This is a genomic window from Streptomyces sp. NPDC102490, assembly GCF_044765285.1.
GTDB lineage: Bacteria > Actinomycetota > Actinomycetes > Streptomycetales > Streptomycetaceae > Streptomyces.
Genome location: NZ_JBIWJU010000005.1, coordinates 343,402 through 400,087, shown reverse-complemented (window position 1 = coordinate 400,087; position 56,686 = coordinate 343,402). Strand labels below are relative to the sequence as shown.

Genomic DNA, 56,686 nt, shown 5'->3' with positions numbered 1-56,686 from the left:
TCCTCCGTGAAGGACTCCGTCTCGGCCTCGATGCGCTCCTTGCGGACCTGGCCGCGCACCGTCTCGTTCTCCGTGAGCTCCTCCGTGGTCATCCGGACGCGCTCCACCGGTACCGTCTCCGTCTCCACGACGGGGCGTTCCGCGTGCAGCGTGACCTCGTGCTCGGCCTCGCTGATCTCCGGTCCGGCCAGGGCCTCGTCACGGTTGGCGTCCGTGATGGGCTCGCGCACCACGCGCACTTCCTCGTGGGTCACCGGAACGGTCTGCTGGACCTCTTCCGTGACCACGTACTTGCGCAGCCTGGCCCGGCCCGACTCGTGCCGTTCGACGCCGACGTGCATCTGCTCCTCAGAGCGGGTCATGGCCTCGTCGCCGCGCATGGCCTCGCGTTCCGCCGCGTCCTGGCGACCGGTCATGCCGCCGGTACCGGCCGCGCCGCGCATGTCCCTGTCGCCGGCCTCGCCGGTCCGGCCGGCCATGCCCGCCGCACCCGCCGCTCCGGCGGCGCCGGCCGCGCCCGCCGTGCCCGCCGTGCCCGGTCCGGCGGCCCAGCGGCCGTCGTCGGTGCGTTCGGCCTCGGACAGCACGCTGTCCCAGTTGATGCCGTAGTAGTCGTAGAGCCGGTGCTCCTCGGTCTCCGACAGATGGCCGCCCGCGTCGACGTCGACAGAGGGCGCGCCCTTGACCTGGTCCTTGCCGTAGGGAACCTCGAGGTGGTCCTGCACCAGCGCGGCGTCGCGGATGGGCACGAAGGACTCGGCGGAGCCGAACATGCCCGTCTTGACGCTCACCCACTCGGGGCGCCCGGTCATGTCGTCGAAGAAGACATGCTTGGCGTCGCCGATCTTGTTGCCGTCCCCGTCGTAGACCGGTTGGTCCAGGACGTTGGCGATCTCTTCACGGGTGATCATCTGCCATCACCCTCCTTTCGAGTGCCTGCCTTCCGGTTGTCCGCATCCAGCGGTAAGGAAACGGCACATACCTCACAAAGCACACATACTTTTCGAAGGTGCTTTCCCCTGGTCACCGTGGACCTCGTCCTCGGTGGCCCGGGCCAGGGCACGCCGGTCGCGGTGGCGGCCGGGCGGTACGGCCGGCCGCACCTCCACCTCGGCGGTCAGGCCACGCGCCGACGCCACCCGCCACAGGGAGGCGAGCAGGGTGTCCACGCCGACGAACGCGGGCGTCGTGCTCACCGCCCGCTCCCCCGCCCGGTAGCGGATCCGGACCGGCTGGACCGGCACCCCGGCGTCCAGGGCGGCCTGGAACACGGCACGGCGGAAGGGTCCGTGGGCGCGTCCGCACCAGGTGCTGCCCTCGGGGAAGGCGGCCACTGCGGCGCCCGTGCGCAGGGCCCGCGCGATCGCGTCGACCGTGCCCGGCAGGGCCCGCGGCCGGTCCCGTTCGATGAACAGCACCCCGGCGCGCGCCGTCGGCCCGCCCGCCACCGGCCAGCGCCGGATCTCGCTCTTGGCCAGCATCCTCGCGGGGCGTACGGCGGCCAGCAGCGGGATGTCGAGCCAGGAGACGTGGTTGGCGACGAGGAGCAGCCCGCCGGTGGGGACGGCGGCCCCCGTGACGCGGACCCGGACCCCCGCGGCCCGCACGATCCACCGGCACCAGCGCCGCACCAGTGCCTCGGGCAGCCTGCGCCGCAGGCCGGACGGCGCGAGCACGACAGCGATCCCGGCGAGGAGCAGCACGGCGACCGCGGTGAGCCGCAGCACGGCGCGCGGCACCGCCGCCGCGGCCGGGGACCGTTGCACGCACGCGGCGGGGGTGCAGGGTGCCGGCGGCAGCCAGCCGCTCATCAGGCCGGGGCGAGCGAGAGGAAGTGGCGCAGGTAGCGCGGGTCGACCCGGCTCATCGGCAGCAGCACGTACAGGTCCGCGACGCCGAAGTCCACGTCGTGCGCGGGCTCCCCGCAGACCCAGGCGCCGAGCCGGAGGTAGCCGCGCAGCAGCGCCGGGAGCTCGGTGCGGGCGGCGGGCGCCGCCGGGCGCGGGACCCACGGCAGCAGCGGCCGTACCCGGTACTCCTCGGGCGCCAGGTGCCTGGTCCGCACCCGGTCCCAGGCACCGGCGGCGAGGGCCCCGCCGTCGGCGAGCGGGAGTGAGCAGCAGCCCGCCAGCCAGGCGTGGCCGCGGTCGGTCATGTAGCGGGCTATGCCGGCCCAGACGAGTCCGATGACGGCGCCGTCGCGGTGGTCGGGGTGCACGCAGGAGCGGCCGACCTCGACCAGGGAGGGCCGGATCGCGTCCAGCGCGGCGAGGTCGAACTCGCTCTCCGCGTACAGCCGTCCGGCGACCGCGGCGCGCTCCGGGGGCAGCAGCCGGTAGGTGCCGACGACCTGCCCGGTGGTCTCCTCGCGCACGAGCAGGTGGTCGCAGTACGCGTCGAAGGGGTCGACGTCGTACCCGGGCCGCGGGCTCGCCAGCAGCGCGCCCATCTCCCCGGCGAACACGTCGTGCCGCAGCCGCTGCGCGGCCCGTACGTCGTCCTCGTCGCGGGCGAGGGCGACGGTGTAGCGGCGGGGCGCGGCGGGCTTCTTCGGGGGACGGTCAGCGGTCAGTACGCCGGTCATGGGTGCTCTCCTGGTCGTGAGAACGGTGCCGTGGGGACGGTGTCGTGGGGACGGCTCCCCCCAGTTCTTCCGACGCCGGCTGTACTGCGCATGACGACCGCCGGGAGCGCGGATGTGCGCTTCCTGAATGCCGGGCGCGAAAGCGAGACGGGGCCGGGAGGAGCACCTCTCCCGGCCCCGTCCGTCCGCACCGTTCGGCGAACGTCGTCGGGGCTACTGCTTCGCCACCTTGCGCGTGGCGCGCAGCCATTCCCTGTTCATGCTGGTGATGGAGACCAGCGGGATGCCCTTCGGGCAGGCCGTCGCGCACTCGCCGGTGAGGGTGCACCCGCCGAAGCCCTCCGCGTCCATCTGCCCGACCATGTCCAGCACCCGTGTCTCCCGCTCGGGCGCGCCCTGCGGCAGGACGTTCAGGTGGTTCACCTTCGCGGAGGTGAACAGCATCGCCGCCCCGTTCGGGCAGGCCGCGACGCACGCGCCGCAGCCGATGCACTCCGCGTGCTCGAAGGCGAGGTCGGCGTCCGGTTTCGGCACCGGTGTGGCGTGCGCCTCCGGCGCGGCACCGGTCGGCGCGGTGATGTAGCCGCCGGCCTGGATGATCCGGTCGAAGGCCGAGCGGTCGACGACCAGGTCCTTGACGACCGGGAAGGCGGACGCCCGCCACGGCTCGACGTCGATGGTGTCGCCGTCCTGGAAGGACCGCATGTGCAGCTGGCAGGTGGTGGTGCGCTCGGGGCCGTGGGCGTCGCCGTTGATGACCAGCGAGCAGGCGCCGCAGATGCCCTCGCGGCAGTCGTGGTCGAAGGCGACCGGGTCCTCGCCCTTGAGGATGAGCTCCTCGTTGAGGGTGTCGAGCATCTCCAGGAAGGACATGTCGCTGGAGATGCCGTCCACCTCGTACGTGGACATGGCGCCGTCGGCGTCGGCGTTCTTCTGCCGCCAGACGCGCAGGGTGAGCTTCATGCGTAGCTCCGCTGGGTGGGGTGGACGTACTCGAAGACCAGGTCTTCCTTGTGCAGGGTGGGGGCCTCGCCGGTGCCGGTGAACTCCCAGGCGGCGGCGTAGCCGAACTCGTCGTCCTTGCGGGCCGCCTCGCCGTCCGGGGTCTGGGACTCCTCGCGGAAGTGGCCGCCGCAGGACTCGGAGCGGTGCAGCGCGTCGAGGCACATCAGCTCGGCCAGCTCCAGGTAGTCGACGATGCGGTTGGCCTTCTCCAGCGACTGGTTGAACTCCTCGCCGGTGCCCGGGACCTTGATGCGCCGCCAGAACTCCTCGCGGATCTGCGGGATGCGCTCCAGCGCCTTGCGCAGTCCGGAGTCGGTGCGGGCCATGCCGCAGAACTCCCACATCAGCTCGCCCAGTTCCCGGTGGAAGGAGTCCGGGGTGCGGTCGCCGTCGACGGACAGCAGCAGGTTCAGCCGGTCCTCGGTCTCGGCCAGCACCTCCTGCACCACCGGGTGGTCGTCGTCCACGTCGTCCTGGTGCGGGGTGCGGGCGAGGTAGTCGTTGATGGTGGCCGGCAGCACGAAGTAACCGTCGGCCAGGCCCTGCATCAGCGCGGAGGCGCCCAGCCGGTTGGCGCCGTGGTCGGAGAAGTTGGCCTCGCCGACGGCGAAGAGGCCGGGGATCGTGGTCTGGAGGTCGTAGTCGACCCACAGGCCGCCCATCGTGTAGTGCACGGCGGGGTAGATCCGCATCGGTACCTGGTACGGGTCCTCGTCGGTGATCCGCTGGTACATGTCGAAGAGGTTGCCGTACTTGGCCTCGACCGCCTTGCGGCCCATGCGCTTGATGGCGTCGGCGAAGTCCAGGTAGACGCCCTGGCCGCCGGGACCCACTCCCCTGCCCTCGTCGCAGACGTTCTTCGCGGCGCGGGAGGCGATGTCGCGGGGGACGAGGTTGCCGAAGGACGGGTAGATGCGCTCCAGGTAGTAGTCGCGCTCGTCCTCGGGGATCTTGTTCGGCGGCCGGTCGTCGCCCTTGGCCTTGGGCACCCAGATCCGGCCGTCGTTGCGCAGCGACTCGCTCATCAGCGTCAGCTTGGACTGGTGGTCGCCGGTGCGCGGGATGCAGGTCGGGTGGATCTGCGTGAAGCAGGGGTTGGCGAAGTAGGCGCCGCGCCGGTGCGCCCGCCAGATCGCGGTCGCGTTGGAGTTCATGGCGTTGGTGGAGAGGTAGAAGACGTTGCCGTAGCCACCGCTGGCCAGGACGACGGCGTCCGCGAAGTAGGTGTCGATCTTCCCGGTGATCAGGTCCCGGGCGACGATGCCGCGGGCCCGGCCGTCCACCACGATCAGGTCGAGCATCTCGGTGCGGGCGTGCATCTCGATGTTCCCGGCCGCGATCTGCCTGCTGAGCGCCTGGTAGGCGCCGAGCAGCAGCTGCTGGCCCGTCTGGCCGCGGGCGTAGAAGGTGCGGGAGACCTGCACGCCGCCGAAGGAGCGGGTGTCGAGCAGTCCGCCGTACTCGCGGGCGAAGGGCACGCCCTGCGCCACGCACTGGTCGATGATCTCGACGGAGATCTGCGCGAGCCGGTGCACGTTGGACTCGCGGGAGCGGAAGTCGCCGCCCTTGACAGTGTCGTAGAACAGGCGGTGGATCGAGTCGCCGTCGTTGCGGTAGTTCTTCGCCGCGTTGATGCCGCCCTGGGCGGCGATGGAGTGGGCGCGGCGCGGGGAGTCCTGGTAGCAGAACTGGACGACGCGGTAGCCCTGTTCGGCCAGCGTCGCGCCCGCGGAGCCGCCCGCGAGGCCGGTGCCGACGACGATGACGGTCTTCCGGCGCCGGTTGGCGGGGTTGACCAGCTTCGCCTCGAAACGGCGCGTGTCCCAGCGCTCGTTGACGGGTCCGGCCGGGGCCTTGGTGTCGGCGACCGGCTCGCCGGTCGTGTAGTCGGCGTAGGTTGTCATGTCAGCTCACCACTCCGGTCATGACGCCCACGGGTACGGCGACGAAGCCGACCGTGAGCAGCAGCGCGAGGACGTTCGCGGTCGTCTTCAGGGCCCGGCCGCGGGTGCGGCTGCCGGCGCCGAGGGTCTGGGCGGCGCTCCAGAAGCCGTGCCGGATGTGCAGGCCGAGGGCGAGCATCGCGACGATGTAGATGACGTTGCCGTACCAGGTGGAGAAGGTGTCCACGACGTTCTGGTAGGGCTTGCCGGTCTCGAAGCCGCCAGAGTGCACGGTGCCGGTGGTCAGGTCGAGGATGTGCCAGACGATGAAGAGGCCGAGGATGATCCCGCCCCAGCGCATGGTGCGGGTCGCGTAGCTGGAGCGGGGCTTCTTGTGCACGTATTTGCTGGGCCGCGCCTTGATGTCGCGGCGGCTGAGCTGGTACGCGGAGACGGCGTGGGCGACGACGGCGACGACCAGCACGACGCGGATCAGCCAGAGCGTCCACTCGTAGTGCATGAACGGCTCGCCGACCGTGCGCAGCCAGTGGGCGTAGTGGTTGAACTCCTCGGTCCCGAAGTAGATCTTCAGGTTCCCGATCATGTGGGCGACCAGGTAGAGCAGCATGACGAGACCGCTGACCGCCATCACTGTCTTCTTGCCGACGGTCGAGTCCCACACGGTGCGCGCCATGGACGGCCGTCGGTCCGTCCGCGTTGCCAGAGCCATGTCACAGGACGTTACGGGCCCGGCACCCCATCGGTCCAAGACATGGAACGCCTCGTTTCCATAGGTGCCGCCTATCGAGCACGTATGCTCGCCGTATGCAGTTGCAACAGCTCCAGTACTTCGTGGCGGTCGCCGAGACCCGGCACTTCACCCGGGCCGCCGAGGTGGTCCACGTGGCGCAGCCCTCGCTGTCGCAGCAGATCAAGGCGCTGGAGCGGGAGCTGGGCGCCGACCTGTTCCTGCGGGCGCGCGGGAACATCACGCTCACCGACGCCGGGGAGGCGCTGCTGCCGCTGGCCCGGCGCATCCTGGCGGACGCGGACACCGCCCGGCACGAGGTGCTGGAGCTGGCGCAGCTGCGCCGCGGCCGGGTCCGGCTGGGCGCCACCCCGAGCCTGTGCACCGGTCTGCTGCCCGACGTGCTGCGCGCCTTCCACGACCGCTATCCCGGCATCCAGCTGCTGATCGAGGAGGGCGGCTCGCACGACCTGGTGCGGGAGCTGGCGCGTGGCGCGCTCGACCTCGCCCTGGTCGTGCTGCCGCTACCCACCGCCTCACCGGCGCTGACCACGGTGGAGCTGCTGCGGGAGGACCTGGTGGTGGTGTCGTCCCCGGAGTCGCCCCGCCCGGGCGGCGGGCGCCGTGCCGTGCGCATCACCGACCTGGAGGGCGAGCGTCTGGTGATGTTCCGGCACGGCTACGACCTGCGGGAGCTGACCGTGGCCGCGTGCCGCTCCGCCGGGTTCGAGCCCGACTTCGCCGTGGAGGGCGGGGAGATGGACGCGGTGCTGGGCTTCGTGCGGGCCGGGCTGGGCATGGCGGTCGTCCCGCGCATGGTGGCCGCCCGCTCCGGGCGCGGACTGCGGGTGACCCCACTGGCCCGGCCCGGCCTGCACCGCACCATCGCCCTGGCCCACCGCAGCGACGTGGCTCCGCCCCGGGCGGCACGGGAGTTGCAGCGGATGCTGCTGGAGCGGTGACAGAACAGCCCGGGGTCAGAGCGTGGCCGGGCGGAGTACCTCCTCGCACCAGCGGCGGAAGCTCGTGGGCGCGGTGTCCGGGGTGCTGGGCTCGGCCGCGCCGTAGAAGCCCTGGGCGTCCATCGCCGAGGCCATGTCGGCCAGGCCCTGGGCGCCCGCCTCGCTCGCCCCGAAGCGCAGGGCCGACGCCCGGTACGCCTCGGGCGTCGTCTCCAGCACGCGTACCGGACGGCCCAGTACGTCGGACAGCACCTCGGCCATGCCCTCGGGGGTGAGGTCGTCGGGGCCGACGAGCGGGACGTCGGCGCGGCCGGTCCAGGTGTCGTCGAGGAGCAGGCGGGCGGCCGTGGCGGCGATGTCGGCGGTGGCGCAGGTCCGCAGGACGCGGTCCGCGGCGTAGGCCATGCGGAACTCGCCCGTGTCGCGCAGGGCGGCCGCCTGCCCGAGCAGGTTCTCCATCAGGAAGGGCGGGCACAGGGCGCGGTAGTGCACGCCGGTGGCCGCGATCCGGTCGTCCATGGCCAGGGAGGCGGAGATGGGTCCGGCGTCCTTGGCCACGCCGCGTCCCAGGCTGGAGACGGCGACGACCCGTGCGACACCCTGCCGCGCGATCACCTCGCACAGCGGCAGCGTGAAGTCGCGGAAGTGGCCCTCGACGCTGTCGGCGCCGGGCGCGGGCGGCACCAGCCAGAACACCTGGTCGGCCTCGGTACAGGCGGCGGCCAGGACCTCCGGGTCGGCATGCGAGCCCGGGAAGACCTCGGCGCGCTCGCGGGCGCGGGCGGTGAGGCGGGCGGGGTCGCGGGCGATGACGCGCAGGGCGGTCCCGTCGTCCCGGGCGTCGAGGGCGTCCAGGACGTCGTCGAGGACCTGTCGGCCGATTCCGCCGGTCGGGGTGGTGATGACGATCACGAGCACAACTCCGCTTCAGGGAGGGAGGAAAGAGAGGGAGACCGCGCCGGGGCGGGAAGCCCGTTCCCTGCGCTTCCCGGCGCTCTCTCATCCTGTGCGCCGGCCCGCAGGAACTGAAGGACCGATCCGATCCCGGTTGTTACCCTGAAGGCAATACCGGGGGCACGAAGGGAGGCGGAGCATGGAGTCCCGTTCCCTGCGCTACTTCGTCGCCGTCGCGGAGGAACTCAACTTCGCGCGAGCCGCCGAGCGGCTGGGCATCTCCCCGCCGCCCCTGTCCAGGGCGATCCGCCGCCTGGAGGCCGAGCTGGGCGTCACCCTGTTCGAGCGGACCACCCACCGCGTCACCCGGACCCCGGCGGGGGACGTGCTGCTCGCCGAGGCGCGCGTCGCGCTGGACGCCCTGGAGGCCGCCGGACAGCGGGCCAGACGCGCTGCCGAGGGGCCGAAGCTGGTGCTGGCCATGAAGGCCGACGGGGACGCCGGGCTGCTGGAGCCGATCCTCGCGCGCTACGCGACCGAGCCCGGGTCCGTGCCGGTGGCCGTGCGGCTGTGCGGGTGGCAGGAACAGCCGCGGCTGCTGCGCGCCGGAGCGGCGGACGTGGCCCTCGTCCACGCCCCGTTCGACGGGACCGGCCTGGACACCGAGACGCTGGCCGCCGAACCGCGCGTCGCCGTCCTGGCCGCGAACCACCCGCTCGCCGCCCGCGACCGGCTGGAACTGGCCGACCTCGGCCTCGACGCGGGCAGCGTGGAACGGCACGTCGACGACGCCCGGCGCGGCCACGACGACCTGGCCCAGGTGCTCACGGCCGTCTCCCTCGGGAAGGTCGTCACCCTGCTGCCCGCCTCGGTGACCGCCCGCTACCCGCGCCCGGGCGTCGCCTACCGCCCGGTCCTGGACGCCCCGCCGGTCGTCCTCTCCCTCGCCTGGCCCCGCCAGTCCCGCTCCACGGCCACCGCGGCCCTGGTCCGCGCGGCGACGGAGGTCGCCGAAACGGCCCGCGCCGCCGCCTGAGCCGAGCGACAGCTCGCACACCGCCGTCGTTCCGCGCCCGCCCGGCGGACAGGCGCCACCCACGCCCAGGCGCCACGTACCGTCCCGCCCCGGACGCGCCGCCGGTCGCCCATTCAACTCCCCTGCCCCGGCGCGCTTACGCCCGGCAGCGACCGCGGCCCGCGACGGAGCCCGAGCTGAGCCGCGGCCCGTGGCGGAGCCGGGCGGCCCGGCTGCCCCGTTCAGCCCGTGGCGTCCACCAGGGCCAGGTCGTGCAGGCGCTCCGGCGGGCCGGGGCGGGCGTAGTACCAGCCCTGGGCCGTGTCGCAGCCCAGTATGCGCAGCTGCTCGGCCTGGGCCCCGGTCTCCACGCCCTCCACGGTGACCGCGAGGTCCAGGCTGTGGGCGAGGGCGACAATCCCTTCGACGATCTTCAGGTCGACCGGGTCCGCCGGGAACTGCTGCATGCTCTGCGTGAACGAGCGGTCCAGCTTGAGGACGCTCACCGGCAGCCGGCGCAGGTTGGCCAGGTTGGAGTAGCCGGTGCCGAAGTCGTCCAGGGCGATGTCGACGCCCATCTCGGCCAGCCGGCGCAGCGGTTTCAGCAGGTCGTCGTCGGCGCCGATCAGCGCCGACTCGGTCACCTCCAGGCAGAGCGCGTCGGGCGTGACACCGGTCCGCTCCAGGATCTCGACGGTGTCCTGGACCAGCCCCGGGTGGGTGAGCTGGCAGGGCGAGAGGTTGACGTTGATGCGCAGCGGGCCCGCGGCGCCGCCCTCGCCGTACCGCTCCCGCCACAGGCGGGCCTGCCGCACGGACTGCTCCAGGACCCAGCGGCCCAGCGGCACGATGAGCCCCGTGTGCTCGGCGAGCGGGATGAACCGGTCCGGGCCGAGCACCCCGTGCTGCGGGTGCAGCCAGCGCACCAGCGCCTCGGCGCCGCGCACACTGCCGTCGCCGAGGTGGACCAGCGGCTGGTACTCGATGAAGAACTCGCCCCGCTCCAGGGCGGCGGGCAGCGCGGTGGTCAGCCCGTGCCGGGTGATGACGCGGGCGTCGGCCTCCGGGTCGGCCAGCTCGTAGCGGTTGCCGCCGGCCGACTTGGCCCGGTACATGGTGATGTCGGCGCTGCGCAGCACCTCGGCCGGGCTGCGCTCGCCGGCCGGGCCCTCGACGATGCCGATGCTGCCCCGCACGGTCAGTTCGCGTCCGTCGACGCTGACCGGGGCGAGCAGCGCGTTCATGATGCGCCCGGCCAGCTCGTCGACCTCGTGCCGGGTGTCGGGCCCCGTGGTCAGCGCCACGAACTCGTCGCCGCCGAGCCGGGCGACCATCTCGCCGGGCGCGGTGGCGCAGGACTGGAGCCGGTCGGCGACCTCCACGAGCAGCCGGTCGCCGGCCGCGTGGCCGAGGCTGTCGTTGACGGTCTTGAAGCCGTCGAGGTCGAGGTAGCACAGGCCGAAGCGCTGGCCCGGGCCCGCGTTCAGGGCCTTCTCCAGGCGTTCGAAGAAGAAGCTGCGGTTGGGCAGCCCGGTGAGCGCGTCGTGCGTGGCCTCGTAGCGCAACCGCAGGTTGAGCAGCCGCCGTTCGGTGGTGTCCTCCATCAGCGCGAGCTGGTACTGCGGGGTGCCGTCGGCGTCGCGGAGCAGGGAGACGGTCAGGTTGGTCCACAGGACCGTCCCGTCGGGCCGGTAGAAGGCCTTCTCCACGTGGTAGTGCTCGCGCTCGCCGCGCACCAGCTCCTCGTAGAGCCGCCAGATCTGCGGCGCGTCGTCGGGGTGCGTCCACTCGGTGGCCCGGCGGCCGCCCAGCGTGGAGTCGGCGATGCCGAACATGCGCATCAACGCGTCGTTGACCTGGAGGACGTTGCCGTCCAGGTCGGCGATGCCGATGCCTATGGCGGCGCCCTCGAAGACCGCGCGGAAGCGGGCCTCGCTGGCGTGCAGGGCCTCGGCGACCACGCCCTGCGCCTTCAGGGCGGCCTGCGCGATGGCCTCCTGCTCGGCGAGGGTCCGGGCGCGCAGTGCCCCGGCGAACCCGGCCGCCATCGCGTGCTGGAGCCGTGCGGAACGGGCCCGCAGGCCCTCCGGGTCGCCGCCCTCGCCGCAGTAGAGCACCAGGTAGGCGTCGACGCAGTCCAGCGTCCGGGAGAGCGCCTCCGGGTCGGTGCAGTGCGCGTCGACGAGCGCGGCGCCGACCGTCCGCGCCGCGTCGGCGTCGAAGCTCCGGGCGTGCAGCGCCTCGCTCAGCCGGCGGGCCAGCGGCAGCAGCTGCGCCTCGAACTCGGGCCGGGTGGACGACGTCGAGGTCACCGGGAACACCGCCCGGCTCCAGATCGTCGCGAACCGGCGCAGCCTGTCCTCCGGCCCGTCCGGCTCCGCGCTCACGCCGTACGCCCCACGCCGGCGAACCCGGAGAACGTGTACGGGTCCTCGTCCTCCGGCTCTCCCTCCGGCCTCCAGCGCGGCATCGGAACCAGTCCGGGTTCCACCATGTCGTACCCCTCGAAGAACCGCGCGATGTCGTCGCGCGAACGCATGATCAGCGGATTGCGGATGTCCTTGTACACGTCCACCGCGCCCCCGGCCCGCTCGGCGGGCAGCGGGATTCCCTCGTACGAGGCGTGCGTGAGGACGAGCAGACTGCCGGGCGCGAGCGCGTCGCTCAGCTCGGCCACCGCAGCGTACGGGTCGTCCGCGTCTTCCACGAAGTGCAGTATGGCAACCAGCAGCAGGGCCACCGGTCGATTCAGGTCGATCAGCCGCTCCACCTGGGGGCTGGCCAGGATCTCCCGCGGCTTGAGCAGGTCGCCGGCCACCACGTCCGCGTCGTCGTGGCCCGCCAGGACGGCCTCGCTGTGGGCGACCGCCACCGGGTCGTGGTCGACGTACACCACGCGGGCGCCGGGACGGCTGCGTCCGGCCACCTCGTGGACGTTGCCGAAGGTGGGGATGCCGGAGCCGATGTCGAGGAACTGGTCGATGCCCTCGCCGGCCGCGAAGCGCACAGCCCGGCGCATGAACGCCCGGTTCGCCTGCATGATCTTGGGGAGTCCCGGCATGAACTCCATCGCCCTGCGGGCCGCTTCCCGGTCGACCTCGAAGTTGTGCGAACCGCCCAGGTAGAAGTCGTAGATCCGGGACACGCTGGGCACCGAGATGTCGATGCTGCGAGGGGCCCAGGCGGGACGCTCCATCTAGCACTCCAAGGCGTAGGCGGTCCGGTGTTCGAGCTGAGGCTACTGATCGCTCGTCAAAGGAGCGAGCCCAAACGGAAATTGACCGTCCGTTCCCGGTCACTGCCCGCGGCACGTGCCGTGGGCGAAGGCAGGCCAATGCGCACGAACGGGACCGTCCCCTCCGTCTGGGTACGGAGGGGACAGCCGCGGTCGCGCGCTGAAGGCCCGCAGGCGGGGAGGACGCTACTTCTTCGGCGCGCCGACCGGCTTCCCGTCGGGCTTGACGGCGTACCAGGTGCCGCCCACGCCCTGACCGTTGGTGTCCCCGGCCTTCTTGTCGCCGGCGAAGGTGTAGATGGGCCAGCAGTCGATCGTCTGCTGGGCTCCGCCGTCGGGGCGGGTGAAGCTCATCAGCCCCTTCTTCACCACGCCCTCGGTGTCGTTGGCCTCGACGGGCGCCACGACCGGCCACTTCTCCAGGCACGCGCCGGTGCAGGCCGACACCGGTTTCGGCCAGGCCTCGTCCTTCATGAAGCGGTAGACGGTCATGCCGTTCTTGTCGACGACGATCTCGCCGAGCTTCGGGTCCTCGCGGGTGGACAGCCCGGCGGCCGGTTCGGCCTCGGCCTTCTTGCCGTCGGCGGCCAGCGCGTACCACTTCTTGCCGACGCCCTGGCCCTTGACGTCTCCGGCGGCGGTGTCCTTGGCGTAGCGGTACGCGGGCCAGCCGCCGATCGTCAGCTGCTTGGTGCCGTCGGGCCGGGTGACCTCGCCGAGCAGGTCCTCGTCGATGCCCTCACCGGCGAGGGCGTCGTCCGCGGCCACCGGCGGCCACAGGGTGGCACAGTCGTTCTCGCAGGTCGTCTTGGGCGGCTGGGCGGTGTCGGCGTCGAAGCGGTAGAGGGTACGGCCCGCTCCGTCGGTCACCAGCTCGCCGACGTCGGCGTTCGCGGTGACGGACAGCTTGCCCGCGGGCTCCGGCGCGCTCGCCGAGGCCCGTCCGGCGCCCGCTCCGGTACCGAGTCCGTCACCGGCGCCGGTGCCCAGGTCGCCGACGTCGCCGGGGGCGGCGGTGGCGCCCACGTTCTGGCTGCCGGTGGCGCCGCCGCCGTCCTGGCCGCACGCCGTCGTCAGCGCCAGCAGCGCCGCGGCGCCCGCCACGAGTGAGGCGCTCCGCCAGGAGGTCTTCATCGTCAATCCCCGATCGTCACGAAGGTGTTGGGGCGCCCCGGTGGGCCGCCCGCACGACCCTGGGTACGCACGGGGCAGCCCGTCGTGTTCAACCGGCCGCGGGTTTTCTTCCCGTCCGGCGCCGGCGCGCGCTCCCTCGTACAGGTTTCCGGGCTCCCGTGCGAGCGGGTCCGCCCTCGTCAAACCCCTGGTGGCGCCGTGTCCCTCCTTCGGGGCAATCACCGGGCACTCGGGCGTGGGACGGTGCGCCAGGCCCCATGATCTGCGTCGTGCATGGACCCGAACCGACCCGATCCGCCGCCGCCGGACGGGTGTTGGCCCTGGTGACGCTGACGTTCACCCTCGTCGGCATACCGGTCGGCCCGGCGCAGGCCGACGCCTGCGCGTACGCGTCGACCGGACCGGACGGCACCGAGGCGGTGGCGGTCGCCGGGAGCGCTTCCTGGCCCACCTTCCCGCCCTGCCCGAGGCCCACCCCGACGCCCCCGCCCCCGCCGACGCCCACACCCGAGCCTCCCCCGCCCGAGCCCCCTCCCCCGCCGCCCCCCGCACCGAAGCCTCCGCCGCCCGAGCCGCCGAAGCCCGAACCACCGCCCCCGCCTCCGCCCGCGCGCCCGGCGCCGCCCCGGCCCGCACCGGTCCCACCCCCGACCCCAACGCCGACCCCGCGTCCCACCCCGCCGCCGGTCCGTCCCGCGGCGCCCGCGCCCGCTCCGTCGGTCACACCCGAGCCCACGCCCCGCCCGTCGCTCAGCCCGGTGCACTATCCGCGCCACCGCGCCGCCCGGGCGCCGCAGCGGTCCTCGCGCGGGACCACGTCGCCGCTCGTCTTCGTCCTGCTCATCACGGTGCCCGCGGTGGTCGCCGTCGCCGCGCTCCGTGCGCGCTGATCCCTGGAGGTCTCTGTTGCCGGAATGGCTTGTTCTCACCCTCGCGATGCTGGCCGCCTGTGTCGTGGTCGTCATCGTCACCCTCCTGCGGCACCGCACCGCGTCCGACGACGAGGACATCACCGAGACCCCGGACGTCATCGAGTACATGACGATGTGGATCGGCGTGGTGTACGCCATCGTCCTGGGCCTGGCCATCGCCGGTGTCTGGGAGGCGCGCAGCGCGGCCCAGGCCGACGTGCAGACGGAGGCCGTCGCGCTGCACGAGATCTCGGAACGGGCCCGGGTCTACCCGCCCGACGTCCGTGACCGCATCCGGGCGGATGTCAACGCCTATGTCGGACACGTCGTCACCACCGAGTGGAAGGCCATGGCCGACCACGGCGAGGTGACCGACCGCGGCACCGCACTGCTCGACCGCCTGCGCGCGGACGTCACCGACTACGAGCCGAGGTCGGACTTCGAGGCGCAGGCGTACCAGCCCCTCGTCGACCAGGTGGCCCTCGCGGACCAGGCCCGCACCGCCCGCGCCCAGTCGACCGGGGCGACCATGCCGGGGGTGGTGTGGTTCGGGCTGATCGCCGGGGCCGTCGTCACCGTCGGGATGGTCTTCGCCCTGCAGATCCGGCGCACCACCCGCGAACTGGTCCTCGCGGGGCTGTTCTCCGCGCTGATCGCCTTCCTGCTCTTCCTGATCTGGGACTTCGACGCACCCTTCAGCCGGGGCGTCGCGGCGTCGACCGACCCGTTCCTGAGCCTCTTCCCGGGCGCCGGGGACTGACACGACGACGGGGACGGTGGCGGCCGACACGCCGTCACCGTCGCCTGAGCGGCCCACACCTTTGCCCCATTCGCGCGACTGCGATCGCGGCGACGTGCACGGCTTCCTAGCGTTTCGGGCATCGAGGTGCATACCTGGCGCGAGCGGAACAGGTCCGCCGCTGCTCCTCGGGGACCCGGAGGATTCACCATGCGCGCGATACCCGTCGCCTCGGTCGCCCTGCTGGGCGGCGCCGCCCTCTCCGCCTGCGTGCCGGCCGGGGCCGTGGGCTCGGGCACGTACGGCTTCACCGTCAGCCCCGCCACCGTGGCGCCCGGCGGCGAGGTCACGCTGGGGGTGGGCCGTACCGCGGCGGGCTGCCACGGGCGGGTCACGGTGACCTCGCCGGTGTTCGACACGGTCACCATCCCCCGGGACGAGTCGTCGGCGACGGCGCGGGTGGACCGGGACGCCCGGCGCGGCGCGGTCTACCGGGTGACGTTCGCCTGCCGGGACAAGACCGGCACGGTGGACCTGACCATCGCGGGCGGCGGCTCGCACCACCCGTCCGACGAGCCCTGGCGCTCCAAGGGCGTGCACGCCGGGGAGGGCGGCAGTCTCGCCGGGTTCGACATCAAGCAGCTCGGGCTCGGTGCGGCGCTCGTCGCGGGCGCGGTGGGCACGGCCCACCACCTCGCGCGCCGCCGTTCCGGCGCGGACGGCGCCTGACCCCGCCCCGCCGAGCGCAGGGCTTCGCCCCGGATCCGACGAGGATCCGGGGCGAAGCCCTGCGGTCGTGCTCCGGTCGCGGGCGCTCAGATGCGCCGCTCGGACCGGCGGCGCATCCAGAACAGTCCGCCACCGGCGACGGCCGCGGCGACGAGCCCGCCGCCGATCGCGACGTCGGTCGAGGTCGCCCCGTCGGACTTGCTGCCGCCGAGGCCGCCGCGGACACCGCCGATGACGGTGAAGGCCGCCGGCCGGGTCAGCCGCCGGCCCGAGCAGTTGACGGTGATGTCGTAGGAGCCCGGCCTGGCGTCCTGCCTGATGGTGGCGGTGCCCTTCGACGTCTCGTTGGCCCCCCTGACCGGGGTCAGGTGGGTGGTGCGGAAGGCGTCCGAGGTCATGGTGCCGCCCTGGGGGCAGCCGTCGACCGTGACGGTCATCTGACCGCCGCGGGCGATCACGCTGGGCAGCGCGACGATGTTGCTCGGCTGGTTGTGGTCACCCCCGGCACTGGCCGCGGGGGCGGCCAGGGAGAGGACAGCGACGGCGGCGCCGGCTGCCGCGAGGGCACGAGTGGTGCGCATGTGATCCTCCGCGGAAGACGCCCCGGGTCCCGTCCCCGGTCGATCGGCGAGAAAGCGCCTCCCAGAAAGACCCTCAGTTGCGCTGCCCCCAGCCGCATTTCGGGAATGGTCCGTCCTGGTGAGCGGCTTAGCGCGCCGAAACCGCGCGAGTGGATATCGCCGCAGGTCACGCCCCGTCAGAAAATCTCCGCCGGTCACCTCCCGGATGGCGCACCGGAGGACGCGCGCACCACCCGTTCGCCGCTGCCCCGTCGCCGGTCCCCCGCACGGCGCTTAGCGTGCTCGTATGCGCGGATGACCCGGCGACGGCCGGGTCGAGAGGGGAAGGCGAATGTACGACTCCGAGTTGGCCGAAGAGGAGGAGCGGCGGAGGAAGCGCGCTCCCTGGGGCGTGATAGCGCTTGTTCTGCTGACCGGTCTCGCGCTCATCCGCAACGGCTCCGGGGAATTCGACGTGGGCCCCCCGCAGCCCGCGTCGGCCGCCGCCTCGGACACCCGCGCGGCCGCCGGTGACGGCGCCGCCTCCGGCGTCACGCCGCTGCCGTACTCGGTGCCGGACCGGGTCTCCGTCCCCGCCATCCAGGTCGACGCGCCGGTCATGGGGGTCGGTCTCGACGCGGACGGCTGGGTCGACGCGCCGCCGCCCGAGGACCCGAACCTGGCGGGCTGGTTCACCGGCGCGGTGTCCCCGGGGGAAAAGGGCACCGCGGTCGTGGTCGGCCATGTCGACAACGAGCAGGGCCCCGCCGTCTTCTACGGGCTCGGCGCCCTGAAGAAGGGGAACACGGTGGACGTGCACCGCCAGGACGGGAAGACGGCGGTTTTCGAGATCTACGGCATCGAGGTCTTCGAGAAGAACAACTTCCCCGGCGACCGGGTCTACGGCTCGAAGGGCGGCCCGGAACTGCGGGTCATCACCTGCGGCGGCGGTTTCACCAAGCAGAACGGCTACGACGGGAACGTCGTCGCCTTCGCCCGCCTGACCGGGGTCCGCTGAGCGTGCCCCGGCCCGGCGGGCGCGGCGGCGGCGCTCAGATCAGGCGCCGCCGGGGAACGGTGAGGTGGTAGCCGGAGTCGAGCAGTTCGGGCAGGTAGCGCCGCAGCGCGCGGACACTCTGCGAGCGGTCGCCCCCGGCGTCGTGGGAGAGCACCACCACGCCGGGGGCGGCGCCTTCCTCGACCCGGTCGACGATGGTGCCGGTGCCGGGTGTGGTCCAGTCGAGGGTGTCCACGGTCCAGGCGAGCGGCTCCATGCCGAGTTCCGCGCCGAGCCGGAAGGCGGCGCGGTTCCACGCGCCGTACGGGGCCCGGAACCAGCGGGGCGCCTCGCCGCAGGCCCGCTCGACGACCTCGCTGGTGCGCTCCATCTCGGAGCGGATGCGGCGCCGGGAGAGTTTCGTCAGCAGCGGGTGGGACCAGGTGTGGTTGCCGACCACGTGCCCCTCGTCGGCCATCCGGGTCAGCAGGTCCGGGTGGTAGTCCGCCATCTCCCCGCACACGAAGAACGTCGCGCGCACCTCGTACTTCGCGAGGGTGTCCAGGATCCGCGGGGTGTACTCGGGGTGGGGTCCGTCGTCGAAGGTGAGCATCATGGTGCGGCCCCGGCCCGTCATGCGCAGGATCGGCTCGCTGCGCACCGGGGGCCGGCCGGGCGCGGCCGGTGGGGCGCCGTATCCGGTCAGCGGCTGGAGTCGGTAGGCGGAGGGCTTGAGCGGGCTGCGCTGCCCGGGCCCGGGGGCGGGGACGGGGGCGGGCGGCTTCGCGGGGCTGTTCCCCAGGCCCGCCGCGAGTGCGCCGCCGGCGCCGGCCGCGCCCAGGGCCGCGGCGCCGGAGAGCAGGGTGCGGCGGGTGAGCAACTGGTCCTTCTTCATGACTCATCACTCGCCCGGTCACGGTGCGCCGCACCTGAGCAACACCGGGGCGGCGGCATGAATCCACCCGCCCGGCTCAAGATCACGGGGTCTCCGATAACCTCGCCGCGTGACGGAACAGCACTCCCATCAGTTCGAACGCGGCACGGACGGACCCAAGGTCATCGTCGCCGGTGTGGACGGCTCCGACTCCTCGTTGCGGGCGGCGGCCTACGCCGGGGGGCTGGCCAGGCGGCAGGGCGCCCTGCTCGCCGTGGTGTACGTGCAGCCGGTGCTGGCGGGAGGCGCGGCGCTCGGGGCGACGGTGGCGGAGACGACCGACGAGATCGCCGAGGAGCTGGTGGCGCAGATCCGGGAGGCGTCCGAGCGGGCGAAGGGGATATTCGACGTCCGCTGGGAGTTCCACACCTTCCGCGGCGACCCGTACAGCGGTCTGGTGCAGACGGCCGACGAGCTGAAGGCGGACGCGGTGGTGGTGGGCGCCTCCGAGCAGGCCGGTCACCGGTTCGTCGGCTCGGTCGCGGTGCGGCTGGTGAAGGCCGGACGCTGGCCGGTGACGGTGGTGCCGTAACACCGGCCAGGGCCGGTGCGGGCGTCTTGGGTCGTGCGTGCGTCGTGACTTCCGTCACGGACGTGGGTGCGTCATCATGATCCACCGTCAGCCGTTTGCCGTTCACGAAGAGGTGAGGCGCGTGGCCCGGTTCCGCATGGGCGAGGGTGTTCTCCGCCGCAAACCCATCGAACACATCGAGGAGACGGAGAGCGGCGGGGGCCTGGTGCGCTCGCTGGGGCTGTGGCAGCTGACCGCGATCGGCGTCGGCGGCATCATCGGGGCCGGGATCTTCACGCTGGCCGGCACCGTCGCCAACGGCACGGCGGGTCCGGCGGTCCTGGTCTCCTTCCTCATCGCCGGTGTGGCGAGCGCCGCGGCCGCCCTGTCGTACGCCGAGTTCGCCGGGCTGATCCCGAAGGCGGGCTCCGCCTACACCTACGGGTACGCGGTCCTGGGCGAGCTGGTGGGCTGGTTCATCGGGTGGGACCTGCTCCTGGAGTACACGGCCATCGTGGCGGTGGTCGCGATCGGCATCTCGGGCTACTTCAGCTTCCTGGTCGGCGAGATGGGCGCCGATCTGCCGAACTGGATGCTGGGGGCGCCCGGCACCGGGGACGGGCACAAGGTCGACCTGTTCGCGGCCGTGCTGTGCCTGCTGATCGCCTATCTGCTGACGCTGGGCATCAGGAACGCGGCCCGCTTCGAGATGGTCGTGGTCGTGCTGAAGGTGCTGGTGGTGCTGCTGGTGATCGGGGTCGGCGTCTTCCACCTCAACAGCTCGAACTACCACCCGTTCTTCCCGTTCGGGGTCGGCGGGGCGTTCACCGGTGCGGCGACGGTGTTCTTCGCGGTCTTCGGCTACGACGCCATGTCGACGGCGGCCGAGGAGTCGAAGGACGCCCAGCGGCACATGCCGAAGGCGATCGTCTACTCGCTGATCATCTCGATGGTGCTGTACGTGGCGGCCTGTCTGGTGCTGACCGGCATGCAGAACTACAAGGACATCGACCCGGAGAGCGGCTTCTCGACGGCGTTCAAGTCGGTGGGGCTCGGCTCGCTGGCGGACATCATCGCGGTGGGCGCCATCATCGGCATCCTCACGGTGATGTTCACGTTCATGCTGGGCGTCACCCGCGTGTGGTTCTCGATGTCGCGCGACGGGCTGCTGCCCAAGTGGTTCGCCAAGACGCACCCGACGCGGCACGTGCCGACGCGGGTCACCTGGATCGTCGGGGTGGCGTCGGCCGCGATCGCCGGGTTCCTGCCGATCGGTGAGGCGGCGGAGCTGACCAACATCGGCATCCTGCTGGCGTTCGTGGTGGTGTGCGCGGCGGTGATCGTGCTGCGCTACCGGCAGCCGGACCTGCCGCGCACCTTCCGTACCCCGTGGATGCCGTTCGTGCCGGCGCTGGGCATCGTCTTCTCGATCTGGCTGATCACCTTCCTCCAGTGGCAGACCTGGGTGCGGTTCGCCGTGTGGTTCGTGGTGGGCCTGGTGATCTACTTCGCGTACTCGTACCGCAAGTCGGAGCTGGCGCGGCGTTAGAGGGTGCGCAGGAATCCGGCGACGACGTCCGTGAAGGCCTCGGGCCGTTCCATGTTCGGGTAGTGCGCGGTGCCGTCGATGACGACGGAACGGCCGTCTGGGACCGTGCGGGCGAGCCGTTCCGCCTCGGCGAGCAGATCGGGCGCGTCCAGGGCGCCGTTGACGGCGAGGACCGGGACGTCGATCTTCGGGACCCGGGACCAGGTGCCGGTCAGGGGCACGTGGTGGTCCTCCTCGTCCGCGGTGTGCTTGGCGAGGGTGCCGAGGGCCATCTCGCGCACGCGGCGCAGCACGTCGGGGTCGACGTCGTCGAGGGTGCGGTGCTCCCCCGGCACGAAGCGCAGGAACGCCGTGAGCCAGCCCTCGACGTCCCCGGCGCCCAGCGCGGCGGCCTGCTCCGCCTGCACCTTCTTCACCCAGGGGTCGGTGTACTCGAACTCGCTGGTGGCCGCCCCGCAGGCCACCACCGCACGGACCAGTTCCGGGTGCTCGAGGACCGTGTCGGTGGCGATGGCCCCGCCCATGGACACGCCGACGAGCACCGCGGGTCCGGTGTCGAGGTGGCGGAGCAGGGCGGCGAGGTCGTCCGCCCAGCGGAACGGCCGGGTCGCGTTGGCGGAGGCGCCGTGTCCGCGGACGTCGGGAGCGATCACGCGGTAGTCGCGGGCCAGGGCGGGGATCTGGGCGTCGAACACGCGGTGGTCGGTGAAGCCGGAGTGCAGCAGGACGACCGGGTCGCCCGCGCCGGTGTCGCGGTAGGCGAGATCTCCGTCGTCGGAGGCGAAGAGGCGGAGGTCCGAAGCGGTATTCATGACAACCAAGGTGTCATATTGGCTCTCATTTTGGCAACCAGGGTGTCATGATGGCGGGGTGAACGACATCGACGCACCCCTTCCCCCGGACGTGCTCGCCCGGCGCCTCACCGAGGTCTACGACCTGGTCGGCCCCCTCTACCGGCGCGCTCAGCGCGGCGTCGAGCAGGGCCTGGCCGCCGACGGCCTGTCCGTGGGCGTCCGCGCCGTGCTGACGATGCTGCGGCGCGGCGGTCCGATGACCGTGCCGCAGATGGGCCGGGCCCAGGCGATCAGCCGTCAGTTCGTCCAGCGGATGGTCAACGAGGCCGCGGCCCTGGACCTGGTGGAGAGCACCCCGAACCCGGCGCACCGCCGGTCGTCGCTGATCCGGCTGACCGACCGGGGCCGGGCCGCGATCGACGGCGTCCTCGACCGGGAGCACCGCCTGCTGAGCGAGGTCGGCTCGGACCTCACGGACGCCGACGTCACCGCCTGCCTGCGGGTGCTCGGGGCCATGCTGACGGCCCTGGACCACGTGGCGGACGCCTGACCTACTCGCCCATCACCAGCCCGTCCTCGGCGGCGCCCCGGCTGAGCACCACGTCGCGGATGCGGTCGCGCACGGCGCGCAGGTCGGCGCCCTCGTCGATCGCCCGGTTGAGGTTCACCACCCGGCCGGCGTCGACGTCGAACAACTGCGGGACGAACTCGGCCTTCGTCACCTTCCAGCGCTCCCCGGCCCGTTCGGGCGGGGCGAAGGTGAAGCGGCCGATGGCCGACTGGTTGCCGCGCGGATCACGGACCCCCGTGTCGTTGACCATCTCGCCCGCGATCTGGTCCCCCATGCCGTAGACCACCCAGGTGCCGTTGACCTTCTCGTAGGCCTGCGGGACGTGCGCGTGGGTGCCGAGGATCAGGTCGATGTCGGGGCGGTCGCCGGTGCGTGCGGCGGTCAGGCTCCGGGCCAGCGCCGACTGGTCCCGGTCGGGCTCGTCCTGCCACTCGGTGCCCCAGTGCAGCGACACGACGACCACGTCGGCGCCGGCCTTCCGGGCGGCCCGCGCGTCCTCGACGATGCGCGCCTCGTCGAGCAGGCCGACCGCCCAGGGCTGGTCCGCGGGCAGCGGGTGGCCGTTGGTGTGGAGGGTGTAGGCGAGGTGGGCCACCTGGGCCCGGCCCGCGCGCAGGACCGTCGCGAGGCCCGCCTCGGCCTCGGTGCGCGCCGTCCCGGCGTGCCGTACGCCCGCGCGGTCGAGGGCGTCCAGGGTGCGGCGGATGCCGTCCGCGCCGTCGTCCACGCTGTGGTTGGAGGCGGTGGAGCAGCCGTCGTAGCCGGTGGCGGCCAGCGCCTTCGCCACCTCGGGCGGGGACTTGAAGAGCGGGTAGCCGCTGTAGTCGCCGTTCGCGCCGTAGATGGTCTCCATGTGGCACAGGGCGATGTCGGCCCGCGCGACGACGGGCCGGGCACCGGCGAGCATCGGGCGGAAGTCGTAGCCGGTGCCGCCCGCGTCGAAGCGGGCCCGCTCGATGATCGAGTCGTGCGGGAGCACGTCCCCGGAGGCGACCAGGGTGAACGCGCCGGTGTCCGCGGCGGACGGCGCGGGCGCAGGCGGTTTCGGCGGTTCGTGGTCGCGGGCCTGGCAGGCCGCGCCCGCGGTGAGGAGGGCGGTCAGGGCCAGGGCCACCTGCCGACTGCGTGTGATCATCCGTTCACTCCGCTGGGTCGCACACCGATGGAAAGTCACATTTACGTACAAACAGATAAAGAGGCATGGCTGGTCACGGGCGGCTCCGACACGCCCATTAGCCCGTCCGGCGTGCGCGAACGGGCCGCCCCGACCGCGCGCCGACCGTTCGTCGAACCGTTCGTCGACGCGATCGACCGCCCGCCGCACACCCGTGCGCGCGCCCTGTCCCCGCGCGGCCCCCTGCGGTGCCATACGGCCATGACGGCCGGAATCACCCTGACGGACACAGCGAACGGGACGACCGCCGAGCACGAGCTCGCCGCACTCCAACGCGAGCACGGCCGGCCGCTCTTCGCGCTGCTGCTGCGGCTCAGCGACGGCGACCGGCAGCGCGCCGAGGACCTGGTGCAGGAGACCCTGGTCCGCGCCTGGCAGCACCCCGAGGCCCTGCGCGCCGACGACTTCGACTCCGTACGGCCGTGGCTGCTCACCGTGGCCCGGCGGCTCGCGATCGACGCGCGCCGCGCCCGCCAGGCCCGCCCCCCGGAGGTCGGCGACGCCGTCCTGGAGAACGCCCGCGTCTGCGCGGATCACGCCGAACGGGCCACCGCGGCCCTCGATGTGCGCGAGGCTGTGAAGACACTCACTCCGGAGCACCGTGAAGTCCTGGTGCTGGTGTACTTCCAGGGGGCGAGTGTGGCGGAAGCCGCGGCCACCCTCGGCATCCCACCCGGTACCGTGAAGTCCCGCGCATACTACGCGCTGCGCGCCATGCGCAGGGTGCTACCGGGATACGCCGCCGACCTGCGGTGAAACCGGTTCTATGGTCAAGCCTCCGTAAAGCGCCTTGCCCAGGACCCCGGTTGAGCAGTCGGCTGTCCTCATCCGTGTTCCGGACGGGGGCCCATGACCCGGGTCGGGCGCCGCGCACGCACCGGAGGAAGGCAGGAAGGGATGCTGCACAGAGGTCAAGAGAGCACGGACGGCACCGGTGGGGGCGAACTGAGCGTTCCCATGGCGTGGTTGTACGCCGAGTACATCGCCGACGAACTGCTGCGGACCGGCGACCTGATGCCGCCGACGTCCTTCGAGTTCCGCGCCGGCCGCGACGCGCTGGCGCTCACCGTCTTCCTGTCCGACACGGAGAACGAGCTGAGCGGCATCCGGGTCGTCACCCACCTGGAGACCTGGCTGTCGTTGACCGCCTACGACCAGCCCTGGCACGAGTGGGTGCACGGGCGGCTGGCCGAGGTCACGGCCGACGCGGTGGCCGCCGGACGCCACTCGCCGGACCTGGAGCTGGCCCGGGCCGCCTGGCGCTGGCTCCGGGACACCGAGCTGCTCGCCCCGGACCTGAACGCGGTCCCCGGCGGGGCGGCGGTGGCCGGAGAGGACGAGGGGCCGAAGGTGTGGACGCCCGCCTGGCAGCTCGGGCTGCCGCTGGGGCACCTCGCCATCCACCTGTTCTAGCCGCCGCGGCCGGCCTCGGAACATTTTCCGGCGGAGGGACCAATCCACGCCCCGGGCCGCTCCGAACACCTCGGTCGCGATTCCGCCGTGGCTTGAGTGATTCGGCTGTCCGGTGCGTACGGGTGGGAGCAAGGCGTAACCCCCCCACCCGCACCCGACGGTACGAGGATTCGGCATGAGGTCCCTGGAAAGGCATCGTGACGTCGGCGCCTACGCGCTCGGCGTGCTGGACGAGGCGGAGGCCTTCCGCTTCGAGGACCACCTCATGGAATGCCCCCGGTGCTCGGCCCAGGTGACCGAATTCGGCCCCGCCACCCGCCAGTTGATGCTGTACCGGCAGGCGACGCCGCGTATCGTCCATCCGCTGAGCAGGCCGGGACCGCGGCTGCTCGACCGGCTGCTGGCCGCGGTCGCCACGCGCCGGCGGGCCGGCCGCAGGCGGGTGCGGTACGCCGTCGCCGCCGCCGTCGTGTGCGCCGTGGCCGGGCCCGGCGCCGTGCTGTACGCGAGCCAGGGCGGCCCGGCGGCACCGGTCACCGCGACCGACGCCCGGACCGGGGTGTGGGCGCGGATCACGGCCGAGGACGAGGCATGGGGCACGGACGTGCGGCTCGAGGTGAAGGACGGGGCCGGGCCGCGTTCCTGCCGGCTCGTCGCGGTCGGCCGGGACGGGTCCGAACAGACGGTCACCAGCTGGCTGGTCCCCCGGCACGACGCCCGGCCGCACACCGTGCGCGGCGGGGCCGCGCTGCATCCGGGCCAGATCGACCGCTACGAGGTGCGCACGGCGGGCGGCGAGCACCTGGTGACGCTGCCGGCCGGTTGACCGCCGCCCCGGCGAGCCCCGTCACCGCGTCGGCGCCGTCACTTCAGCAGCCGGGACATCCTGCGGTCCGCCAGCGGTTTGCCGCCGGTCTGGCAGGTCGGGCAGTACTGGAGCGAGGAGTCGCTGAAGGAGACCTCGCGGACGGTGTCGCCGCACACCGGGCAGGGCTCGCCGGTGCGGCCGTGGACCCGCAGCCCGCTCTTCTTCTCGGCCTTCAGGCGCCCGGCGGCGACGCCCCGGGAGCGTTCCACGGCCTCGGTGAGTGTGTCGCGCAGCGCCGCGTACAGGCGGGCGGTCTCCTCGTCGGTGAGGGAGGCGGCCAGTTTGAACGGGGACATCTTCGCGGCGTGCAGGATCTCGTCGCTGTACGCGTTGCCCACGCCCGCGATCAGGCTCTGGTCGCGCAGGGCGCCCTTGAGCTGCCGCCGCTCACCGTCGAGGAGGGCGGCGAAGCGCGCCTGGTCGAAGTCGTCGGCGAGCGGGTCCGGGCCGAGCCGGGCCACACCCGGCACCTGCCGCGGGTCGGCCACGACGTACACCGCGAGCCGCTTCTGCGTGCCCGCCTCCGTCAGGTCGAAGCCCGCGCCGGTCTCCAGGGCGACCCGCAGCGCGAGCGGGCCCTTGCCGGGTCTGGGCATGCCGCTGGGGAGGCTGTCCTTCCAGTGCAGCCAGCCGGCCCGGGCCAGGTGGGTCACCAGGTGCGGGCCGCCGGCCGTCTCGACGTCGAGGAACTTTCCGTAGCGGTGCACGGCCGCCACCTGGTGGCCCTCCAACGCCGTGAGCGGGGGGTCGTACGTCTTCAGGACGCTGATCGCCACGGGCAGGACCCGGACGATCTCGCGGCCGGTGAGGTGCTCGGTCAGGAAGTCGCGGAGCGCCTCGACCTCGGGCAGTTCTGGCATACGTCCCAGAGTGCCACCGGCGACCGACGGTGGCGGCCAGGTTCAGCCCGCGCCGTGCGCCACCTCGAACTGGGCCCACACGACCTTGCCGCCGCCGCGTGCCTCCACGCCCCACTCGTCGGCGAGTGTGTCGACCAGGAGCAGTCCCCGCCCGGACACCCCGTCGTCCCCGGCCTCCCGGCGGCGCGGCAGCGCGCTGGAGGAGTCCTCGACCTCGACCCGCAGCCGCCGCTCGGTTCCGGTCAGCAGCCGCAGGGTGACGATCGCGGAGCCCTCGGTGTGCATGAGGGCGTTGGTCATCAGCTCGTCGGCGACCAGTTCGATCTCGTCGCTCTGGGCCTTGGCGCCCCAGGAGCGGACCGCGGCGCGGATCATGTGCCGGGCCTCGGTGAGGCCCTCGGGGTCGCCCGGGGAGACGTGCTGCTGGACCCGGCCGAAGGTCCGGGGGGCGCCCAGGCCGTGGCGGCGCAGCACCAGCAGCGCGACGTCGTCGTCGCCGCGCCGCTCGTCGGCCACGTCGATCAGCCGGTCGGCCAGGTCCCGCACGTCCTGCGGCCCGGAGGTGATCAGCGCCGTGAGGACGTCCATGCCCTCGTCGAGGTCGGCGCCGGGCTGCTCGACCAGGCCGTCAGTGCACAGCAGCAGGGTGTTGCCCGGGTCCAGCTCCAGGGTGGCGACCGGATAGGCGAGGCGCCCGAACTCGGCGGACAGGCCGAGTGGCAGCCCGCCCTCGACGCGCACCAGGCGGCAGGTGCCGTCGCCGAAGCGCAGCAGCGGGTCGATGTGTCCGGCACGGACCACCTGGACCACTCCGGTGCCCAGGTCGGCCTCGGCGTACAGGCAGGTCGCGAAGCGGTCGGTGTCCAGCTCGTGCAGGAAGACGGAGGCCCGTGCCATCACCGTGGCCGGGGGGTGGCCCTCGGCGGCGTAGGCGCGCAGCACGATGCGCAGCTGGCCCATGACGGCGGCGGCGTGCGTGTCGTGGCCCTGGACGTCGCCGATGACGGCGCCGACGCGCCCGCCGGGCAGCGGGATCAGGTCGTACCAGTCGCCGCCGATGTCCCGGCCCAGGGCGCCTCCGATGGAGGCCGCGCGGTAGCGGACGGCGACGTCGCAGCCGGGCACGCTGGGGATGGTGCGCGGCAGCATGGCCTGCTGTAGGCCCTCGGCGAGGTCCATCTCCTGCTCGTAGAGCATGGCCCGCTGGAGGCTCTGCGCGATGCCGCTGCCGAGCGCGACCAGGACGTTGCGGTCCTCCGGGGAGAAGCCGTGCCGGTCGCTGTAGAGCAGCCCGATGGCGCCGATGGGCCGGGCCTGGGCGATCAGGGGCAGGTAGGCGGCCGCGGTGATGTCGAGGTGGGTGATCTCCTGCCACAGCCGGGGGTAGCGCTCCGCGAACTCCTCCGGCGACTCGATGAAGCGGGGACTGAGGGTCCGCACGGCCTCGCTCATCGGGTACGGCTCGTCGATCCGGGTGACCCGGGTGCCGGGGATGAAGCTGTTCTCGGGGCCGTCGGCGACCAGCCGGATGCGGCCGGCCTCGACCAGGCCCATCACCAGGCTGGTGGCGCCCAGCCGGGTGAGTCCGTGGGTGTCGCGCAGCACGTCGATCACGTCGTCCACGGTGCGGGCGTGCGCGAGGGCGGCCGTGGCGAGCTGGACGACGTTGGTGAGCCGGCGGCGCGCCTCGTCCTGCGCCGCCTGCTCCCGGGTGGCCGCGATGTCGGCCACCTCCTGGGTGGCGTCGCGGACGATGCCGATGATCCGGCGGGGGCGGCCGGTCTCGTCGCGGCGGATGTAGCCCTGGGTGTGGGTCCAGCGCAGGGTGCCGTCGCGGCGGCGCAGCCGGAAGTAGGTGCCGTAGTTCTCGCTGCCGTCCTTCATGGCCCGGGCGACGATGGTGTCCATGCGGCGGCTCTCCGCCGTGGGCACGCGCAGCGCCAGCGACTCGGGGCGCCCGTCGTACTCCTCCGGGCGCAGGTCGAACACCTCGTGGGCCTGGGCGTCCATGTGGAACAGTCCGGCGTCCAGGTCCCAGTCGAAGCTGCCCATGCGGTTGAGCGCCAGGATCGGGTCCGGGTGGGCGGGCCAGTCGTCCGGGAGTGACGGGGCGCTCGCTCCCCGATCAGACATGGACCCCACCTTGCCAGGATTTGTCGGAATCTTCGACTCCTGGTCCGCCGGACCGTGCCGCAGGGGGTCCGGCGGGGGCCGGCTGGGGTCCGGTGGCCGGGCGGGGTACACGGAGCGGGTACGAGAGGAGCCCGGCCGTGGAGTGGTTCACCGCACCCGACTACTGGCTGGCCCGGCTGGTCTTCCAGCGGGCCCTGGCCGTCGTGTACCTGGTCGCTTTCCTGACGGCGGCCCTGCAGTTCCGGGCGCTGCTGGGCGAGCGCGGTCTGACGCCCGTGCCCCGCTTCGTCGAGCGGGTGCCGTTCCGGCGGGCGCCCAGCCTGTTCCAGTGGCGCTACTCGGACCGGCTCTTCGCGGGCTGCGCCTGGGCGGGCTGCGCGGTGTCGGCGGCGCTGGCGGCCGGGCTGGACGCGCTGCTGCCGCTGTGGGGGGCGATGCTGCTGTGGCTGGTGCCGTGGGCGCTGTACCTCTCGATCGTCAACGTCGGGCAGACCTGGTATGCGTTCGGCTGGGAGTCGCTGCTCCTGGAGACCGGCTTCGTCGCCGTGTTCCTGGGCAACGAGGAGGTGGCACCGCCGGTCGTGGTGCTGTTCCTGCTGCGCTGGCTGCTGTTCCGGGTGGAGTTCGGGGCGGGTCTGATCAAGATGCGCGGCGACGCGTGCTGGCGGAAGCTGACCTGTCTGGACCACCACCACGAGACCCAGCCGATGCCCGGCCCGCTGAGCTGGTTCTTCCACCACCTCCCCCGGCCGCTGCACCGCGTCGAGGTCGCCGCGAACCACGTCACGCAGCTGGTGGTGCCGTTCCTCCTGTTCGCCCCGCACCCCATGTCGACGGCCGCCGCCGCGCTGATGATCGTGACCCAGCTGTGGCTGGTGCTCTCGGGCAACTTCTCCTGGCTCAACTGGATCACCATCGTGCTGGCCCTGTCGGTGATCCGCTTCCCGGCCGGTCCGCGGGCCGTGGCGGCCGCGCCGCTGTGGTACGAGGTCGTGGTGCTGGCGGTGGCGGCGCTGCTGGTGTTCCTGAGCCACCGGCCGGTGCGCAACATGATCTCCCGCCGCCAGGTGATGAACCGCTCCTTCGACTCGTTCCACCTGGTCAACACCTACGGGGCCTTCGGCTCGGTGAGCCGGGTCCGGTACGAGGTGGTGGTCGAGGGCACCGCCGACGAGGTGGCCAGGAAGGACGGCGACTGGCGCGCGTACGAGTTCAAGGGCAAGCCGGGTGATCCGCACCGCTGGCCGCGCCAGTTCGCGCCGTACCACCTGCGGCTGGACTGGCTGATGTGGTTCGCGGCGCTGTCGCCCTCCTACGCCGGATCGTGGTTCGGCACCTTCGTGGAACGGCTGCTGGAGAACGACCGCGCCACGCTGCGGCTGCTGCGCAGCTCCCCGTTCCCGCCCGACGCGCCGCCGCGCTTCGTGCGCGCCCGGCTGTTCCGGTACCGGTACACGACCTGGCGGGAGCTGCGGGAGACGGGCGCGTGCTGGGAGCGGACGTATGTGCGGGAGTACCTGCCGCCGACCCGGCTCACCTCTTCCCGGTGAGCCGGGTCCGGCGGAGGCTCGGGCGCTAGGCGCGCTTCAGCCGCAGGGTCATCAGCTGGAACGGACGCAGCCGTACGGCGATCCGGTCGCCGTCCAGCCGAGGTGCCTCCGCGTCCGCGAGCGGGCGTTCCAGCAGGTCGGTCACCTGGACGTCCGTGGCCTCGAACCCGGTGGTGAGGGTGGCGCGGGCCCGGCCGCCGTGGGCCTCGTGGAAGCGGACCACGACGTCGCCGCTGCCGTCGTCGGCGAGCTTGACGGCGGTCACCACGACCGCGTCCCGGTCGACCGTCACCAGCGGCGCGACCTCCCCGGCGCCGCCCGTGAGGTGCCGCTCGGGCAGGTTGATCCGCCAGCCCTCGCGCACCGCGTCGCCGATGCCCGCGCCGGGCACCAGCGCGTGCCGGAAGCGGTGCACGCCCTGGTCGGTCTCGGGGTCGGGGAAGCGCGGGGCGCGCAGGAGGGAGACCCGCACGGTGGTGGTCGTACCGGTGTCGCCGTCGGTGCGGACGGTGCGGGTGACGTCGTGGCCGTACGTCGAGTCGTTGACGACGGCGACGCCCCAGCCGGGCTCCTCCAGGTGCACGAAGCGGTGGTTGCAGGCCTCGAACTTGGCGGCCTCCCAGCTGGTGTTGGTGTGGGTGGGCCGGTGGAAGTGCCCGAACTGGGTCTCCGACGCGTACCGTTCGGCGTGCACGTCGAGCGGGAAGGCGAGCTTGAGGAACTTCTCCGTCTCGTGCCAGTCGACCTCGGTGTCCACCTCGAGCCGCCGCTCCCCCGGCGCCAGGGTCAGCACCTGGGTGACGCGGGAGGAGCCGAATGAGCGGACGATGCGCACCGAGGCGCCGTCGTCGCCGGGGGCGACCTCGTCGGCGTCGGTGAGGTCGGTGACCGTGTTGCGGTAGAACGCGTCGACGTCCCAGGCGTCCCACATGTTCGGGAAGTCCGGGTGGAGCTGGAGCAGGTTGCCCGCACCGCCCGGCGCGATCGTCTCGCGGTCGGCGGTGAGGTCGTACGCCGACACCACCAGCCCCCGGTCGTCGATCTCGACGCGCAGCAGGCCGTTGTCCAGGACGTGGCCGCCGCCGGGGCGGGGGGTGAGGTCGGTGCGGCCCTCGGTGGCGGGCGCGGCGGCGGCGCCGGCCGGGACGCCGGTGCGGGCGTGCGGGGCGGAGTTGAAGACGAGCGGAGTGTCGCCCTCGCCGGCGAGGGCGCGCTGGGCCGCGTCGATGATCTCGTTCAGCTCGGCGGCGACCCGGTCGTAGGTGGCGCGGGCCTCGCGGTGCACCCAGGCGATGGAGGAGCCCGGCAGGATGTCGTGGAACTGGTGCAGCAGGACCGTCTTCCAGATGCGGTCCAGGTCGTCGTACGGGTAGGGGAAGCCGGCGCGCACGGCCGCCGTGGCCGCCCACAGCTCGGCCTCCCGCAGCAGGTGTTCGCTGCGGCGGTTGCCCTGCTTGGTCTTGGCCTGGCTGGTGAGGGTGGCGCGGTGCAGTTCGAGGTACAGCTCGCCGACCCAGACGGGCGGCGCGGGGTTCTCGGCCTCGGCCTTCTCGAAGAAGGCGTGCGGGGTCTCCCACTCGACCGTCGCCGAGCCTTCCAGGTTCCGCAGCCGGGCCGCCTTGGCGACCATCTCGCGGGTGGCGCCGCCGCCTCCGTCGCCCCAGCCGGTGGGGGCGAGGGAGTGCCGGGCGACGCCCTTGTCCTTGAAGTTCCTCGCCGCGTGGGCGATCTCGCTGCCCTTCATGGAGCAGTTGTAGGTGTCGACGGGCGGGAAGTGGGTGAAGATCCGGGTGCCGTCGATGCCCTCCCAGCGGAAGGTGTGGTGCGGGAACGTGTTCGTCTGGGACCAGGAGATCTTCTGCGTCAGCAGGTACTTGGCGCCGGCCGCCTTGATGATCTGCGGGAGGCCCGCCGCGAAGCCGAAGGTGTCCGGCAGCCACGCCTCGTCGTTCTCGACGCCGAACTCGTCGAGGAAGAAGCGCTTGCCGTGCACGAACTGCCGGGCCATCGCCTCCGAGCCGGGCATGTTGGTGTCCGACTCCACCCACATGCCGCCGGCCGGCACGAACCGCCCGTCGGCCACGGCCTTCTTGACCCGTGCCCACACCTCGGGCCGGTGGTCGCGCACCCACGCCCACTGCTGGGCCTGGGACATGGCGAAGACGAAGTCCGGCTCGTCCTCCAGGAGGGCGGTCATGTTGGAGGTGGTGCGGGCCACCTTGCGCACGGTCTCGCGCAGCGGCCACAGCCACGCCGAGTCGATGTGCGCGTGCCCGACGGCGCTGATGCGGTGCGCGGAGGGGACGGCGGGGGCCGACAGCACCCCGGTGAGGCGGGAACGCGCCTGCTCCGCCGTGCCGTTGACGTCCTGGAGGTCGATGGCGTCCAGTGCCTGGTCGACGGCGCGCAGAATCTCCCAGCGGCGCGGCGACTCGACGGGCAGCTCGGCCATCAGCTCGCCGAGCACCTCCAGGTCGAGCACCAGGTTCCACACCGTCTCGTCGAGGACGGCGAGGTCCATCCGGGCCAGGGTGTACTGCGGCTCGCTGCCCGCGGTGTCCTTGTCGCCGAGCTGCGTGGGCACGAAGGGGTGGTAGTCGAGGATGACGGGGTTGGAGGCGGCCTCGATGTGCAGGCGAACCTCCTCGCCGCCCTCGGCGGGGGCGCCGATGCGCACCCACTGGTTGCGCGGGTTGAGGCCCTTCACGGGGGTGCCGTCGGGGCGGTAGACCAGGCCCTCGCACTGGAAGCCGGGCATGTTCTCGTCGAAGCCGAGGTCGAGGATCGCCTCGACGGTCCTCCCAGCCCACTCCTTCGGCACGGTGCCGGTGACGCGGAACCAGCTGGTGCCCCAGGGCGCGCCCCAGCGGGCGCCGACCTCGATGGGGCGCGGTTCGGCGGCGAGTCCCTCCGCGACCGGGACGGGCTCGCCGGGCGCGTTCCAGACCGCCACGTCCAGCGGCACGGACTCGGGGTAGAGGGCGGGGCGGACGCGCTCGTCGAGGACGCGCTTGAGGCGGGCTTCGACCAGGCTGCGGTCGTCATGCATGCGGGTGCTCCGGGGTCGGGGGCGGGTGGTTGCCAGGCGTGGGTCACGGTGGGGGCCGACGTCAGGTACAGCTCCCCAGCGGCACGCGCTTCGAATCGTGCGGCGCGCTCGTTGTGCCGGGCGGGGCCGGGGTCACGGCACGGGCACCTGGTCGGGGGTGACGACCTCGGTGATGCCGCGGGCCGCGAGGTGTCCGCCGTCGGCGGCGCGGGTGTCGAGGACGGTGGTGGGGCGGGCGCCGTCGGCGACCAGCCGGAAGAAGGCGTCGAAGACGGCGCCGCCGGGGGCGCAGGCCGAGCGCGCGGCGGGGTCGGCCGGCACGGCGAGGGCCGTGGTGCGCTGGGCCGGGGTGGGGCGGGAACCCGCGCGGACCGCGCGCGCCGCGCTCGCCAGGACCCGGGCCGTGTCCTTGGGGCGGCGGTCGTTGGTGAGGAGCCCGAGCCCGTACTCCAGCTCCGGGAAGTCGGCCAGCGCCCGGGACACGTCGTGGGAGCACCACCAGGTGACGCCCCACAGGTCCGGGCAGTCCAGGGCGTTCTCGACGGTCGCCTCGGTGAAGGCGGCGGCGTGCTCGGCGGGGACCAGGGGCGCGGGGGCGCCGACCTCCTGGAGCCAGACCGGGCGGCGCGGGTCGTCGGCCCAGGCCTTGCTCAGCTCGATCAGGTAGGCGGCGTGGTGCTCGCTGGGCACGGAGGCGCGGCCGTGGCGCTGGGCGGTGCCGTTGAAGACCCAGGAGTGCACCGCGGTGACGGCGCCCCGCCGGGCGGCCTGGGCCGGGGTGAAGGGCTGGTCGTCCTGGTACCAGGTGGCGTCGTACTCGGCGTGCAGATGCATGCGGCCCGGGGCGCCCTCCTCGCAGGCGGCCAGCATCCGCTCCAGCCAGGCGTCGATCTGGTCGCTGGTGGCGCGGTCCGGGTCGGGGTGGGGCCCGGCGGAGAACTGGTTGACCTCGTTGCCGAGGGTCATGCCGAGGAAGTTGGACCGCCCGGCCAGGGCGGCGGCGAGGGTGCGCAGGTAGGTGGCCTGGCCGTCGATGACCTCGGGGTCGGTGAACAGGTTGCGCCGGTGCCAGGTGCGGGTCCAGGCGGGCACGTAGTCGAAGCTGCTCAGGTGGCCCTGGAGACCGTCCACGTTGACGTCGAGGCCGCGTTCACCGGCCGCGTCGACCAGCGCCACCAGGTCCTCGACCGCGCGCTCGCGGATCAGGGCGCGGTTGGGCTGGAAGTAGGGCCACAGCGGGAAGACGCGGACGTGGTCCACGTCCAGGGCGGCGAGGGAGTCCAGGTCGGCGCGTACGGAGTCGAGGTCGAAGTCGAGCCAGTGGTGGAACCACCCCTCGCTCGGGGTGTAGTTGACGCCGAAGCGCGCGGCAGAAGGCATGCGGTGTCCTTGTGAGGGGGAAGCGGGGGGTTCAGCCCTTGACGGCGCCCTCGCCCACGCCGCGGAAGAAGTACCGCTGGAGGCAGGCGAAGAGGACGATGAGCGGCGCCACGGCGATGATGGTGCCGGCGGCGACCAGGCGTTCGTCGTTGGCGAAGGTGCCGTGCAGGTAGTTCAGGCCGATGGTCAGGGTGAACTTGGACGGGTCGCTCAGCACGATCAGGGGCCACAGGAAGTCGTCCCAGGCGCCCATGAAGGCGAAGATCGCGACGACGGCGAGGGTGCCTTTCACCGCGGGCAGCGCGATCCGGGAGAACCGCTGCCAGACGTTGGCGCCGTCGACGAAGGCGGCCTCCTCGATCTCGTAGGGGAGGTTGAGGAAGGCGTTGCGCATCAGCAGCACGTTCAGGGCGCTGACGCAGCCCGGCAGCACCACGCCGATCAGGGTGTTGTTGAGGCCCAGCTCCCGCATGGTGGTGAACTGGGCGATGATGATGCCCTCCACCGGCACGAGCATGGCCAGGATGAACACCAGGGTGGCGACGCGCCGGCCCCGGTAGCGCAGCCGGGCCAGGGCGTACCCGGCGAGGGCGGCGCCGACGCAGTTGGTGACGACGTTGGCCGCGGCGACCTTCAGCGAGTTCAGGGCGTAGTCCCACACGGGGATGGTGTCGGCGACCCGCTCGTAGTTGTGCAGGGTGGGATCGGAGGGCAGGAACTTCGGCGGGGAGCTGAAGATGTCCTCGGTGGGGCCCTTGAGCGAGGTCGACAGCTGCCACAGGAACGGGCCGATGGTCAGGGCCAGGACGCCGAGCAGCAGCAGGTAGCGCAGGGCGAGTTCCCACCCGCGGACCCGGCGGCCGTGCTCGTCGGTGATCCGGGGTTCGCGCTCCCGGCTCCCGGAGGTGGCCCGGGGCTGGTCGGCGGGCCGGGTCTGCTCGGCGAGGCTCACGCCTCCTCCTTCCGGTCGGCGCGCAGGACGAGCAGCATCAGGACGACGGTGACGACGAAGACGACCACGGAGATGGCGGAGGCGTAGCCGACCCGGCCGGTGAGGCCGGTGCCGGTGCGCTGGACCAGCATCACGAGGGTGGTGTCCTCGCCGGCCGGGCCGCCGCTGGGGCCCGCCATCAGGTACACCTCGGAGAAGACCTTGAAGGCGGCGACCGAGGAGAGCGCCGCGACCAGGACCATGGTGGAGCGGACCGCGGGCACCGTGACGGTGAGGAAGCGGCGGACCGCGCCCGCGCCGTCCACGGCGGCGGCCTCGTGCAGCTCGCGGGGCACGTTGGCCAGCGCCGCCAGGTAAATGATCATGTAGTAGCCGAGGCCCTTCCAGACCGTGACGCCCATCGCGCTGAGCAGGATCAGCCACTGGTCGCTCAGGAAACCGACGGGACTGGCGCCAAGCGTCTCCAGCAGGGAGTTGACCAGGCCGCGCTCGTCGAGGAGCCAGACCCAGATCAGCCCGACGACGACGATCGAGGCGACGACCGGGGTGTAGAAGGCCGAGCGGAAGAAGGTGATGCCGGGGATGTTCTTCTGCACCAGCAGCGCGAGCAGCAGCGGCAGCAGGACCAGCGCGGGGACGACCCCGAGGACGTACAGGGCACTGTTGCGCAGGCCGATCCAGAACATGTCGTCGTGGAGCAGCTCGCGGAAGTTGGCGAGGCCCACGAACTCGCCCGGCACCAGGGTGCGGCGGTCGGTGAAGGAGTTGACGAGGGTGGAGACGAACGGGTACAGGATGAACGCGCCGGTGATCAGCAGTCCGGGCGCCACGAACAGCCAGGGGCTGGCGGGCAGTTGGCGCCGCACGCGCCGGACGCCGCCCGTGCGGGCGTCCGGGGTGCCGGTGGTGAGGGTGGGACTCGCCATGATGCCTCAGCCCTGCTGCTGAAGGAGCCGGTCGCACGCCTCGACAGCGTTGTCGAGGGCTTCCTTCGGACTCTGCTTGCCCTGGAGCGCCTTGGCGACCTCGTTGCGCAGCTCGGTCTTCATCTGCTCGCTGAACAGCACGGGCGTGTAGTTGACCGCGTCCTTGAGCGACTTGGCGGCGGCGATCCGGACGCGGGTCTCGTCGGTGCCGTCCTCCTTGGTGAAGTACGGGTCGTCCAGCGAACCGGCGGTGCTCGGGAAGATGGCGACCTGCTTGGCGAAGGACATCTGGTGGGCCGCGTCGGTGACGTAGTGCGCGAAGGCGACCGCGGCGGGCTTGCGCTGGCTCTGCGCGTTCACCATCAGGCCCATCACGTACATGTTGACGTGGCCGGTGCTGGTGATCTGGTCGGTGATGCCGATGTTCTTGTACAGGTTCGGCGCCTGCTTCTTGAAGTTGGCGAGGTCGAGCGCGCTACCCGGGTTCATGGCGACGGCGCCGGTGAGGAACTTCTTGCCGGAGGACTCCGGGGTGGCGGTCAGCGCCTGCGGGTCGAGGGCCTTGGCCTCGTACAGCTCCTTGTAGCGGGTGAGCAGTTGGACGCCCTTGGCGTCGTTGAACGCGAAGGCGGTGCCCTCCTTGTTCATGAGCGGTACGCCGTAGCGGCCGAAGTCCTCGATGGTGGGCACGTTGGCGAGCGTGGCGACCTCGCCGTCGGTCTTGTCGGCGATCTTCAGGGCGGCGTCGAAGACCTCGTCGTAGGTCTTCGGCGGCTGCTCGGGATCGAGTCCGGCCTTCTCGAAGAGGGACTTGTTGTAGAAGAGCGGGCCGGTGTTGAGGTACCAGGGGAAGGCGTACGTGCCGTCCATGCCCGGTATCCGGTGGCTGGCCCAGGCCCCTTCCAGGTACTCCTTCTGGTACTGGCCGGCGGCCTTGTCGAGGTCGAGGGCGAGGCCCGCCTTGGCGAGCGGGGCGACGAGGTCCGGGGAGACGTTGACGACGTCGGGCAGGGTGCCGCCGGCGGCGTCGGCGCTGATCTTGTCGGCGTAGCCCTCGCCGGGCTGGTCGACCCACTTGACGTGGGTGTCGGGGTACTTCTTCTCGAAGTCGGCGATCAGGCCCTCGAAGTAGTCCTTGAAGTTGGCCCGCAGGTTCCAGGTCTGGAAGGTGATGTCGCCCTCGACCTTGCCCGAGGCGTCGGTCGAGCCGCCGCCGTCGCCCCCGGAGCCGCAGGCGCTGAGCGGCAGGACGAGGGCGGCGACGGCGGCGACGGCGAATGTTCTGCGCGAGGTGGGCACGGTGACACGTCTCCCTGAAGGACGTCGGCGGTGGGATGTCAGCGACCATGCACGGCGAATCCGCGGAAAGTCAATGGATTCACGTCAACTAAAGTCATCGGAGGGACATTAGTGCAGGTCAGAGCGGCATGACAGGATACTTGCCAGGATTCACTAATGCGCTTTAGGATCTTTGCACTCAAGCGCTTTAGCGCTCACTGCTCCCACTGCTCTCACCGAGGAAAGGAGCGCGCATGCCGGCCAAGCGGCCCGCCGCGCGCCGGCCGACGATGAAGGACATCGCGCGCCGGGCCGGAGTCTCCGAGAGCGCGGTGTCGTTCGCGCTGAACGACCGGCCGGGGGTCTCCGAGATCACCCGGGACCGGGTGCGCCGGGTGGCCGAGCAGCTCGGCTGGCGGCCCAGTACGGCGGCGCGTGCGCTGTCCGGGGAGGGCGCGGCGACGGTCGGCTTCGTGCTGGCGCGGCCCGCGCACACCCTCGGCGTGGACTCGTTCTTCCTGCAACTGGTCTCGGGCATCCAGGAGGTGCTGGCGGGGCGGCATCTGGGGCTGCTGTTCCAGGTGGCGCGGGGCGTCGAGGACGAGTGCGCGGTGTACCGGCGCTGGTGGGCCGAACACCGGGTGGACGGTGTCCTGGTGGTGGACCCGCGCACCGACGATCCGCGCCCGGACCTGCTCGACGAGCTGGGCCTGCCCGGTGTGGTGATCGGCGGGGCGCCGGACGAGCGCCATCCGGGGCTGTCGACCGTGTGGGCGGACGACGCGGGGGCGATGGCCGCGCTGGTGGACGGGCTGTACGCGCTCGGGCACCGGCGGATCGTGCACATCGCCGGGCTGCCGGACCTCGCCCACACCGAGCGCCGTATCCGCGCCCTGCGCGTCGAGGCGGAGCGGCGCGGACTCGGCGAGGTCGCGTCGGTGACCACCGACTACTCGGACGCCGAGGGCGCGGCGGTCACCCGCCGGGTGCTGGAGGCGTCCGCTCCCCCGACCGCCCTGATCTACGACAACGACGTGATGGCCGTCGCCGGGGTCGCCGCCGCGGCCGAACTCGGCTTCTCGGTACCGGCGGACGTGTCCGTGGTGGCCTGGGAGGACTCGGCGCTGTGCCGCATGGTCAAGCCGTGGCTGTCCGCTCTGTCCCGGGACAGCGTGGAGTTCGGCCGCACCGCGGCGACGGAGCTGACCGCCCTGCTCGACGGCGGCCCGGCCCGGACGGTGCGGGTACCCGTGCCGCGGCTGATCGAGCGGGACAGCACGGGAGTGGTGCGGCCGTCGGCCTGACGGCCGGGGCCGGGCACCCCGGGCTCCGGCGGGCGGGCCCGCGCTGGGAAAAGCGGGCCACGCCCCGCGAGGTGGTGGCGGAGCACCCGGCCCGCGCCGAGGCCGCGCTCGCCGAGGCGGAGGAGGTGGGCGCGGTGGTGGGGCCGACGAACGTGGCGGAGCGGGTCGAGGCGCCGCGGCCCTGGCGGCGGACGGCGCCGCTCGGCCGAGGGGGCTACAGGGCGCGGTGCATGACGTGCAGGCCGACCCGACCGTGCCGGGGGTGGTCGAAGGCGTCCGGCACCGTGCCCAGGATGGTGAAGCCGAGGGAGGTCCACAGCCGCACGGCGGGGTTGGTCTCGACGACGGCGTTGAAGACCATGCCCCGGTATCCGTCGGCCTTGGCCGCGTCCAGGACGTACGCGGCGAGGGCCCGGCCGGTGCCGCGTCCGGCGCGGTCCGGGTCGACCATGAAGCCGGCGTTGGCGATGCGGGCGGCGGGGCCGCCGTAGTTGGGGGTGACGTAGGCCGAGGCGACGACCGTGCCGGTGTCGTCCTCGGCGACGTAGACGCGCTTGGCGGGGTTCATCCACAGGGCCCGGGCGTCCTCCTCGGAGGTGTCCGGGTCCCAGGCGTAGGTCTCACCGGCGGCGACGATGCGGTGCCAGAAGGGCCAGATGTGCGGCCAGTCGTCGGCCGTGGCTTCCCTGATCAGCATGGGCGTGAGTGTGGCACGCCCATGCGCTCGGCGACCTCGGTGGGTGGCGTGCGGGTCAGTCCACGCTCGGCAGGATGTGCGGCTCGGCGAGGTCCTCCTCGTAGCCCGCGAGGCGGATGGGGGCCGAGCGTGCCCACACGTCGAGGCTGCCGATCTCCCCGGGCCTGCGGCCGGCGCGACCGGCGCGTCCGATGCGTCCGGTGCGTTCCTCGGTGCGTTGTTCTGGGTTCGTCGTCGTTTCCGGTGTCACCGCGCACTCCTTATGTGTCGGGTCACCCGCGGGGCCTGTCGGCGCCAGTCTCCTGTCCGGCACCCGGCGCCCGCTCGGGTGTGAGTCGAATGCAGTTCGGACGCGGTGGCGCCGGTAACTCGTGCGGAGCCGAACCGTTGTGAACCGGCTCGTCCCATGACGGACCTTGGGCGGGTGGTGCCCGGTGCTGCCGTCCGTCCGATCCAGATTAACCAAATGAGCGGGGGTGCGCTCTATGGGGCTCAAAACATGGGAGAACCATTGCCCTTCACCCCGCGCACAGTTGGCCCAAGTCTGCCCCGATTCCTCCGCTTCCGCACCGTGCGTGACTCACCCGTTCGGCCTACATCGACGTCCGCGCCTTGGCACGGCGGCGGTGGCGGGTCACGCAGTTAAGGTGCCGTTGGCTGCGCCGCAAGCTCGCCATGCTCTGCTGCTCGTCGGCAACGGCTGTCTCGTGGGAGGACCGAGGCATGGAACTGCGCGGCGTCGAGGAGCTGATGGATCTGCTGTCCGCCTGCCGGGGCGAGCGGTCCGCCGCGGGGCACGGCGGCGGGCCCGGAAATCCGCTCGGGCACGCGCTGCGCACGGCCGCGCTGCTGCGCCGGCGCCGCCCCGCCGACAAGGAGCTCCAGGTCGCGGGGCTGGTGTCGCCGGTGGGCCGGCTGCTGTGGCCGGGCGATCCGGCCGCCGGGACCGCCGACGCGGTACGGCCGCTGCTCGGTGCGCGCGTCGCCCACCTGGTGCGCCGTCAGCCCCACCCGGAGGTCTGGGCCCCCGACGACGACCTGGTCAGTCTGCGCCAGGCGGTCGACGAGGCCCGCACCGCCGACTTCGACGCCGGGGTCCTGGAGGACTGGCGCACGGTGCTGGAGCTGACGGCGGCACGCAACGCGCGGCTGCGCCTCGTGGACTGAGGCGCCGTCACCACTTGCCGGGTGCGTAGTCCTTGAGGAAGACGCCGTACAGGTCCTCGCCCGCCTCGCCGCGCACGACGGGGTCGTAGACGCGGGCGGCGCCGTCGATCAGGTCGAGCGGGGCGTGGAAGCCCTCCTCCGCCAGGCGCAGCTTGTCGAAGTGGGGACGCTCGTCGGTGATCCAGCCGGTGTCGACGGAGGTCATCAGGATCCGGTCGGTGTCGAACATCTCCTGGGCGCTGGTCCGGGTCACCATGTTCATGGCGGCCTTGGCCGCGTTGGTGTTGGGGTGGCCGGCACCCTTGTAGCCGCGGGCGAACACGCCCTCCATCGCGGAGACGTTGACGACGTAGGCGCGTCCCGACGGCGCCTTGCGCGCGGCCTCGGCCATCGACGCGCGCAGCGCGCTGATGAGGATGAAGGGCGAGGTGTAGTTGCACAGCTGGGTCTCCAGCAGTTCCACCGGCGAGATCTGCTCGATGGTCTGGACCCAGGTGTTGGAGTCGACGACGTCCGGGACCAGGCCGCCCGCGTCGATGGCGGTGCCCTCGCGGTGCCGGACCACGCTGGCGTTGCCGGCCACCAGGGCGAGGTCGGCCACCTTCTGCGCGTCGAGCCCCGAGGCGCCCAGCGGCAGCGCGGCCAGGCCGTCCACCGCGCCGGAGTTGAAGGCGCCGATGACGTGGTGGGCGGGCAGTTCCCCGGCGGGCAGCGGGGCGCTCTCGCCCTCGACCAGCGCGGCGTACGCGGAGGGCAGGCGCCGCACGGTCTGGGTGGCGTTGTTGATCAGGATGTCGAGCGGGCCCTGCTCGGTGACCTGCTCGGCGAGGGCCACGGCCTGGGCGGGGTCGCGCAGGTCGATGCCGACGACCTCCAGGCGGTGCAGCCAGTCGGCGGAGTCGTCCATCGCCTTGAAGCGGCGGATGGCGTCCTTGGGGAAGCGGGTGGTGATCGTGGTGTGCGCCCCGTCGCGCAGCAGGCGCAGCGCGATGTACATGCCGATCTTGGCGCGGCCGCCGGTGAGCAGCGCGCGCTTGCCGGTGAGGTCGGCGCGGGCCTCGCGGCGGCTGCGGTTCTCGGCGGCGCAGTCCTGGCAGAGCTGGTGGTAGAAGTAGTCGACCTCGACGTAGCGCTGCTTGCAGATGTAGCAGGAGCGGGGGCGCTGGAGTATCCCCGCGATCGCGCCCTGCTCGGTGCGCGAGGAGGGCAGCAGGCCCTCGGTCTCGTCGTCGATGCGCTCGGCGGAGCCGGTGGCGGTGGCCTCGGTGACCGCCCTGTCGTGGGCGGTTTTGGCGGCGCGGCGCTCCTGGCGGCGGCGCTGCTTGACCATGCGGTAGATGTGCGAGGTGGCCCGGCGGACCCGGATGGCGTCCGGGTGGTCGACGTCGAGCGTGTCCAGTTCCTCCAGCACGCTCAGGCAGACCGCGAGCCGCTCGGGGTCGATGCCGGGGCCGTACCCGGGGGCGGTCGCCTCTTCCGCGGCCGTGTCCCGCGTGGGCGCCTGGGCCGCGGGCGCCTCGTCCCTGGTCGCCGAGTCGTCCTGTGTCACCGTCATCGCCGCTGCCGTTCCCTGGTCACCGTTGCGGCGCTCCGGGAGGCGACCGCTGTCGAACAGCGGATTTTATTCAGCGCGCGGCCCGGATCCAAACCCGCCGGGGTCAGGGACGGCACGCCGTGAGCAACGTCTCCACCTCCTCGGCCACCGCCCGGGCGAACCGGTCGAGGTCCGGCACCGCCTTGGCGTCGGCGACCAGGCCGTAGTGGACCCGTCCGCGGTACGTCGAGACGGCCACCGCCAGGGAGTGGCCGCGGGCCAGCGGCGCCAGCGGATAGACCTCGGTGAGCGGGTGGCCGCCGAGCCGCAGCCCGAGGCTGGGCAGGGGCACGCTGGTGACCAGGATGTCGAACCAGAGCCGCGCGGCCCCCGAGACCAGCGGCCCGCCGAGCCGGTGGCCGAGCGCCGGCACGTGGTCGGCGAGCAGGGCGACGGCTCCGGCGCCGCGGCCGGGCCCGGCGTCCTTGTTGCGGTCCATGGCGGCGCGGACCGTGCCGAGGCGGGAGAGCGGGTCGGGGTCGCCGACCGGGAGCCGCATCAGGTACCCGGAGAGCCGGTTGCCCGGCGGGTGGGCGGTGTGCGGGCGGCGCTTGGAGACGGGGATCAGGGCCCGGGGCGCGACGCCCTCGCTGCCGTCGCCGCGCTCGTCCAGCCAGCGGCGCAGGGCGCCGGCGACGACCGCGATCAGTACGTCGTTGACGGTGCCGCCGGTGGTCTTGCGGACGTGGTGCACGTCGTCGAGGTCGACGGCCACGCCCGCGGTCCGGCGGGTGCCGGAGGACGCGGCGGTGAGCGCGGGCGAGGAGCGCACGTCGAGGGTGGACAGCGCCGCGGCGGCACCGATGTCCAGGGCCCGTCCGGCGTCCGCCAGGGCGCCGCGCAGCCGGTCCGGCAGGGAGCGCACGTCCGGCAGGAGTCCGCGCGGCGGCTGCTCGGGGCGGGGCCGGGGGGCCGGCAGGTCCATCGGGTCGAGGACCCCCGCGGCGAGGGTCAGGGCGCGCAGTCCGTCGGCCAGGGCGTGGTGGAACTTGAACAGCACGGCGAAGGACCCGCCGTCCGCGCCCGGCAGCACATGCGCCTCCCACGGCGGCCGCCCGCGCTCCAGGGGGCGTTCCATCAGGTGTCCGGCCCGCGCGTGGAAGTCGGTGGTGGGGGCGTGCAGCCGCACGTGGTCGAGCGGGTCGAAGCGGGGGTCGGGTTCGCGGGTCGCGCCGCCGAACGCGAACGGACGGCGCAGGGCCAGAGGCGGCTGCCAGGTGTCCCGGATCCTCATCCGCAGTCCGGGCACCGCGGGGGCCCGGGCCGCGAGCAGGTCCGCCGCGTGGGCGCCCGCGGTGGGCGAGTCGGCCTCGAAGACGCCGAGTGCGCCCAGGTGCATGGGGTGCTCGGCGGACTCGATGTTCCAGAACGCCAGGTCGAGGGGAGCGAGCGGATCGGCAGTCAATGGCTTGCCTCGCAAGGACGACGCGTGGGCGGCGGATGGATGGCGGATGGACTACGTGTGGACAAGCAGTCAATCGCTCTCCGACGATTACGGTCAAGTACGATCAAGCTACGCACAGTTAACAGCAGATTAAAGTCCCGCCCCTTTCGGCAGGGGCGGGACTGCTGCGACGTATGCGGCGTCTGCGCTGACCTCAGCTCACGTCAGGGGCGGCGGCACCGCCTGTGCCGAGGTTCCCCACCCGGACGGCTGCGGGCCGACCGTGAACGCGAGCGACCGGACGGAGCGCAGGGCGTCGGTCGTCAGCCAGGTGCGGGCGTAGGCCGAGCCGTCGGTGCGGGCCGACTGGACGTACCGGTCGGTGTCCGAGGTGCCGGGCGCGGTGATCGTCAGGGCGCCGCGCGGGTAGTAGCGGCGGTCGAGGGTGAGGTCGACGCGGTCGAAGACCGGGGTGGACAGGCCCCAGGTGTCGTAGCCGGGCTGGATCGGGAAGATTCCGATCGAGGACAGCACGTTCCAGGCGGACATGGTCCCAAGGTCGTCGTTTCCGGTCATCCCGGTCGGCGTGTCCGTGAACAGGGTGAGCGCCGCGTGCACCACGTCGGTCGTCTTCCAGGGCTGCCCGGTCGACAGGTAGGTGTACGGGGCGATGAGGTCGGGCTCGTTCTGCGGGTTGTACTTGTCCGCGTTGTAGTAGTCGTACGGCCCGTTCACCCACACCTCGCGGGCGGTCTTCGCCGGGTCCTTCAGGAGCTGGTCGTAGGCGAAGAAGGAGTCGAGCCGCTGGTTCGCGGCCTCGGTGCCACCGATGAGGTCGATCATGCCGGGCAGGTCCTGCGGCACCAGCCACTGGTACTGCCAGGACGTGCCCTCGTGGAAGCCCTCGCTCTGCGCCGGGTCGGCCGGGCCGGTGAAGGCGCCCTCGGCGTCGCGGGCCCGGAAGAAGCCGGTCGAGGGGTCGAAGACGTTGCGGTAGCTCTGCGCGCGCTCGGCGTACCGCTTCGCGTCCGCCTCGTGGCCGAGGTCGCGGGCCATGCGGGAGAGCATGGCGTCGGACAGGGCGTACTCCAGGGTGGCGGAGGCGCCGTGGTCGTAGTCGGAGTCGCCGGGCTTGGCGTGCGGGCGGCCCTTGACGTAGGGCGCGAAGCCGTCGGCGAGGTACTCGCGGTTGGCCTCCCGGCCGACGGCCGGCGAGCCGGTGGGCGGGACGCCGTCGGCGTTCTTCCTCAGCGCCCGGTAGGCCTTCTCCTCCCAGCCGTGCAGCAGGCCCTGCTGGTAGGCGTTGGTGAGGAAGGGGGTCACCGGGTCACCCGTCATGATGTTGGTCTCGACGGTGCCGTAGCCCCACTTGGGCAGCCAGCCGCTCTCCTCGTCGATCTTGATGACGGAGATCGCCATGTCGCGCGCCTCGCGGGGCGCGAGCAGGGCGAGGAGCTGGGACTGGGTGCGGTAGGTGTCCCACAGCGACCAGTTCTGGTAGTACGTGAAGCCCTTGGCGCGGTGGATCTCCTGGTCCCAGCCGGTGTAGCGGCCGTCGACGTCGCTGCCGACGTTGGGCGCGAGGAAGGACCGGTACAGGGACGAGTAGAAGGTGCGGCGCAGGGTGTCGTCGCCGCCCCGGACCTTGACGTCGTCCAGCCGCTTCTCCCAGGTGCGCTCGGCACCGCGGCGCACGGAGTCGAAGGAGTGCCCGCCCTCGGCGCGCAGGTTGAGCGCGGCGCCGCGCGCGTCCACGTAGGACAGGGCGGTGGTGGCCTCGACGGTGCGGTCCTTCGTGGTGTCGAAGCGGACGTAGGCGCCGTCCCCGCCGGTCTTGGCCCCCGCGGTCACCGTGCCGTCGTCCCAGGTGCCGTAGGCGGCGAAGGGCCGGTCGAAGCGGGTGATCGTGTAGACGGTGTAGGGCTTGGTGTCCTGGCAGAAGCCGCTGCCGGTGATCGCGGTGCGCACCGTGCGGCTGTCGAGCACCTCGACCTTGGTGCTGATGTTCTTGTGCAGCGACTGGCCGGCGTTGAGCAGGACGTTGGCCTTGTCGGTGGCCGGGAAGGTGTAGCGCTGCACTCCGGTGCGCTCGGTGGCGGTCAGCTCCGCGTCGACGCCGGAGTCGAGGCCGACCCGGTAGTAGCCGGGGCTCGCCTCCTCGTCGTCGTGGCTGAAGGAGGCGGCGTACTTCGCGTAGTCCGTCTCGGTGACGTCACCGGTGGTCGGCAGCACCGGCAGGTCGCCGCCGAGTCCGCAGCCGACGCCGGAGAGGTGGACGAGGGAGAAGCCCCGGATGTGGGTGTCGGAGTGGTCGTAACCGGTGTTGTGGCCGGTGTCCGGCGAGAACTGCACCATGCCGAAGGGCACGGCGGCGCCGGGGTAGGTGTTGCCCTCGTTCTCGGTCCCGATAAACGGGTTCACGAGGTCGGTCAGGTTCTGGTCGGTCGTCGGGGCGGCCTGCGCCGCCGGGGCGGTGAGCAGCGCGGACGCTGCCACCACCCCGGCCACGCACAGCCGCAGACGCCGGGTGCCTCTCATGTGCGGTGACCTCCGGAAGGTCTGCTCTGTCGTGCGGTTCTTGTCCGGGTGCGGGTGATCAGGCGGTGCAGCCCGCCGGGGTGGGCCGGGACGCGTCGCGGATGAGGGCCTGCTGGGCGGCCTTCACCCGCTCGACGTCCGGCTTGAGCACCTTGCGGTCGTACGTCGTCAGGCCGTTCAGCTCGCCCTCGACGTCCGAGATCTGGGTGTAGACGGCGCCGTTGCTGCCCCGGCAGACCAGGGCGCGCACCTCGTCGAGCTTGGTGAGGTAGTCGTCCGTGTACGTCTGCGGGTCGACGTCGACGTACGACTGCTGCACGGACCAGGCGTGACCGGGCACCGCCAGGCCGAGGCCGCCGTACTCGCCGGTGACCAGGGCGCGTTGGCCGTCCGGGGACGGTGGCAGGGCGGGGCTCGGATAGCCGTGCTCGTCCATGATGTCGCCGGCGCCGCCGTCGGCCCCGAGGTTCAGGCCGGACTGGTTGTTGACGAGCCGGGTCGGGTCCCAGGACTTGGCCTGCGCGGCGACGCGGCCGATGTCGTACTGGCCCCAGCCCTCGTTGAAGGTGACCCACATGATGATCGACGGGTGGCTGACGTGCTCGTCGATCATCTCCTTCATCTCCCGCTCGTACTCGGCGCGGGCGGCGGTGGACGGGTTCTTCCCGGCGGTCATCGCGGGCATGTCCTGCCACACCATCAGGCCCAGCCTGTCGGCCCAGTAGAACCAGCGGTCGGGCTCGACCTTGATGTGCTTGCGGACCGAGTTGAAGCCGAGCTGCTTGTGCAGCTTGAGGTCGTACGCGAGGGCCTCGTCGGTGGGCGCGGTGTGCAGGCCGTCCGGCCAGAAGCCCTGGTCGAGGGTGGCCATCAGGAACGTCGGCTTCCCGTTGAGCATGGTGCGCGGGACGCCATTCACCTTCTCCACGGCGATGGAGCGCATCCCGAAGTAGCTCTCGACCTGGTCGCGTCCGACGGTGACCTTCAGGTCGTACAGGAACGGGTCGTCGGGCGACCACAGGTGCGGGTCGCGGATCTTGAGGGTCAGGGGCTCGGCGGCGCGGCCGCTGACCGTGGCGACCTTGCGGTGCCCGGCGTACGCCGTGGCCTGGACGCGTACGCCGTCGCGCACGCCCTTGGGCTCGACGGTGAGGGTGCTCGCCGCGCCGTCGACGTGCGGGGTGAGCTTCAGGGAGTCCACGTGGTCCCGGGCGACCGGTTCCATCCAGACGGTCTGCCAGATGCCGGAACTGGGCGTGTACCAGATGCCGCTCGGGTCCAGGCGCTGCTTGCCGAGCGGCGGGTTCTCGCCGCTGGCCGCGTCGGTCGGGTCGTAGACGCCGACGATCAGCTCCTGGGTGCGGCCCGGCTTGAGGGCGTCGGTGACGTCGGCGCTGAACTTGTCGTAACCGCCCTTGTGGTCGGCGACCTTGGTGCCGTTGACGTACACCTCGGACTGCCAGTCGACGGCGCCGAAGTTCAGCTTGAGGCGCTGGGAGGAGCCGATGTGCCAGTCGCGGGGCACGGTGAAGGTGCGGCGGTACCACATGCGGTCCTCGTGCCGCTGGACGCCGGAGAGCTGCGACTCCACCGGGTACGGGACGAGGATGCGCTCCTTCAGGTTCTTGCCGACCGGCGGCTGCTCGCCCGCCTCGGCGGCGGCGAACTGCCAGCGGCCGTTGAGGTTCCGCCAGTCGTCGCGGGTCAGCTGGGGGCGCGGGTACTCCGGGAGGGCGTTGTCCGGCCCGACCTCGTCGGCCCAGTCGGTGCGCAGCTCGTAGGTGGACTTGTTGCCGCCGCTGCTCCAGAAGGCGTTGACAACGTTGCCTTCGGCGTCGGTGAGCCCGCCTTCGCCGTCGTAGCGGACATCGGCGGTGCCGGGGGCGTCGCCGTTCTTGTTGCCGACGACCGGCTGGTCGAGGGCGACGAGCAGGGCGCTGGGGTCGGCGGGGTCGAGCTTCGTCTCGCCGAGCGGCCACGTGGCGCCGCCGATCACCGCTTCGAGGTGGTCGGTGAGACCGGCCGGGGGCGCGGCGAGCGGGCTCGCGAAGTCGAGCTTGAGGGTGCGGCCCGTGGACTGGACGGTGGTCGCCGTCGCGCCGTTGTAGTCGAAGCCGTCGGGCAGCCGGAAGGCCGACTGCGGGACCGCCTCCTTGCTGCCACCGGGCTCGGTCCAGCGCAGGTGGAGGTTGGAGCCGCCGTAGTGCTCGAAGTACTCCAGCTTGATGTCGTAGGACTGGCCGGCCGTCAGCTCGATGGGCTGGGCGGTCTGTTCGCGGTCCCAGTCGTCGACCCAGTGGTCGATGGCGAGCTGTCCGCCGACCCAGAGGCGGAAGCCGTTGTCGCCGATGATCGAGAAGGTGTGGGCGCCGGTCTTCTCCGGGACGAGCTTGCCGGTCCAGCGGACGTTCACGTCGTCCGACTGCCCGGTGGCGAAGGCGAGTCGCGGCTCCAGGGTGTTGAAGTCGACCTGCGGGTCGAAGCCGGTGGCCTTCAGCTCGTGGAAGTCGAAGGCGCCGGGGGCGGACTGGGTGTAGTACTCGCCCTTCAGGCCGTGGACCTCCGCGGCAAAGTCGTCGGCCGCGTTGGCGGCCGGTACGGCGGCGAGACCGGCGACGCCGAGCGCGGCGGCCAGCAACAGGGCGAGTTTGTCTCTGAGTCGTTTGGTGCGCACTGACCCTCTCCTCGAGAACGGGTGGTGGCTGATGGCTCAGGACATCGATGTCATACATCGATGTAACGGCAGCGGTGCAGAGGCATGACAACACGGATTCCGCTTGACGTCCAGGGACATGACAACGGCCCCGGAGTCAACGCGCGTATCGCGCGCGCCCGGAGCCGTCGCCGGTGTGAACGCCGGTTCGGTCGCCCGTCCGTCACGGCACCCGCTGCCCCTTGCCCAGCGCGATCACACCGCCCTTGGAGACGGTGTACAACTCCCCGTCCCGCTGCGGGTTGACGCCGATCGTCGCGCCCGGCGGCACCTGGACGTTCTTGTCGAGGACCGCCCCGCGCACCACCGCGCCCCGGCCGACGTGCACGTTGTCGTGCAGCACCGAGCCCTGCACGACCGCCCCCGGGTCGACCACCACGCCCGGGGAGAGCACGGACCGGGTGACCTGACCCCGGATCAGGCATCCCGCGCTGATGATCGACTCGCTGGCGATGCCGCCGGCGTTGAAGCGGGCGGGCGAGAGCTGGCTCGAGTGGGTGTAGATCGGCCAGTCCCGGTTGTAGAGGTTGAACACGGGCCGCTCGGCGATCAGGTCCATGTGGGCGTCGTAGTAGGCGTCCAGCGTGCCCACGTCCCGCCAGTATCCCTGGTCCCGCAGGGTCTCCCCCGGGACGTGGTTGGCGCTGAAGTCGTACAGCGCGGCCTCGCCCCGCTCGGTGAGCTGGGGCAGGATCGAACCGCCCATGTCGTGCACGGAGTTCTCGTCCTCGGCGTCCCGCTGAAGTGCCTCGACGAGGGCCTTGGTGGTGAACACGTAGTTGCCCATCGAGGCGAAGACGCAGCCGGGGTCGTCGGCGAGGCCAGGCGGGTCGGCCGGCTTCTCCAGGAAGCCGGTGACGGTCTGTCCGTCGGAGCCCGGCGTGATCACGCCGAAGGACGGCGCCTCGGCGCGCGGCACCCGTATCCCGGCGACGGTGACACCCGCGCCGGACTCGATGTGCTGGGCGAGCATCTGGCGCGGGTCCATCCGGTACACGTGGTCGGCGCCGAACACCGCGACGTACTCGGGCTGTTCGTCGTACACCAGGTTCAGGGACTGAAGGATCGCGTCGGCGCTGCCGAGGAACCAGCGCGGGCCGAGGCGCTGCTGGGCGGGGACCGGGGTGACGTAGTTGCCGAGCAGGCTGGACATCCGCCAGGTGGTGGTGATGTGCCGGTCCAGGGAGTGCGACTTGTACTGGGTGAGGACGCAGATCCGCAGGATGTCGCCGTTGACCAGGTTGGACAGGACGAAGTCGACGAGCCGGTAGGTGCCGCCGAACGTGACCGCGGGTTTGGCGCGGTCCGCGGTCAGGGGCATCAGGCGTTTGCCCTCTCCGCCCGCCAGCACGATGCCGAGCACCGAAGGACCTCCACGACGCATGGCCGCTCCCCTTACCCTCGTTCACCCCGACTGCCCCGGGCGGGGCGGCCTAAGCCTGCTTGAGGATCTCCTCGTACAGCCGGACCGTGCGGCGCGCGACCGCGTCCCAGCCGAACTCCTCCACCGCGCGCGCCCGTCCCGCCTCGCCCATCCGGCGGGCACCCGCCGGATCGCCGAGGACGGAGTCCAGTGCGTGCGCGAGACCCGCCACGAAGTCGTCGTCCGCCGCGTCCCCGTCACTCTCCTTGGTCACCAATACCCCCGTTTCGCCGTCGGTCACGACCTCGGGGATCCCGCCCACCCGGGAGGCGACCACGGGGGTGGCGCAGGCCATCGCCTCCAGGTTGACGATGCCGAGGGGCTCGTACACGGAGGGGCAGACGAAGACGGCGGCGTGGGTCAGGAGCTGGATCACCTCGGGGCGCGGCAGCATGCGCGGGATCCAGTGCACGCCCTCGCGGGCGCGGCTCAGCTCGGCGAAGAGCTCGCGGAACTCCCGGTCGATCTCGGGGGTGTCCGGGGCGCCCGCGCACAGCACGACCTGTGCGGCCGGGTCGATGTCCCGTACCGCGCGCAGCAGGTGGGGCACGCCCTTCTGACGGGTGATACGGCCGACGAACAGGACATAGGGGCGGGAGCGGTCCAGACCGATCCGGTCCAGCGCGTCGGTGCCGTGGTCGGGCCGGTAGAGACTGGTGTCGATCCCGTTGTGCACGACGTGGACGGCGCCGGGGTCGAGGTCCGGGTAGCAGCCGAGGATGTCCTCGCGCATCGCGCCGGAGACGGCGATCACCGCGTCGGCCGCCTCGATCGCGGTGCGCTCGGCCCAGCCGGACAGGGTGTAACCGCCGCCGAGCTGCTCGGCCTTCCAGGGGCGCAGGGGCTCCAGCGAATGGGCGGTCATCACGTGCGGGACGCCGTACAGGAGCTTGGCGAGGTGGCCGCCGAGGTTGGCGTACCAGGTGTGGGAGTGCACCAGTTCGCGCCCTTCGAGGGCGGCGGTCATGGCGAGGTCGACCGAGAAGGTGCGCAAGGCGTCGTTGGCGCCGTCGAGCGCGGACCAGGGGCGGTGGCGCAGCACGCCGTCGCTGCGGCCCTCGCCCCAGCTGTGCACGTCCAGGTCGACCAGGCGGGCGAGCTCCCGGGCGAGGAACTCGACGTGGACTCCGGCACCCCCGTACACGTCCGGCGGGAACTCACGGCTCAGCAGTCCCACGCGCACCCGGAACCTCCCGTCTCGACAACTGATTCCCTCATGGTCACCCAGAGCGGGCGCCTGGGGAAGAGCGCGGTGGGCGGGCGCTGTTCGGCGGGCGCGGGGAACGGGCGGGTCCCGGGGGACTCGGGAAGCAGCAGTCGCCGCAGACGCCCCCGCCCGGCACCCGGTAGTACAGGCAGCAGCTGCGGCGCCGGAAGGAGGTACCGGTGAGCGTCCCGGTACCGGCGAGCAGCGGGTGGGCCAGCAGGTCGGCGGTGAGCGACCGGGCGCGGGCGGCGGTGTCCGTACGGCCGTGGCGGCGGGCCCAGCGGTCCAGTTCGCGTCCGGCGCCGGTCAGGGCGGAGGCCGCGTTGCCGCGCAGCAGTCCCCTCGCGACGCCGTAGCGGGCGTGCACGGTCTCGGTGAGGGGCGCGAGGTGGGCGGTGAGGACGACGTCCGCGACGGTGGTGGCGTCCCCGGGCAGGGGGCGCACCTCGGTGAGCCACAGGTCGTCGGGGGCGGTGGCCTCGGGGTCCCAGTGCAGCAGGCGCGGATCGAGCTCCGGGACGTGTCCGTACAGGACGGCGCAGGCCAGGGTCACCGACCACAGGCGGGCCCCGAGCCCCTGCTGGGCCACGGAGGCGGCGACCCGCGTCTCGGGGGTGCCGAGCGCGACGGCGACCTTGCGGACGCGGTGGCCCAGCGGGTCGGCGTCCACGTGTCCCGGCGCGTAGGCGTCCGTGAGGGGCGAGACGGTGGCGTGCCGACCCGCCGGCACCGGACGCGAGGCGTGCAGCACGGAGAACCCGCCCAGCGGGCGGAGGGCGGAGAGGGCGGGGTCGAGGTCCACGGAGAGCAGTAGTATCAGGGGCTCTCAGGGTCTGTCCCGGCGGCGCCGGTGGCCGCCACCCGATCCGGCCGGCAGGGCCGGCGTCGGCCCGGACGGCACGCGGAACGGCGGGAGCAACCGGCTGAAAATCCGACAGTCACATGAGCTGCGCCGGACGGACCCTAGGGGGCTGGGCCCAGGGTCGGGGACGGAAGTTGCCCACCCTGGGGAGGACGGCGGCGCCCTCGTACTCCATCGGTAGTAGGACCCAAAGAATGCTCAGGGACGACGACGGGAAGACCCTGAGACGGCATCGTGTTGTCCATGGATGACGACCGTTCGCCGCGCCGGGCCCAGTGCCCCCGCCTCACGCAGAGGAGCAGCCGATGAGCGCCCTCGCGTTGTCCGTGCTGCTGTCGCTCGTCTCCGCCGTGGCCTACGCGGGCGGAGCGATCGTGCAGGAGCAGGTCGCGGCGTCGTCCCCGGATGCCCAGTACGCCCCCTTGCGCCGGCCCGCCTGGTGGGCGGCGGTGTCGCTCAACGGCCTGGGCGGTCTGCTGCACGTGGTCGCCCTCGCGCTCGGTCCGCTGAGCCTGGTGCAGCCGCTGGGAGCGCTCACCATCGTGTTCGCGCTGCCCATGGCGGCGCTCTTCGTGGGGCGCAGGGCCGGTGCGACGGCCTGGCGGGGTGCGCTGATGGCGACGGTCGGTCTCGCCGGCCTGCTGTCCCTGGTCGGCGCGTCCGACGCGCAGTCGCTGGACACGGCGCAGCGGGTCGGGGTGGCCCTGGTCACCGGTGGTGCGGTCGTGGCGCTGATGATCGCCGGCCGGGCCGCGCACCGGCACCCGGCGGTCCGCAGCATCCTGCTGGCGACCGCGTCCGGCATAGCCTTCGGGATGTCCTCGGTCTTCACCAAGACGGTCGCGGTGGACTGGAACGGCGGGGTGTCCGCCGGCGACCTGCCGTCGCTGGCCGTGATCGGCGTACTCGCCACGGCCGGCATGGTGCTGTCCCAGGCGTCCTACCGGGGCGCCGGTCTCGCGGCCCCGCTGGCCACGCTGACGGTCGTGAACCCGGTGGTGGCCGCCATCGTCGGCATCACGATGTTCGGCGAGACGTTCCGGTACGGCACGGCCGGCACCGTGCTGGCCCTGGGCTGCGGCGTGGTGGCCGCCGGTGGGCTGATCATGCTGACGACGGAGCGGATCGCGCGGGAGGGCACCGACACCGGTGAGGCCCTGGCCTCGGCACCGGCTCCGGCTCCGGCTCCGGCCGAGGACACCGTGGCGCTTCCGGAGACCGGGGCGGCGGAGCTCGGGGCTGCGGCGCTCGGGCCGGTGCCGATTGCGGTAGCGGCGCCGGTGGCTGTCCCTGTGGCCGTGCCGGTGCCGGTGGCTGCGCCGGTCCCGGTGGCTGTTCCGGTCAAGGAGCCCCCGGTCCGTGAGCCGGTGGCCGCGGCGGTTCCCGCCGCCCCGGTGGCCCGGCTCTCCGACAAGGTCGTCGTGCCGTCCCCGGTGGCGCCGCCGGTCCCCGACACGGACCCCGCCGAGGAGGCGTACGAAGCCCGGGCACCGGTGGAGAGCGACGACCCGACGCTCTCCTACGGCCCCTTCTACGGCGGTCCGTTCCTCCCGCCGCCCATGCTCAGCCGCCGACGGGTCCGGATCAGATCCTGACGCCGCCGGCCCGCAGGTACGCCACCGGGTCGACGTCCGAACCGAAACCGGGCCCCGTCCGCACCTCGAAGTGCAGATGCGGGCCCGTGACGTTGCCCGTGGAGCCGGAACGCCCCAGACGCTGGCCGACGCCCACCGACTGGCCGTTCCTCACGGAGATCGCCGAGAGGTGCGCGTACTGGGAGTAGCGGCCGTCGGCGTGCCGGACCACCACCTGGTAGCCGTACGAACCGCCCCACCCCGCGCTGACCACCCGCCCTGCCGCGACCGACTTGACCGAAGTCCCGGTCGGGACGGGGAAGTCGACGCCGGTGTGGTAGCCCTTGGACCAGGAGGAACCCGCCTGGTGGTAGGGCGTGCCGGTGGCGGCGTCGACCGGGGCCACGACGGCGCGGTGGGTGGTGGCCTTGCCGGCCTTGGCCTTGCCGCTGTCGGAGGAGGACTTCTGCGGCGCCTTCCGCTGCTCCTGCCGCTTCTGTTCCTTGGGCTCGGACTTCGGTTCCTTCTTCTGCTGCTTCTGCTGCTGTTTCTGGGGCTTCTGGGTCTTCTGCTGCTTGTCCTGTTTTCTCGTCTCGGTGCCGGAGGGCGTCGTGGCGGCGGCCCCCTGGCCGCGCAGCGACAGGCGCTGGCCGGGCAGGATCAGGTCGGGGTCGGACCCGATGGCGCCGCGGTTGGCCTCGTACAGGCGCTGCCAGCCGCCCCGGACCTCGTGGGTGTCGGCGATGCCGGAGAGGGTGTCGCCGGTGACCACCGTGTACATCCGGGCCTTGCCCGCCCGGGACTGCGGGGTGGTCTGAGGCTGGACGTCCTTCACCGAACCCGCCTGCTTCGCGGACGCCACTCCCCCGGCCGGCCGGATGTCGGGCGTGTCGCCGCCCCGGGTCAGCCCGGCCCGCTCGGAGCACACCGGCCAGGCGCCGGGGCCCTGGGCGTCGAGCACCTTCTCGGCGACGGCGATCTGCTCCGCCCTGGTGGCCAGGTCGGCGCGCGGGGCGTACCGGGTGCCGCCGAAGGCCTCCCAGGTGGACTGGGTGAACTGCAACCCGCCGTAGTAGCCGTTGCCGGTGTTGATGTCCCAGTCGTCGGTGGACTCGCAGGCGGCGACCTGGTCCCAGGTCTCCACGTCGGCCGCGTGGGCCGTGCCGGTACCGACGAGGGGGAGGGCCAGTCCCGCACCCCCCGCGGTGACGGTCAGCGAGGCGCGGTTGATCCTGTTCGGCTGATACCGGCGGTGCCGGCCGCGTACGGCCATGGAGGTCCCCCTCGACATTGCGTCAGGTGGGGCAAAAGTAAGGGCCGCGAACAGGCCATGACAAGACGGCAACCGGCCGGTCGGTCACCCCGATTGGCCGGGAATGCGCGGCCGTTGGCCAACGGAGACGCCGACCCGCTGAGGCACCGGCCCTCTCCCCGCCGTACTGGAACCCCGGAAGCACGAAGTGCGGCCGGTGTACCGGCACGTCAGCATGGTCGAGCGGCGGAATTGGCGATACTGGCGGACACGGGCACCACAGCCATCAAGGTCACTAGGAGCCAACGCAATGAGCACTACAGCGCAGATCGGCGTCACGGGTCTCGCGGTCATGGGCCGCAACCTCGCCCGCAACTTCGCCCGCAACGGCTACACGGTCGCGGTGCACAACCGGACCGCGTCGCGCACGCACGCGCTGGTCGAGGAGTTCGGCGGTGAGGGCGACTTCGTCGCGACCGAGACCGCCAAGGAGTTCGTGGCGGCCCTCGAGCGGCCGCGACGCCTGGTGATCATGGTGAAGGCCGGTGACCCGACCGACGCGGTGATCCGGGAGTTCGCCCCGCTCCTTGAACCCGGGGACATGATCATCGACGGCGGCAACGCGCACTTCGCGGACACCCGTCGCCGGGAGCGCGAACTGCGCGAGCAGGGCATCCACTTCGTGGGCACCGGCATCTCCGGCGGTGAGGAGGGCGCGCTGCACGGGCCGAGCATCATGCCGGGCGGCTCGAAGGAGTCGTACGAGTCGCTGGGCCCGATGCTGGAGAAGATCTCGGCGAAGGCGGCGGACGAGGCGCCCTGTGTGACGCACGTCGGTCCCGACGGCGCCGGGCACTTCGTGAAGATGGTGCACAACGGCATCGAGTACGCCGACATGCAGCTGATCGGCGAGGCGTACCAGCTGCTGCGCGATGTCGCCGGGTACTCCCCCGCACAGATCGCGGAGATCTTCCGCACCTGGAACACCGGCCGCCTGGACTCGTACCTGATCGAGATCACGGCGGAGGTGCTGTCGCACGTGGACGCGGCGACGGGCAAGCCGTTCGTGGACGTCGTGGTCGACCAGGCGGAACAGAAGGGGACGGGCCGCTGGACCGTACAGATCGCGCTGGACCTGGGGGTGCCGGTGTCGGGCATCGCGGAGGCGGTCTTCGCCCGCTCGCTGTCCGGTCACGCGGCGCTGCGCGAGGCGTCGCGCGGCCTGGCGGGACCGAAGGCGGCGCCGCTCGGGGAGTCGGAGGCGGCCGCCTTCGCCGACCGTGTCGAGCAGGCGCTGTACGCGTCGAAGATCGTGTCGTACACGCAGGGCTTCCACGAGATCGCGGCGGGCAGCGAGGAGTACGGCTGGGACATCGACCTCGGCGCGGTCTCCGCGATCTGGCGCGGCGGCTGCATCATCCGCGCGGCCTTCCTCGACCGGATCCGCGCGGCGTACGACGCCCGGCCCGACCTGCCGAGTCTGCTGTCGGACGAGACCTTCGCGCAGGAGATCGCCGCCGCGCAGGACGACTGGCGGGAGGTCCTGGTGGCGGCGACCCGGCAGGGCGTGCCGACGCCGGGGTTCGCCGCCGCCCTCGCCTACTACGACGCCCTGCGCGCCGAGCGGCTGCCC

The 56,686-nt window shown here is 72.5% G+C and carries 48 protein-coding genes (2 of these 48 running past the window's edge); 17 read left to right on the top strand and 31 right to left on the bottom strand.

The window, feature by feature from the left end:
• The 6 genes from ACIRGB_RS13510 to ACIRGB_RS13485 all read right to left on the bottom strand — a co-directional run.
• Positions 1-911, bottom strand: the 5' portion of a protein-coding gene (locus ACIRGB_RS13510) for a DUF2382 domain-containing protein (protein WP_403862974.1). It extends 40 nt beyond the left edge of the window; the window shows 911 of its 951 coding nt (coding positions 1-911); its start codon is at positions 909-911; its stop codon lies off the left edge, out of view.
• A gap of 72 nt (positions 912-983) precedes the next feature.
• Positions 984-1,811: a lysophospholipid acyltransferase family protein gene (locus ACIRGB_RS13505; protein WP_403862971.1), complete on the bottom strand. Its 828-nt coding sequence runs from the start codon at positions 1,809-1,811 to the stop codon at positions 984-986.
• On the bottom strand, positions 1,811-2,584 hold the full coding sequence (locus ACIRGB_RS13500) for a GNAT family N-acetyltransferase (protein WP_403862968.1): 774 nt from the start codon (positions 2,582-2,584) through the stop codon (positions 1,811-1,813). Before ACIRGB_RS13500 ends, ACIRGB_RS13505 begins: the two co-directional genes overlap by 1 nt.
• Before the next feature lie 213 nt (positions 2,585-2,797).
• On the bottom strand, positions 2,798-3,547 hold the full coding sequence (locus ACIRGB_RS13495) for a succinate dehydrogenase/fumarate reductase iron-sulfur subunit (RefSeq protein ID WP_403862964.1): 750 nt from the start codon (positions 3,545-3,547) through the stop codon (positions 2,798-2,800).
• A complete protein-coding gene (locus tag ACIRGB_RS13490) occupies positions 3,544-5,493 on the bottom strand; it encodes a fumarate reductase/succinate dehydrogenase flavoprotein subunit (RefSeq protein WP_403862961.1) in 1,950 nt (649 codons plus the stop codon). Before ACIRGB_RS13490 ends, ACIRGB_RS13495 begins: the two co-directional genes overlap by 4 nt.
• Before the next feature lies 1 nt (position 5,494).
• Positions 5,495-6,166 (bottom strand): succinate dehydrogenase, encoded by a 672-nt coding sequence (locus ACIRGB_RS13485; RefSeq protein WP_403863478.1) that lies wholly within the window; start codon positions 6,164-6,166, stop codon positions 5,495-5,497.
• A 131-nt stretch (positions 6,167-6,297) separates the two neighbouring features.
• Here ACIRGB_RS13485 and ACIRGB_RS13480 point away from each other — a divergent pair, with 131 nt between their 5' ends.
• Positions 6,298-7,182, top strand: a complete 885-nt coding sequence (locus ACIRGB_RS13480) for a LysR family transcriptional regulator (RefSeq protein WP_052842528.1) — start codon at positions 6,298-6,300, stop codon at positions 7,180-7,182.
• 15 nt (positions 7,183-7,197) lie between these two features.
• On the opposite strand, the gene ACIRGB_RS13475 is transcribed toward ACIRGB_RS13480, so the two are convergent.
• Positions 7,198-8,094 carry an NAD(P)H-binding protein gene (locus ACIRGB_RS13475; RefSeq protein ID WP_403862957.1) on the bottom strand — a complete coding sequence of 299 codons (897 nt, stop codon included), beginning with the start codon at positions 8,092-8,094 and terminating at the stop codon, positions 7,198-7,200.
• Between the two features lie 181 nt (positions 8,095-8,275).
• On the opposite strand from ACIRGB_RS13475, the gene ACIRGB_RS13470 reads away from it, so the two are divergent.
• Entirely contained in the window at positions 8,276-9,112 is an 837-nt protein-coding gene (locus tag ACIRGB_RS13470) for a LysR family transcriptional regulator (RefSeq protein WP_403862954.1), read from the top strand.
• A 221-nt stretch (positions 9,113-9,333) separates the two neighbouring features.
• Here the strand turns inward: ACIRGB_RS13470 and rmdA are convergent, their stop codons facing one another.
• From rmdA to ACIRGB_RS13455, 3 genes are all read right to left on the bottom strand, one after another.
• A complete protein-coding gene (gene rmdA, locus ACIRGB_RS13465; RefSeq protein WP_403862951.1) occupies positions 9,334-11,478 on the bottom strand; it encodes a cyclic Di-GMP phosphodiesterase RmdA in 2,145 nt (714 codons plus the stop codon).
• Positions 11,475-12,287, bottom strand: coding sequence for an SAM-dependent methyltransferase (locus tag ACIRGB_RS13460; RefSeq protein ID WP_403862948.1), 813 nt, complete (start codon positions 12,285-12,287; stop codon positions 11,475-11,477). The genes rmdA and ACIRGB_RS13460 overlap by 4 nt, the downstream gene beginning before the upstream one ends.
• A gap of 225 nt (positions 12,288-12,512) precedes the next feature.
• Positions 12,513-13,460 (bottom strand): SCO0930 family lipoprotein, encoded by a 948-nt coding sequence (locus ACIRGB_RS13455; protein ID WP_403863475.1) that lies wholly within the window; start codon positions 13,458-13,460, stop codon positions 12,513-12,515.
• A gap of 758 nt (positions 13,461-14,218) precedes the next feature.
• Here ACIRGB_RS13455 and ACIRGB_RS13450 point away from each other — a divergent pair.
• The 3 genes from ACIRGB_RS13450 to ACIRGB_RS13440 all read left to right on the top strand — a co-directional run bounded on the left by ACIRGB_RS13450 (position 14,219) and on the right by ACIRGB_RS13440 (position 15,839).
• Positions 14,219-14,350 carry a hypothetical protein gene (locus ACIRGB_RS13450; protein ID WP_016325543.1) on the top strand — a complete coding sequence of 44 codons (132 nt, stop codon included), beginning with the start codon at positions 14,219-14,221 and terminating at the stop codon, positions 14,348-14,350.
• Positions 14,351-14,366: 16 nt separating this feature from the next.
• Entirely contained in the window at positions 14,367-15,131 is a 765-nt protein-coding gene (locus ACIRGB_RS13445) for a hypothetical protein (RefSeq protein ID WP_403862945.1), read from the top strand.
• 189 nt (positions 15,132-15,320) lie between these two features.
• Entirely contained in the window at positions 15,321-15,839 is a 519-nt protein-coding gene (locus ACIRGB_RS13440; RefSeq protein ID WP_403862942.1) for a hypothetical protein, read from the top strand.
• Positions 15,840-15,925: 86 nt separating this feature from the next.
• Here the strand turns inward: ACIRGB_RS13440 and ACIRGB_RS13435 are convergent, their stop codons facing one another.
• A complete protein-coding gene (locus ACIRGB_RS13435; RefSeq protein ID WP_403862939.1) occupies positions 15,926-16,420 on the bottom strand; it encodes a hypothetical protein in 495 nt (164 codons plus the stop codon).
• 331 nt (positions 16,421-16,751) lie between these two features.
• Here ACIRGB_RS13435 and ACIRGB_RS13430 point away from each other — a divergent pair, with 331 nt between their 5' ends.
• Positions 16,752-17,417 carry a class F sortase gene (locus tag ACIRGB_RS13430; RefSeq protein ID WP_403862936.1) on the top strand — a complete coding sequence of 222 codons (666 nt, stop codon included), beginning with the start codon at positions 16,752-16,754 and terminating at the stop codon, positions 17,415-17,417.
• 34 nt (positions 17,418-17,451) lie between these two features.
• Here ACIRGB_RS13430 and ACIRGB_RS13425 read toward each other — a convergent pair whose 3' ends face one another.
• Positions 17,452-18,291, bottom strand: a complete 840-nt coding sequence (locus tag ACIRGB_RS13425; protein WP_403862933.1) for a polysaccharide deacetylase family protein — start codon at positions 18,289-18,291, stop codon at positions 17,452-17,454.
• A gap of 109 nt (positions 18,292-18,400) precedes the next feature.
• Between ACIRGB_RS13425 and ACIRGB_RS13420 the strand changes: the two genes are divergently transcribed.
• Positions 18,401-18,862, top strand: a complete 462-nt coding sequence (locus tag ACIRGB_RS13420) for a universal stress protein (protein ID WP_403862930.1) — start codon at positions 18,401-18,403, stop codon at positions 18,860-18,862.
• A gap of 121 nt (positions 18,863-18,983) precedes the next feature.
• Positions 18,984-20,390 (top strand): amino acid permease, encoded by a 1,407-nt coding sequence (locus ACIRGB_RS13415; protein ID WP_403862927.1) that lies wholly within the window; start codon positions 18,984-18,986, stop codon positions 20,388-20,390.
• Here the strand turns inward: ACIRGB_RS13415 and ACIRGB_RS13410 are convergent.
• Positions 20,387-21,202: an alpha/beta fold hydrolase gene (locus ACIRGB_RS13410; protein WP_403862925.1), complete on the bottom strand. Its 816-nt coding sequence runs from the start codon at positions 21,200-21,202 to the stop codon at positions 20,387-20,389. The two genes, ACIRGB_RS13415 and ACIRGB_RS13410, sit on opposite strands and share 4 nt — an antisense overlap.
• A 58-nt stretch (positions 21,203-21,260) precedes the next feature.
• Here ACIRGB_RS13410 and ACIRGB_RS13405 point away from each other — a divergent pair, with 58 nt between their 5' ends.
• Positions 21,261-21,734 carry a MarR family winged helix-turn-helix transcriptional regulator gene (locus ACIRGB_RS13405; protein ID WP_403862922.1) on the top strand — a complete coding sequence of 158 codons (474 nt, stop codon included), beginning with the start codon at positions 21,261-21,263 and terminating at the stop codon, positions 21,732-21,734.
• Between the two features lies 1 nt (position 21,735).
• Here the strand turns inward: ACIRGB_RS13405 and ACIRGB_RS13400 are convergent, their stop codons facing one another.
• Positions 21,736-22,890 carry a CapA family protein gene (locus tag ACIRGB_RS13400; RefSeq protein ID WP_403862919.1) on the bottom strand — a complete coding sequence of 385 codons (1,155 nt, stop codon included), beginning with the start codon at positions 22,888-22,890 and terminating at the stop codon, positions 21,736-21,738.
• 240 nt (positions 22,891-23,130) lie between these two features.
• On the opposite strand from ACIRGB_RS13400, the gene ACIRGB_RS13395 reads away from it, so the two are divergent.
• The 3 genes from ACIRGB_RS13395 to ACIRGB_RS13385 all read left to right on the top strand — a co-directional run bounded on the left by ACIRGB_RS13395 (position 23,131) and on the right by ACIRGB_RS13385 (position 25,168).
• Positions 23,131-23,685, top strand: a complete 555-nt coding sequence (locus ACIRGB_RS13395; RefSeq protein WP_365866333.1) for a sigma-70 family RNA polymerase sigma factor — start codon at positions 23,131-23,133, stop codon at positions 23,683-23,685.
• 141 nt (positions 23,686-23,826) lie between these two features.
• Complete coding sequence (locus ACIRGB_RS13390) at positions 23,827-24,342, top strand: hypothetical protein (protein WP_403862916.1); 516 nt, start codon at positions 23,827-23,829, stop codon at positions 24,340-24,342.
• A gap of 175 nt (positions 24,343-24,517) precedes the next feature.
• The gene (locus tag ACIRGB_RS13385; RefSeq protein ID WP_403862913.1) at positions 24,518-25,168 is read left to right on the top strand and encodes a zf-HC2 domain-containing protein; all 651 of its coding nucleotides are present in this window, start codon (positions 24,518-24,520) and stop codon (positions 25,166-25,168) included.
• 38 nt (positions 25,169-25,206) lie between these two features.
• Here ACIRGB_RS13385 and ACIRGB_RS13380 read toward each other — a convergent pair whose 3' ends face one another.
• Together ACIRGB_RS13380 and ACIRGB_RS13375 are read right to left on the bottom strand one after the other, a co-directional pair.
• Complete coding sequence (locus ACIRGB_RS13380) at positions 25,207-26,070, bottom strand: Fpg/Nei family DNA glycosylase (protein ID WP_403862910.1); 864 nt, start codon at positions 26,068-26,070, stop codon at positions 25,207-25,209.
• Between the two features lie 42 nt (positions 26,071-26,112).
• On the bottom strand, positions 26,113-28,203 hold the full coding sequence (locus ACIRGB_RS13375; RefSeq protein ID WP_403862907.1) for a SpoIIE family protein phosphatase: 2,091 nt from the start codon (positions 28,201-28,203) through the stop codon (positions 26,113-26,115).
• A 137-nt stretch (positions 28,204-28,340) separates the two neighbouring features.
• Between ACIRGB_RS13375 and ACIRGB_RS13370 the strand changes: the two genes are divergently transcribed.
• The gene (locus ACIRGB_RS13370; protein WP_403862904.1) at positions 28,341-29,753 is read left to right on the top strand and encodes a lipase maturation factor family protein; all 1,413 of its coding nucleotides are present in this window, start codon (positions 28,341-28,343) and stop codon (positions 29,751-29,753) included.
• A 25-nt stretch (positions 29,754-29,778) separates the two neighbouring features.
• On the opposite strand, the gene ACIRGB_RS13365 is transcribed toward ACIRGB_RS13370, so the two are convergent.
• The 5 genes from ACIRGB_RS13365 to ACIRGB_RS13345 all read right to left on the bottom strand — a co-directional run bounded on the left by ACIRGB_RS13365 (position 29,779) and on the right by ACIRGB_RS13345 (position 37,359).
• On the bottom strand, positions 29,779-32,802 hold the full coding sequence (locus ACIRGB_RS13365; RefSeq protein WP_403862901.1) for an alpha-mannosidase: 3,024 nt from the start codon (positions 32,800-32,802) through the stop codon (positions 29,779-29,781).
• 132 nt (positions 32,803-32,934) lie between these two features.
• A complete protein-coding gene (locus ACIRGB_RS13360) occupies positions 32,935-34,182 on the bottom strand; it encodes a glycosyl hydrolase (RefSeq protein ID WP_403862898.1) in 1,248 nt (415 codons plus the stop codon).
• Between the two features lie 31 nt (positions 34,183-34,213).
• Positions 34,214-35,134: a carbohydrate ABC transporter permease gene (locus ACIRGB_RS13355; protein WP_403862895.1), complete on the bottom strand. Its 921-nt coding sequence runs from the start codon at positions 35,132-35,134 to the stop codon at positions 34,214-34,216.
• Positions 35,131-36,060: a carbohydrate ABC transporter permease gene (locus ACIRGB_RS13350; protein ID WP_403862891.1), complete on the bottom strand. Its 930-nt coding sequence runs from the start codon at positions 36,058-36,060 to the stop codon at positions 35,131-35,133. Before ACIRGB_RS13350 ends, ACIRGB_RS13355 begins: the two co-directional genes overlap by 4 nt.
• A 6-nt stretch (positions 36,061-36,066) precedes the next feature.
• Positions 36,067-37,359, bottom strand: coding sequence for an ABC transporter substrate-binding protein (locus ACIRGB_RS13345; RefSeq protein WP_403862888.1), 1,293 nt, complete (start codon positions 37,357-37,359; stop codon positions 36,067-36,069).
• Between the two features lie 233 nt (positions 37,360-37,592).
• Here ACIRGB_RS13345 and ACIRGB_RS13340 point away from each other — a divergent pair, with 233 nt between their 5' ends.
• Positions 37,593-38,642: a LacI family DNA-binding transcriptional regulator gene (locus tag ACIRGB_RS13340; protein ID WP_403862885.1), complete on the top strand. Its 1,050-nt coding sequence runs from the start codon at positions 37,593-37,595 to the stop codon at positions 38,640-38,642.
• Positions 38,643-38,856: 214 nt separating this feature from the next.
• Here ACIRGB_RS13340 and ACIRGB_RS13335 read toward each other — a convergent pair whose 3' ends face one another.
• Positions 38,857-39,339, bottom strand: a complete 483-nt coding sequence (locus ACIRGB_RS13335; protein WP_403862882.1) for a GNAT family N-acetyltransferase — start codon at positions 39,337-39,339, stop codon at positions 38,857-38,859.
• A gap of 55 nt (positions 39,340-39,394) precedes the next feature.
• Positions 39,395-39,589 carry a hypothetical protein gene (locus ACIRGB_RS13330; protein WP_403862880.1) on the bottom strand — a complete coding sequence of 65 codons (195 nt, stop codon included), beginning with the start codon at positions 39,587-39,589 and terminating at the stop codon, positions 39,395-39,397.
• 473 nt (positions 39,590-40,062) lie between these two features.
• Between ACIRGB_RS13330 and ACIRGB_RS13325 the strand changes: the two genes are divergently transcribed.
• Complete coding sequence (locus ACIRGB_RS13325; RefSeq protein WP_403862877.1) at positions 40,063-40,506, top strand: hypothetical protein; 444 nt, start codon at positions 40,063-40,065, stop codon at positions 40,504-40,506.
• A 7-nt stretch (positions 40,507-40,513) separates the two neighbouring features.
• Here ACIRGB_RS13325 and ACIRGB_RS13320 read toward each other — a convergent pair whose 3' ends face one another.
• From ACIRGB_RS13320 to ACIRGB_RS13290, 7 genes are all read right to left on the bottom strand, one after another.
• Positions 40,514-42,061, bottom strand: a complete 1,548-nt coding sequence (locus ACIRGB_RS13320) for an SDR family NAD(P)-dependent oxidoreductase (protein WP_403862874.1) — start codon at positions 42,059-42,061, stop codon at positions 40,514-40,516.
• Positions 42,062-42,164: 103 nt separating this feature from the next.
• The gene (locus tag ACIRGB_RS13315; RefSeq protein ID WP_403862871.1) at positions 42,165-43,505 is read right to left on the bottom strand and encodes a wax ester/triacylglycerol synthase family O-acyltransferase; all 1,341 of its coding nucleotides are present in this window, start codon (positions 43,503-43,505) and stop codon (positions 42,165-42,167) included.
• A 198-nt stretch (positions 43,506-43,703) separates the two neighbouring features.
• The gene (locus ACIRGB_RS13310; protein WP_403862868.1) at positions 43,704-46,022 is read right to left on the bottom strand and encodes a GH92 family glycosyl hydrolase; all 2,319 of its coding nucleotides are present in this window, start codon (positions 46,020-46,022) and stop codon (positions 43,704-43,706) included.
• A 58-nt stretch (positions 46,023-46,080) separates the two neighbouring features.
• Positions 46,081-48,696 (bottom strand): PA14 domain-containing protein, encoded by a 2,616-nt coding sequence (locus tag ACIRGB_RS13305; RefSeq protein WP_403862865.1) that lies wholly within the window; start codon positions 48,694-48,696, stop codon positions 46,081-46,083.
• Between the two features lie 202 nt (positions 48,697-48,898).
• Complete coding sequence (gene glgC / locus ACIRGB_RS13300) at positions 48,899-50,119, bottom strand: glucose-1-phosphate adenylyltransferase (RefSeq protein WP_403862862.1); 1,221 nt, start codon at positions 50,117-50,119, stop codon at positions 48,899-48,901.
• 49 nt (positions 50,120-50,168) lie between these two features.
• A complete protein-coding gene (gene glgA / locus ACIRGB_RS13295) occupies positions 50,169-51,341 on the bottom strand; it encodes a glycogen synthase (RefSeq protein WP_403862859.1) in 1,173 nt (390 codons plus the stop codon).
• A gap of 37 nt (positions 51,342-51,378) precedes the next feature.
• Positions 51,379-52,167: a (2Fe-2S)-binding protein gene (locus ACIRGB_RS13290; RefSeq protein ID WP_403862856.1), complete on the bottom strand. Its 789-nt coding sequence runs from the start codon at positions 52,165-52,167 to the stop codon at positions 51,379-51,381.
• A 365-nt stretch (positions 52,168-52,532) separates the two neighbouring features.
• Here ACIRGB_RS13290 and ACIRGB_RS13285 point away from each other — a divergent pair, with 365 nt between their 5' ends.
• Positions 52,533-53,822: a DMT family transporter gene (locus ACIRGB_RS13285; RefSeq protein ID WP_403862853.1), complete on the top strand. Its 1,290-nt coding sequence runs from the start codon at positions 52,533-52,535 to the stop codon at positions 53,820-53,822.
• Here ACIRGB_RS13285 and ACIRGB_RS13280 read toward each other — a convergent pair.
• Positions 53,812-55,074, bottom strand: a complete 1,263-nt coding sequence (locus tag ACIRGB_RS13280; RefSeq protein ID WP_403862850.1) for a transglycosylase family protein — start codon at positions 55,072-55,074, stop codon at positions 53,812-53,814. The genes ACIRGB_RS13285 and ACIRGB_RS13280 overlap by 11 nt on opposite strands.
• A 289-nt stretch (positions 55,075-55,363) precedes the next feature.
• On the opposite strand from ACIRGB_RS13280, the gene gndA reads away from it, so the two are divergent.
• A protein-coding gene (gndA, locus tag ACIRGB_RS13275; protein WP_403862847.1) for an NADP-dependent phosphogluconate dehydrogenase crosses the window boundary here: on the top strand, positions 55,364-56,686 show its 5' portion. 117 nt of this gene lie beyond the right edge of the window; only the first 1,323 of its 1,440 coding nucleotides appear in the window; the start codon lies at positions 55,364-55,366; its stop codon lies beyond the right edge, outside the window.

Bases quoted from the DNA above. Each gene is read 5' to 3' on its own strand.
- ACIRGB_RS13505 (WP_403862971.1), bottom strand. From the start codon at position 1,811: ATGAGCGGCTGGCTGCCGCCGGCACCCTGCACCCCCGCCGCGTGCGTG.
- ACIRGB_RS13500 (WP_403862968.1), bottom strand. From the start codon at position 2,584: ATGACCGGCGTACTGACCGCTGACCGTCCCCCGAAGAAGCCCGCCGCG.
- ACIRGB_RS13495 (WP_403862964.1), bottom strand. From the start codon at position 3,547: ATGAAGCTCACCCTGCGCGTCTGGCGGCAGAAGAACGCCGACGCCGAC.
- ACIRGB_RS13490 (WP_403862961.1), bottom strand. From the start codon at position 5,493: ATGACAACCTACGCCGACTACACGACCGGCGAGCCGGTCGCCGACACC.
- ACIRGB_RS13485 (WP_403863478.1), bottom strand. From the start codon at position 6,166: ATGGCGCGCACCGTGTGGGACTCGACCGTCGGCAAGAAGACAGTGATG.
- ACIRGB_RS13480 (WP_052842528.1), top strand. From the start codon at position 6,298: ATGCAGTTGCAACAGCTCCAGTACTTCGTGGCGGTCGCCGAGACCCGG.
- ACIRGB_RS13470 (WP_403862954.1), top strand. From the start codon at position 8,276: ATGGAGTCCCGTTCCCTGCGCTACTTCGTCGCCGTCGCGGAGGAACTC.
- ACIRGB_RS13460 (WP_403862948.1), bottom strand. From the start codon at position 12,287: ATGGAGCGTCCCGCCTGGGCCCCTCGCAGCATCGACATCTCGGTGCCC.
- ACIRGB_RS13455 (WP_403863475.1), bottom strand. From the start codon at position 13,460: ATGAAGACCTCCTGGCGGAGCGCCTCACTCGTGGCGGGCGCCGCGGCG.
- ACIRGB_RS13440 (WP_403862942.1), top strand. From the start codon at position 15,321: ATGCGCGCGATACCCGTCGCCTCGGTCGCCCTGCTGGGCGGCGCCGCC.
- ACIRGB_RS13435 (WP_403862939.1), bottom strand. From the start codon at position 16,420: ATGCGCACCACTCGTGCCCTCGCGGCAGCCGGCGCCGCCGTCGCTGTC.
- ACIRGB_RS13430 (WP_403862936.1), top strand. From the start codon at position 16,752: ATGTACGACTCCGAGTTGGCCGAAGAGGAGGAGCGGCGGAGGAAGCGC.
- ACIRGB_RS13425 (WP_403862933.1), bottom strand. From the start codon at position 18,291: ATGAAGAAGGACCAGTTGCTCACCCGCCGCACCCTGCTCTCCGGCGCC.
- ACIRGB_RS13410 (WP_403862925.1), bottom strand. From the start codon at position 21,202: ATGAATACCGCTTCGGACCTCCGCCTCTTCGCCTCCGACGACGGAGAT.
- ACIRGB_RS13400 (WP_403862919.1), bottom strand. From the start codon at position 22,890: ATGATCACACGCAGTCGGCAGGTGGCCCTGGCCCTGACCGCCCTCCTC.
- ACIRGB_RS13395 (WP_365866333.1), top strand. From the start codon at position 23,131: ATGACGGCCGGAATCACCCTGACGGACACAGCGAACGGGACGACCGCC.
- ACIRGB_RS13390 (WP_403862916.1), top strand. From the start codon at position 23,827: ATGCTGCACAGAGGTCAAGAGAGCACGGACGGCACCGGTGGGGGCGAA.
- ACIRGB_RS13385 (WP_403862913.1), top strand. From the start codon at position 24,518: ATGAGGTCCCTGGAAAGGCATCGTGACGTCGGCGCCTACGCGCTCGGC.
- ACIRGB_RS13380 (WP_403862910.1), bottom strand. From the start codon at position 26,070: ATGCCAGAACTGCCCGAGGTCGAGGCGCTCCGCGACTTCCTGACCGAG.
- ACIRGB_RS13375 (WP_403862907.1), bottom strand. From the start codon at position 28,203: ATGTCTGATCGGGGAGCGAGCGCCCCGTCACTCCCGGACGACTGGCCC.
- ACIRGB_RS13365 (WP_403862901.1), bottom strand. From the start codon at position 32,802: ATGCATGACGACCGCAGCCTGGTCGAAGCCCGCCTCAAGCGCGTCCTC.
- ACIRGB_RS13360 (WP_403862898.1), bottom strand. From the start codon at position 34,182: ATGCCTTCTGCCGCGCGCTTCGGCGTCAACTACACCCCGAGCGAGGGG.
- ACIRGB_RS13350 (WP_403862891.1), bottom strand. From the start codon at position 36,060: ATGGCGAGTCCCACCCTCACCACCGGCACCCCGGACGCCCGCACGGGC.
- ACIRGB_RS13340 (WP_403862885.1), top strand. From the start codon at position 37,593: ATGCCGGCCAAGCGGCCCGCCGCGCGCCGGCCGACGATGAAGGACATC.
- ACIRGB_RS13335 (WP_403862882.1), bottom strand. From the start codon at position 39,339: ATGCTGATCAGGGAAGCCACGGCCGACGACTGGCCGCACATCTGGCCC.
- ACIRGB_RS13325 (WP_403862877.1), top strand. From the start codon at position 40,063: ATGGAACTGCGCGGCGTCGAGGAGCTGATGGATCTGCTGTCCGCCTGC.
- ACIRGB_RS13320 (WP_403862874.1), bottom strand. From the start codon at position 42,061: ATGACGGTGACACAGGACGACTCGGCGACCAGGGACGAGGCGCCCGCG.
- ACIRGB_RS13310 (WP_403862868.1), bottom strand. From the start codon at position 46,022: ATGAGAGGCACCCGGCGTCTGCGGCTGTGCGTGGCCGGGGTGGTGGCA.
- glgC (WP_403862862.1), bottom strand. From the start codon at position 50,119: ATGCGTCGTGGAGGTCCTTCGGTGCTCGGCATCGTGCTGGCGGGCGGA.
- ACIRGB_RS13285 (WP_403862853.1), top strand. From the start codon at position 52,533: ATGAGCGCCCTCGCGTTGTCCGTGCTGCTGTCGCTCGTCTCCGCCGTG.
- ACIRGB_RS13280 (WP_403862850.1), bottom strand. From the start codon at position 55,074: ATGGCCGTACGCGGCCGGCACCGCCGGTATCAGCCGAACAGGATCAAC.